Annotated in this window: 50 protein-coding genes and 3 pseudogenes; 45 read left to right on the forward strand and 8 right to left on the reverse strand. The window is 70.2% G+C overall.

Features of this window, described 5'->3' with window-relative positions; translation table 11 throughout:
* Positions 1–1,643, reverse strand: a 1,643-nt coding sequence (locus H8R17_RS12050) for a hypothetical protein (RefSeq protein ID WP_187823211.1), incomplete at its 3' end; no start/stop codon positions are given.
* A gap of 242 nt (positions 1,644–1,885) precedes the next feature.
* Positions 1,886–4,084, reverse strand: coding sequence for an elongation factor G-like protein EF-G2 (locus H8R17_RS12055; protein ID WP_187823148.1), 2,199 nt, complete (start codon positions 4,082–4,084; stop codon positions 1,886–1,888).
* Positions 4,085–4,325: 241 nt separating this feature from the next.
* Between H8R17_RS12055 and pgsA the strand changes: the two genes are divergently transcribed.
* The 15 genes from pgsA to relA all read left to right on the forward strand — a co-directional run bounded on the left by pgsA (position 4,326) and on the right by relA (position 20,500).
* The gene (pgsA, locus tag H8R17_RS12060; protein WP_187823212.1) at positions 4,326–5,072 is read left to right on the forward strand and encodes a phosphatidylinositol phosphate synthase; all 747 of its coding nucleotides are present in this window, start codon (positions 4,326–4,328) and stop codon (positions 5,070–5,072) included.
* The gene (locus H8R17_RS12065) at positions 5,069–6,001 is read left to right on the forward strand and encodes a phosphatidylinositol mannoside acyltransferase (RefSeq protein WP_187823149.1); all 933 of its coding nucleotides are present in this window, start codon (positions 5,069–5,071) and stop codon (positions 5,999–6,001) included. The genes pgsA and H8R17_RS12065 overlap by 4 nt, the downstream gene beginning before the upstream one ends.
* Entirely contained in the window at positions 5,998–7,176 is a 1,179-nt protein-coding gene (locus H8R17_RS12070; protein ID WP_187823150.1) for a glycosyltransferase family 4 protein, read from the forward strand. The genes H8R17_RS12065 and H8R17_RS12070 overlap by 4 nt, the downstream gene beginning before the upstream one ends.
* A gap of 510 nt (positions 7,177–7,686) precedes the next feature.
* The gene (locus H8R17_RS12075) at positions 7,687–8,229 is read left to right on the forward strand and encodes a hypothetical protein (RefSeq protein WP_187823151.1); all 543 of its coding nucleotides are present in this window, start codon (positions 7,687–7,689) and stop codon (positions 8,227–8,229) included.
* 125 nt (positions 8,230–8,354) lie between these two features.
* Positions 8,355–9,266: a pyridoxal 5'-phosphate synthase lyase subunit PdxS gene (gene pdxS, locus H8R17_RS12080; RefSeq protein ID WP_187823152.1), complete on the forward strand. Its 912-nt coding sequence runs from the start codon at positions 8,355–8,357 to the stop codon at positions 9,264–9,266.
* 6 nt (positions 9,267–9,272) lie between these two features.
* On the forward strand, positions 9,273–9,881 hold the full coding sequence (gene pdxT, locus H8R17_RS12085) for a pyridoxal 5'-phosphate synthase glutaminase subunit PdxT (protein ID WP_187823153.1): 609 nt from the start codon (positions 9,273–9,275) through the stop codon (positions 9,879–9,881).
* Positions 9,882–9,929: 48 nt separating this feature from the next.
* Positions 9,930–10,682, forward strand: coding sequence for a YebC/PmpR family DNA-binding transcriptional regulator (locus tag H8R17_RS12090; RefSeq protein WP_187823154.1), 753 nt, complete (start codon positions 9,930–9,932; stop codon positions 10,680–10,682).
* 201 nt (positions 10,683–10,883) lie between these two features.
* Positions 10,884–11,432, forward strand: a complete 549-nt coding sequence (ruvC, locus tag H8R17_RS12095) for a crossover junction endodeoxyribonuclease RuvC (protein WP_187823155.1) — start codon at positions 10,884–10,886, stop codon at positions 11,430–11,432.
* Positions 11,429–12,034: a Holliday junction branch migration protein RuvA gene (gene ruvA / locus H8R17_RS12100; protein WP_187823156.1), complete on the forward strand. Its 606-nt coding sequence runs from the start codon at positions 11,429–11,431 to the stop codon at positions 12,032–12,034. The genes ruvC and ruvA overlap by 4 nt, the downstream gene beginning before the upstream one ends.
* A 162-nt stretch (positions 12,035–12,196) precedes the next feature.
* The gene (gene ruvB, locus H8R17_RS12105; protein WP_187823157.1) at positions 12,197–13,267 is read left to right on the forward strand and encodes a Holliday junction branch migration DNA helicase RuvB; all 1,071 of its coding nucleotides are present in this window, start codon (positions 12,197–12,199) and stop codon (positions 13,265–13,267) included.
* Between the two features lie 176 nt (positions 13,268–13,443).
* Complete coding sequence (yajC, locus tag H8R17_RS12110) at positions 13,444–13,938, forward strand: preprotein translocase subunit YajC (RefSeq protein WP_187823158.1); 495 nt, start codon at positions 13,444–13,446, stop codon at positions 13,936–13,938.
* A 133-nt stretch (positions 13,939–14,071) separates the two neighbouring features.
* Complete coding sequence (secD, locus tag H8R17_RS12115) at positions 14,072–15,820, forward strand: protein translocase subunit SecD (RefSeq protein WP_187823159.1); 1,749 nt, start codon at positions 14,072–14,074, stop codon at positions 15,818–15,820.
* A gap of 1 nt (position 15,821) precedes the next feature.
* Positions 15,822–16,955, forward strand: coding sequence for a protein translocase subunit SecF (gene secF, locus H8R17_RS12120; RefSeq protein WP_187823160.1), 1,134 nt, complete (start codon positions 15,822–15,824; stop codon positions 16,953–16,955).
* Positions 16,952–17,491 carry an adenine phosphoribosyltransferase gene (locus tag H8R17_RS12125; RefSeq protein ID WP_187823161.1) on the forward strand — a complete coding sequence of 180 codons (540 nt, stop codon included), beginning with the start codon at positions 16,952–16,954 and terminating at the stop codon, positions 17,489–17,491. Before secF ends, H8R17_RS12125 begins: the two co-directional genes overlap by 4 nt.
* Positions 17,492–17,965: 474 nt before the next feature.
* Complete coding sequence (relA, locus tag H8R17_RS12130) at positions 17,966–20,500, forward strand: GTP pyrophosphokinase (protein ID WP_187823162.1); 2,535 nt, start codon at positions 17,966–17,968, stop codon at positions 20,498–20,500.
* A gap of 84 nt (positions 20,501–20,584) precedes the next feature.
* Here relA and H8R17_RS12135 read toward each other — a convergent pair whose 3' ends face one another.
* Together H8R17_RS12135 and H8R17_RS12140 are read right to left on the reverse strand one after the other, a co-directional pair.
* Positions 20,585–21,814: a DUF349 domain-containing protein gene (locus H8R17_RS12135; protein ID WP_187823163.1), complete on the reverse strand. Its 1,230-nt coding sequence runs from the start codon at positions 21,812–21,814 to the stop codon at positions 20,585–20,587.
* A 135-nt stretch (positions 21,815–21,949) separates the two neighbouring features.
* The gene (locus tag H8R17_RS12140) at positions 21,950–22,789 is read right to left on the reverse strand and encodes a peptidylprolyl isomerase (RefSeq protein WP_187823164.1); all 840 of its coding nucleotides are present in this window, start codon (positions 22,787–22,789) and stop codon (positions 21,950–21,952) included.
* A 178-nt stretch (positions 22,790–22,967) separates the two neighbouring features.
* Between H8R17_RS12140 and H8R17_RS12145 the strand changes: the two genes are divergently transcribed.
* The gene (locus H8R17_RS12145) at positions 22,968–23,675 is read left to right on the forward strand and encodes an MBL fold metallo-hydrolase (RefSeq protein ID WP_187823165.1); all 708 of its coding nucleotides are present in this window, start codon (positions 22,968–22,970) and stop codon (positions 23,673–23,675) included.
* An 11-nt stretch (positions 23,676–23,686) separates the two neighbouring features.
* Positions 23,687–24,949: a histidine--tRNA ligase gene (gene hisS / locus H8R17_RS12150; protein ID WP_187823166.1), complete on the forward strand. Its 1,263-nt coding sequence runs from the start codon at positions 23,687–23,689 to the stop codon at positions 24,947–24,949.
* A 326-nt stretch (positions 24,950–25,275) separates the two neighbouring features.
* Here the strand turns inward: hisS and H8R17_RS12155 are convergent.
* The 3 pseudogenes from H8R17_RS12155 to H8R17_RS12165 all read right to left on the reverse strand — a co-directional run.
* Positions 25,276–26,280, reverse strand: a pseudogene (locus H8R17_RS12155) (sensor histidine kinase); the annotation flags it as partial.
* A pseudogene (locus H8R17_RS12160) lies at positions 26,277–26,759 on the reverse strand (ABC transporter permease); the annotation flags it as partial. The pseudogenes H8R17_RS12160 and H8R17_RS12155, both read right to left, overlap by 4 nt.
* Positions 26,735–27,070: pseudogene (locus H8R17_RS12165) on the reverse strand (ATP-binding cassette domain-containing protein); the annotation flags it as partial. The pseudogenes H8R17_RS12160 and H8R17_RS12165, both read right to left, overlap by 25 nt.
* A 142-nt stretch (positions 27,071–27,212) precedes the next feature.
* Here H8R17_RS12165 and H8R17_RS12170 point away from each other — a divergent pair.
* The 16 genes from H8R17_RS12170 (at position 27,213) to nusB (ending at position 43,593) form a co-directional block, all read left to right on the forward strand.
* Positions 27,213–27,869, forward strand: a complete 657-nt coding sequence (locus tag H8R17_RS12170; protein WP_187823167.1) for a vitamin K epoxide reductase family protein — start codon at positions 27,213–27,215, stop codon at positions 27,867–27,869.
* A gap of 56 nt (positions 27,870–27,925) precedes the next feature.
* A complete protein-coding gene (locus H8R17_RS12175; protein WP_187823168.1) occupies positions 27,926–29,296 on the forward strand; it encodes a replication-associated recombination protein A in 1,371 nt (456 codons plus the stop codon).
* A gap of 333 nt (positions 29,297–29,629) precedes the next feature.
* Entirely contained in the window at positions 29,630–30,244 is a 615-nt protein-coding gene (rpsD, locus tag H8R17_RS12180; RefSeq protein WP_187823169.1) for a 30S ribosomal protein S4, read from the forward strand.
* 211 nt (positions 30,245–30,455) lie between these two features.
* Positions 30,456–30,911: a DUF948 domain-containing protein gene (locus tag H8R17_RS12185; RefSeq protein WP_187823170.1), complete on the forward strand. Its 456-nt coding sequence runs from the start codon at positions 30,456–30,458 to the stop codon at positions 30,909–30,911.
* A 7-nt stretch (positions 30,912–30,918) separates the two neighbouring features.
* Positions 30,919–31,278 carry a hypothetical protein gene (locus H8R17_RS12190; RefSeq protein WP_187823171.1) on the forward strand — a complete coding sequence of 120 codons (360 nt, stop codon included), beginning with the start codon at positions 30,919–30,921 and terminating at the stop codon, positions 31,276–31,278.
* Positions 31,278–33,950, forward strand: a complete 2,673-nt coding sequence (gene alaS, locus H8R17_RS12195; RefSeq protein WP_187823172.1) for an alanine--tRNA ligase — start codon at positions 31,278–31,280, stop codon at positions 33,948–33,950. Before H8R17_RS12190 ends, alaS begins: the two co-directional genes overlap by 1 nt.
* A gap of 15 nt (positions 33,951–33,965) precedes the next feature.
* Positions 33,966–34,430 (forward strand): Holliday junction resolvase RuvX, encoded by a 465-nt coding sequence (ruvX, locus tag H8R17_RS12200; RefSeq protein WP_187823173.1) that lies wholly within the window; start codon positions 33,966–33,968, stop codon positions 34,428–34,430.
* Positions 34,431–34,554: 124 nt separating this feature from the next.
* Positions 34,555–36,189, forward strand: a complete 1,635-nt coding sequence (gene mltG, locus H8R17_RS12205; RefSeq protein WP_187823174.1) for an endolytic transglycosylase MltG — start codon at positions 34,555–34,557, stop codon at positions 36,187–36,189.
* On the forward strand, positions 36,170–37,009 hold the full coding sequence (locus H8R17_RS12210) for a shikimate dehydrogenase (RefSeq protein ID WP_187823175.1): 840 nt from the start codon (positions 36,170–36,172) through the stop codon (positions 37,007–37,009). Before mltG ends, H8R17_RS12210 begins: the two co-directional genes overlap by 20 nt.
* Before the next feature lie 342 nt (positions 37,010–37,351).
* Complete coding sequence (gene aroC, locus H8R17_RS12215) at positions 37,352–38,536, forward strand: chorismate synthase (RefSeq protein ID WP_187823176.1); 1,185 nt, start codon at positions 37,352–37,354, stop codon at positions 38,534–38,536.
* On the forward strand, positions 38,533–39,048 hold the full coding sequence (locus H8R17_RS12220) for a shikimate kinase (RefSeq protein WP_187823177.1): 516 nt from the start codon (positions 38,533–38,535) through the stop codon (positions 39,046–39,048). The genes aroC and H8R17_RS12220 overlap by 4 nt, the downstream gene beginning before the upstream one ends.
* Entirely contained in the window at positions 39,045–40,136 is a 1,092-nt protein-coding gene (aroB, locus tag H8R17_RS12225) for a 3-dehydroquinate synthase (RefSeq protein WP_187823178.1), read from the forward strand. Before H8R17_RS12220 ends, aroB begins: the two co-directional genes overlap by 4 nt.
* A 163-nt stretch (positions 40,137–40,299) precedes the next feature.
* Entirely contained in the window at positions 40,300–41,208 is a 909-nt protein-coding gene (locus H8R17_RS12230; protein ID WP_187823179.1) for a Pro-rich N-terminal domain-containing protein, read from the forward strand.
* Positions 41,209–41,426: 218 nt separating this feature from the next.
* Positions 41,427–42,533 carry an aminopeptidase P family protein gene (locus H8R17_RS12235; protein ID WP_187823180.1) on the forward strand — a complete coding sequence of 369 codons (1,107 nt, stop codon included), beginning with the start codon at positions 41,427–41,429 and terminating at the stop codon, positions 42,531–42,533.
* Positions 42,534–42,589: 56 nt separating this feature from the next.
* Positions 42,590–43,156, forward strand: a complete 567-nt coding sequence (efp, locus tag H8R17_RS12240; RefSeq protein ID WP_187823181.1) for an elongation factor P — start codon at positions 42,590–42,592, stop codon at positions 43,154–43,156.
* A 2-nt stretch (positions 43,157–43,158) separates the two neighbouring features.
* Positions 43,159–43,593, forward strand: a complete 435-nt coding sequence (nusB, locus tag H8R17_RS12245) for a transcription antitermination factor NusB (protein ID WP_187823182.1) — start codon at positions 43,159–43,161, stop codon at positions 43,591–43,593.
* 197 nt (positions 43,594–43,790) lie between these two features.
* Here nusB and bldD read toward each other — a convergent pair whose 3' ends face one another.
* Positions 43,791–44,294, reverse strand: a complete 504-nt coding sequence (bldD, locus tag H8R17_RS12250) for a transcriptional regulator BldD (protein WP_187823183.1) — start codon at positions 44,292–44,294, stop codon at positions 43,791–43,793.
* 320 nt (positions 44,295–44,614) lie between these two features.
* Between bldD and pyrR the strand changes: the two genes are divergently transcribed.
* From pyrR to coaBC, 12 genes are all read left to right on the forward strand, one after another.
* Positions 44,615–45,181: a bifunctional pyr operon transcriptional regulator/uracil phosphoribosyltransferase PyrR gene (gene pyrR / locus H8R17_RS12255; RefSeq protein WP_187823184.1), complete on the forward strand. Its 567-nt coding sequence runs from the start codon at positions 44,615–44,617 to the stop codon at positions 45,179–45,181.
* Between the two features lie 104 nt (positions 45,182–45,285).
* The gene (locus H8R17_RS12260; protein ID WP_187823185.1) at positions 45,286–46,275 is read left to right on the forward strand and encodes an aspartate carbamoyltransferase catalytic subunit; all 990 of its coding nucleotides are present in this window, start codon (positions 45,286–45,288) and stop codon (positions 46,273–46,275) included.
* Complete coding sequence (locus H8R17_RS12265) at positions 46,272–47,585, forward strand: dihydroorotase (protein ID WP_187823186.1); 1,314 nt, start codon at positions 46,272–46,274, stop codon at positions 47,583–47,585. Before H8R17_RS12260 ends, H8R17_RS12265 begins: the two co-directional genes overlap by 4 nt.
* A complete protein-coding gene (locus H8R17_RS12270; RefSeq protein WP_187823187.1) occupies positions 47,582–48,151 on the forward strand; it encodes a hypothetical protein in 570 nt (189 codons plus the stop codon). The genes H8R17_RS12265 and H8R17_RS12270 overlap by 4 nt, the downstream gene beginning before the upstream one ends.
* On the forward strand, positions 48,148–49,290 hold the full coding sequence (gene carA, locus H8R17_RS12275) for a glutamine-hydrolyzing carbamoyl-phosphate synthase small subunit (protein ID WP_187823188.1): 1,143 nt from the start codon (positions 48,148–48,150) through the stop codon (positions 49,288–49,290). The genes H8R17_RS12270 and carA overlap by 4 nt, the downstream gene beginning before the upstream one ends.
* Complete coding sequence (carB, locus tag H8R17_RS12280; protein WP_187823189.1) at positions 49,283–52,600, forward strand: carbamoyl-phosphate synthase large subunit; 3,318 nt, start codon at positions 49,283–49,285, stop codon at positions 52,598–52,600. Before carA ends, carB begins: the two co-directional genes overlap by 8 nt.
* Before the next feature lie 56 nt (positions 52,601–52,656).
* Complete coding sequence (locus tag H8R17_RS12285) at positions 52,657–53,766, forward strand: quinone-dependent dihydroorotate dehydrogenase (protein ID WP_187823190.1); 1,110 nt, start codon at positions 52,657–52,659, stop codon at positions 53,764–53,766.
* Entirely contained in the window at positions 53,763–54,605 is an 843-nt protein-coding gene (gene pyrF / locus H8R17_RS12290) for an orotidine-5'-phosphate decarboxylase (protein WP_187823191.1), read from the forward strand. Before H8R17_RS12285 ends, pyrF begins: the two co-directional genes overlap by 4 nt.
* Positions 54,606–54,882: 277 nt before the next feature.
* Complete coding sequence (locus H8R17_RS12295; protein ID WP_187823192.1) at positions 54,883–55,206, forward strand: integration host factor; 324 nt, start codon at positions 54,883–54,885, stop codon at positions 55,204–55,206.
* 37 nt (positions 55,207–55,243) lie between these two features.
* Positions 55,244–55,807: a guanylate kinase gene (gene gmk, locus H8R17_RS12300; protein ID WP_187823193.1), complete on the forward strand. Its 564-nt coding sequence runs from the start codon at positions 55,244–55,246 to the stop codon at positions 55,805–55,807.
* Positions 55,808–55,862: 55 nt separating this feature from the next.
* A complete protein-coding gene (gene rpoZ / locus H8R17_RS12305; protein ID WP_187823194.1) occupies positions 55,863–56,135 on the forward strand; it encodes a DNA-directed RNA polymerase subunit omega in 273 nt (90 codons plus the stop codon).
* A gap of 132 nt (positions 56,136–56,267) precedes the next feature.
* A complete protein-coding gene (coaBC, locus tag H8R17_RS12310) occupies positions 56,268–57,473 on the forward strand; it encodes a bifunctional phosphopantothenoylcysteine decarboxylase/phosphopantothenate--cysteine ligase CoaBC (RefSeq protein WP_187823195.1) in 1,206 nt (401 codons plus the stop codon).
* Positions 57,474–57,671 lie beyond the last annotated feature (198 nt).

Consider the following 57,671-nt stretch of genomic DNA (forward strand, 5'->3'; position numbering starts at 1 on the left):
ACGTCGGCTTTCCCCGGTGTCGGATCCTGCACCGCCGTGCTCAGGAACGCCGACCGCGAACCGAACTTCTCGGTGTTCACTCCGTTCTCCTCCAGCACCTTGATCGCGCCGGCGTGCACCACCCGCAGCACCGGAGCGGCCGCGCGCAACGCGTCGTCGGCCATGAAGCGATGCCGCCACGGCTTGTCGGCCCACGCGTGCCGCAGGCCGAACGGCTCGGGCAGGGCCAGCGTGCCGCCGAGCCACTTCAGCAGCGGCGGATACCAGGTCAGCGGCGCCCGCGCGGCCAGCCGCACCACCTCGTCGGCGTCCACCAGCGGCAGCTTCACGCTCCGCGTCTCCCAGAACTTCAGCGCCTTCTGGACCGTCTTCGACTTGTCCTCCGGCTTAGACGTGAACAACGGATGCACCGGCCCGAGCGCATGCCCGGTCACCTCGATGCGCAGCGTCTCGTGCAGCACGGTCACCGTGATGAGCATGGTGATGATCAGCTGCCCGTCCCACAGCGTCCACTGGACGCCCAGGTAGTGCCGGTCACCGGCGCCGAACTGCTGCTTGTTGCAGATGTCCTGTATGGCGTGCGACTTGACCTGGTACGCCTCGACGTCCGTGCCCTCCGGCCGGGACACGGCGCCCGCGTTCTCCCCGATCGGCGTGACGATCCAGTGCCGTATCGACGGCTTCGTGAAGCCGCCCGTGTTCAGCGGGGTCCGCTCCAGCATGCGCAGCCGGTCGTGGATGGACTTGACGACGTCCCAGCTGCGGAAGGGATGGATCTCCCGGTCCGGGTCGGCCGACACCAGGTCCTCGGCGAGCTGCCAGCTGCCCCAGCGCGTGCCCATGCCGAGTATGCCCTTCGGCCAAGCGTAGAAGACCGAGTTGGACTGCTGCTCGGCGCTGAGCCGGGCCAGGGACTGGCGCAGCTGCTCGGCCGCCGTCTCGCCGGGGCTGCTCGGCACCGCCTCCGGCACCTTCGCGCCGACACTGCTGCCGGAGAGCAGGCTGTCCCAGCGCTCCCGCAGATCCCTCGCCGTACGCTCACAGATCTGCTTGGCCCAGAACCAGCCGGCCACCGGGGCGACGACCGCCAGGCGCGCGTACAACGCCCAGAACCCGGTGAACGGCATCCGGATCAGGAAGATCACCGCGAGGGCGCCGACCGCGACCAGCAGTGTGGTGGCGAGCGCGCCGGCCCGCTTGTCCTCGCGCTTGGCCATGGTCGTACGGATCTGGAAGACCAGCAGCCAGACCAGCAGGCCGGGCAGGAAGATCAGACCGCACAGCGCCATGACGGCCGTCAGCCAGTTGTCCCGCTCACGGCGGATGCGGTTCGCCGCGAGACAGTGCTCGACCACCACCTGCGGCTGGGTGCCGAAGGACTGGATGAGCGGCTTGCGGCCCGCGCCCAGCATGCGGTCGACGACGGCGCGGGAGAACGCCTCGCCGAGGTTCGGCTTGAACAGCGCGAGTTTGCCGCCCTTGACGGTGGACTTGTGCCACTCGTTGTCGGCATCGAGGATCTTCTCCACCGGATTGTCCCGATATGCCGCCGAGGCCAGCGCGAACGTCGCCGTCTGTCCCTCGTCGCCCGTGCGCGGTACCTGCGGACCGAAAATGTCCGCGTAACCGCTCTCAACGGTCATTACCGCCCCCGATCGCCGTCACTGCCGCTGCTGCGGCCCTTCCCGACTTCCGTACCCCGCACACCTGTTGATCAGTTCTTCGTTCCGACCGACATGCCGAGCGAGGCGCTGATCGCCGCACAACGTGATCAGGTCATCAGCGTAGCCGCAGGCAACGACAACGCGTCGGCGGACGGCCGAAGCCGCCCGCCGAAACGGAAGGGAGCGTTCCACACACGTCACTTGTGGGCGCCCGGCGCCAACTAGGAGGCGGCGCGCGCCTCTTCACGGATACTTTCGGCAATCTGTGGCGGCATCGGTTCGTGCCGGGCGTACGCGCGGCTGAAGCGTGCGGTGCCGTGCGACAGGGAGCGCAGGTCGACCGCGTACCGGCCGATCTCGATCTCCGGCACCTCGGCCCGGACCAGCGTGCGGCCGCCGGGCGTCTGCTCGGTGCCCAGCACCCGGCCGCGCCGCCCGGACAGGTCGCTCATCACAGCGCCCACGTAGTCGTCGCCGACCAGCACGCTCACCTCGGCCACCGGCTCCAGCAGATGGATCTTCGCATCGGCCGCGGCCTCCCGAAGCGCCAGCGCGCCCGCCGTCTGGAACGCGGCGTCCGAGGAGTCCACCGAGTGCGCCTTGCCGTCCAGCAGCGTCACCCGCACGTCGACGAGCGGATGACCGGCCGCGACCCCCTTGAGGGCCTGGGCCCGCACGCCCTTCTCGACCGACGGGATGAACTGCCGCGGCACCGCACCGCCGACCACCTTGTCCACGAACTCGATGCCCGAGCCGCCCGGCAGCGGCTCCACCTCGATCTCGCAGATGGCGTACTGCCCGTGCCCGCCGGACTGCTTGACGTGCCGGCCGCGCCCCGCCGACCTGCCCGCGAACGTCTCCCGGAGGGAGACCTTGTGCGGTACGACGTCGACCTGGACGCCGTACCGGCTGCGCAGCCGCTCCAGCGCGACGTCCGCGTGGGCCTCGCCCAGGCACCACAGGACCACCTGGTGGGTGTCCTGGTTCTGTTCCAGGCGCATCGTCGGGTCCTCGGCGACCAGCCGGGACAGGCCCTGGGAGAGCTTGTCCTCGTCCGGCTTGCTGTGTGCCTGGATGGCCAGCGGCAGCAGTGGGTCGGGCATCTGCCACGGCTCCATCAGCAGCGGGTCGTCCTTGGCGGAGAGCGTGTCCCCGGTCTCCGCGCGGCTCAGCTTCGCCACGCACGCCAGGTCACCCGCGACGACGTGCGAGACCGGGCGCTGCTGTTTGCCGAACGGCGTGGACAGGGCGCCGATCCGCTCGTCGACGTCGTGGTCCTCGTGCCCGCGGTCCGCAAGACCGTGCCCGGAGACGTGCACGGTCTGGTCGGCACGCAGGGTGCCGGAGAACACCCGGATCAGCGAGAGCCGGCCGACGTACGGGTCGGATGAGGTCTTCACGACCTCCGCGACCAGCGGCGCGTTGGGATCGCACGGCTTCAGCTCGCGCGGCTTGCCGTCGATGCTGGTCACGCGGTGCACCTCGTGCTCCAGCGGGGTCGGGAAACCGCGCGTGACCAGCTCCAGCAGCTCGACCGTGCCGAGGCCCTGCCGGGCGCCGTCGGCCGCGGGGGCGGCGGCCAGCACGGGGAAGAAGACCCCGCGCGCGACGGCCCGCTCCAGGTCCTCGATCAGCGTCTTGACGTCGACCGTCTCGCCGCCGAGATAGCGGTCCATGAGGGTCTCGTCCTCGCTCTCCGAGATGATCCCCTCGATCAGCCGGTTGCGGGCCTCCTCGATCAGCGGCAGCTGGTCCTCGCCCGGTTCGGACTCCGCCCGCTCCCCGGACGAGTAGTCGAACAGCTTCTGCGACAGCACCCCGATCAGCCCGGTCACGGGCGCGTGCCCGTCGGCCGCCTGCCGGCCGTGCAGCGGCAGGTACAGCGGCAGCACGGCGTCGGGGTCGTCGGCGCCGAAGGCCTCCGCGCAGATCCGCGTCATCTCCTCGAAGTCCGACCGGGCGGCCTCCAGGTGCGTGATCACGATGGCCCGTGGCATGCCGACGGCCGCGCACTCCTCCCACACCATGCGGGTCGAGCCGTCCACGCCGTCGGAGGCGGAGACGACGAAAAGGGCCGCGTCCGCCGCTCGCAGACCGGCCCTGAGTTCACCGACGAAGTCGGCGTATCCGGGAGTGTCGAGGAGATTGACCTTGATGCCGCCCCATTCGACGGGGACCAGCGAGAGCTGTACGGAGCGTTGCTGCCGGTGCTCGATCTCGTCGTAGTCGGAGACGGTGCCGCCGTCCTCCACGCGGCCCGCCCGGTTCACGGCCCTCGCCGCTAGGGCGAGAGCCTCCACCAGAGTCGTCTTGCCCGAACCGGAGTGGCCGACCAGCACCACATTCCGTACGGACGCGGGATGGTCGGCCGCCACTGCCCTGCCGGCGGCCCCGGGGTGTGTGTTCGCCTTGTCGCCCATGGCCTTGCCTCCCGTACACGGTGAGGTTGTGGGCGCGGACACGCGGGACCCTCCCCCAGACTCCGTCTGGGGGCACCCCCAGCGGTGGCGGCTCCGGCGACGCCCGCGGTTATTCGAGCTTTCCACTCTCGTCACGGTGCGTCCATACGAGGGACGCGATCGTGCCGCGACCCGGCCGCCACCGGACCGTGACACGGGGCTGCCGACGCCCGGCCGTCGCCCACGCGCGCGCGTGGCTACGATGGGCCAGCCGGTGGCCAGCAGGGGCCACTCGGCCCCACCGACCGTCGGGAAGGCCATGCTGAACAAGTACGCGCGTGCATTCTTCACGCGTGTTCTCACGCCGTTCGCCGCGTTTCTCATCCGACGGGGCGTCAGCCCCGACACGGTCACGCTCATCGGCACCGCGGGCGTGATGGCCGGCGCGCTGGTCTTCTACCCCCGGGGCGAGTTCTTCTGGGGCACGGTCGTGATCACGCTGTTCGTCTTCTCCGACCTCGTCGACGGCAACATGGCCCGCCAGCTGGGCCGCTCAAGCCGCTGGGGCGCGTTCCTGGACTCCACCCTCGACCGGGTCGCCGACGGTGCGATCTTCGGCGGCTTCGCCCTGTGGTACGCGGGCGGCGGCGACGACACCGTCCTGTGCGCCGTCTCCATCTTCTGCCTGGCCAGCGGCCAGGTGGTGTCGTACACCAAGGCCCGCGGCGAGTCGATCGGGCTGCCGGTCGCCGTGAACGGGCTCGTCGAGCGCGCCGAGCGGCTGGTGATCTCGCTGGTCGCGGCCGGGGTCGCGGGCTTCGACACGTTCGGCGTGCCCGGGATCCACGTCGTGCTGCCGATCGCCCTGTGGATCGTCGCCGTCGGCAGCCTCGTCACGCTGATCCAGCGGGTCGTCACGGTCCGCAGGGAGTCCGCGGAGGCCGAGGCGCAGCAGGACGGCCAGGAGCGGCCGGAGAACGCCTCGCACGGAAGCGAGGCCGCGACATGAACGCTAAGGACCGGCTGACGGACACGCTGTACGGCCTCGGCTGGGGCACGGTCAAGAAGCTCCCCGAGCCGGTCGCCGTACGGCTCGGCCGGACCATCGCCGACGTCACCTGGAAGCGGCGCGGCAAGGGCGTGCAGCGGCTGGAGAGCAACTACGCGCGCGTGGTGCCGGACGCGGGCCCGGAGCGCCTGGCCGAGCTCTCGCGCGCGGGCATGCGGTCGTACATGCGCTACTGGATGGAGTCCTTCCGGCTCCCGGCCTGGAGCACCGAGCGCATCAAGGGCGGCTTCGACCCCAAGGGCGTGCACCACCTGACCGACGGCCTCGCCTCCGGCAAGGGCGTCGTCCTGGCCCTGCCGCACCTGGCCAACTGGGACCTGGCGGGCGCCTGGGTCACCACCAAGCTGGAGACCCCGTTCACCACCGTCCAGGAGCGCCTCAAGCCCGAAGCGCTCTACGACCGCTTCGTCGCCTATCGCACCCAACTGGGCATGGAGGTCCTGCCGCACAGCGGCGGCTCCGCCTTCGGCGTCCTGGCCCGGCGGCTGCGCGAGGGCGGCCTGGTCTGCCTGGTCGCCGACCGCGACCTGTCCGCGTCCGGCGTCGAGGTGGAGTTCTTCGGCGAGCCGGCCCGTATGCCCGCGGGTCCCGCCCTGCTCGCCCAGCAGACCGGGGCGCTGCTGCTGCCGGTCACGCTGTGGTACGACGATTCGCCCGTAATGCAGGGGCGGCTGCATCCGCCGATCGAGGTACCCGAGTCAGGTACCCGGGCCGAAAAGACGTCTGTCATGACACAGGCGCTGGCCGACGCCTTCGCCACGGGGATCGCCGACCATCCGGAGGACTGGCACATGCTGCAGCGCTTGTGGCTCGAGGACCTCGATCCTGCCAAGGATCCCCAGCGGGACAGCGAGAAGGGGACCTCGTGAGGATCGGCATCGTCTGCCCGTACTCCTGGGACGTACCGGGCGGTGTCCAGTTCCACATCCGGGATCTCGCCGAGTACTTCATCCGTCTCGGTCACGAGGTGTCCGTCCTCGCCCCGGCCGACGACGACACCCCGCTGCCGCCGTACGTCGTCTCCGCCGGACGCGCGGTGCCGGTGCCGTACAACGGCTCGGTGGCGCGCCTGAACTTCGGCTTCCTCTCCGCCGCCCGGGTACGCCGCTGGCTGCACGACGGTGAGTTCGACGTCATCCACATCCACGAGCCGGCCTCGCCGTCGCTTGGCCTGCTGTCCTGCTGGGCGGCTCAGGGACCCATCGTCGCGACCTTCCACACCTCGAACCCGCGCTCGCGGGCCATGATCGCCGCGTACGCCATCCTCCAGGCGGCCCTGGAGAAGATCAGCGCGCGGATCGCGGTGAGCGAGTACGCCCGCCGCACGCTCGTGGAACACCTGGGCGGGGACGCGGTCGTCATCCCCAACGGCGTCGACGTCGACTTCTTCGCCAAGGCCGAGCCCCGGCCCGAGTGGCAGGGCGACACCATCGGTTTCATCGGGCGCATCGACGAGCCCCGCAAGGGTCTGCCGGTCCTCATGAAGGCCCTCCCGAAGATCCTCTCCGCCCGCCCGCAGACCCGGCTGCTGGTCGCGGGCCGCGGCGACGAGGAGGAGGCGGTGGAGACGCTGCCGGCGGAACTGCGCTCCCGCGTCGAATTCCTCGGCATGATCACCGACGAGGACAAGGCACGCCTCCTGCGCAGCGTCGACCTGTATGTCGCGCCGAACACCGGTGGCGAGAGCTTCGGCATCATCCTCGTCGAGGCCATGTCCGCCGGCGCGCCCGTCCTCGCCTCCGACCTGGACGCCTTCGCGCAGGTCCTCGACCAGGGCGCGGCCGGCGAACTGTTCCCCAACGAGGACGCGCACGCCCTCGCCGAAACCGCGGTCCGCCTCCTGGAGGGCCCGGCCCGCCGCACCGAACTCCGCGAACGGGGAACCAACCATGTCCGCCGCTTCGACTGGTCCACCGTCGGCGCGGACATCCTGTCGGTCTACGAAACGGTCACGGCAGGCGCGGCAGCGGTGGCCACGGACGAGCGGGCCGGGGGCGGCGGAGGAAGCGGCTTGCGGGCCCGGCTGGGGTTGGCACGGGACTGAGGGCCTGGGGGCGTGAGCTGTGACGGGGCTGGGGCGGGCGGGGCTTGAAGCTGACGGGCTTGAGGCTGGCGTGGCTGAGGGGCTTGAGGCTGAGGGGGATGGTGGCGGAGGCGCTGAGCTTGATGAGGCGGAGGGGGGAGGGCGGAGGTCTCAGGTTGAGGGGCTGAGGCCCGCGGGTTCTGAGGGTTGAGATGACTGACGCAGACGGGGTCAAGGGCTTGAGGCTGACGGGCCTCAGGGAACTGAAGCCGGCGAGGCTGATGGGCCGAGGCGCTGAGATCAGCCCCTCACCCACCCGCTGGGGACGCTCCTCCCCAACCGACCCGTCCCTTCCCGGTGCCGGTCCGCGCAATTCAGCCTGTCCGGCGTTTGAGGACGAGGCCGCAAGGCCGGAGCGGGGGTCTGGGGGCGCAGCCCCCAGGGACAGCAACCCGCCTACAACCCGCACCGGACAACGCACCGTACGCCACTCGGCTGACCCAGCGGAGCGCCCCGGTAGCCTTGCGGCCCGTGACCGCAACCCTCATCTGGATCCTCGTCGCCCTCGTGGTGATCGGCCTCTACCTGAGCTGGACGGCGGGACGGCTGGACCGGCTGCACGCCCGGATCGACGCCGCCCGCGCCGCCCTCGACGCCCAGCTGCTCCGCCGGGCCTCAGTGACCCAGGAACTGGCCACCTCGGGGGTGCTCGACCCGGCCGCCTCGATCGTCCTCTACGAGGCGGCACACGCCGCCCGGCAGGCCGAGGAGGACCACCGCGAGGTCGCCGAGAGCGAGCTGAGCCAGGCCCTGCGCGCGGTGTTCGCCGAGGCGCAGCAGGTGGAGGCGGTACGGGAGGCACCCGGGGGAGAGGAGGCGGCCCGGGAACTGACCGAGGCGGTCCGCCGGGTCCCGATGGCCCGCCGCTTCCACAACGACGCCGTACGCGCGGCCCGCGCCCTGCGGCGGCACCGCAAGGTCCGCTGGTTCCGGCTGGCCGGCCACGCCCCGTTCCCCCTGGCCTTCGAGATGGACGACGAACCGCCGGCGGCCCTGGTCGACCGGGCGGCATAGGCACTGTTTCCGCCTTCGTCCGCCGAAAAGGATCCACCGGCTTCCCATTGGCCCTTGCTGTGGCCTGGTCCCCTCACGTTTCCTCGGTGCTGCATCACAACCCCTGTCACCGAGTGAGGTCACCCGTGTCCACCACGCCCAGTTCCGCCCCGACCCCCGAGACCGGTTCCGCGCGCGTGAAGCGCGGCATGGCCGAGCAGCTCAAGGGCGGTGTGATCATGGATGTCGTCACGCCGGAGCAGGCGAAGATCGCCGAGGACGCGGGCGCCGTCGCCGTCATGGCCCTGGAGCGGGTGCCGGCCGACATCCGCAAGGACGGGGGCGTGGCCCGGATGTCCGACCCGGACATGATCGAGGGCATCATCAACGCCGTCTCCATCCCGGTGATGGCCAAGTCCCGCATCGGCCACTTCGTCGAGGCCCAGGTCCTGCAGTCCCTCGGCGTCGACTACATCGACGAGTCCGAGGTCCTCACCCCGGCCGACGAGGTCAACCACTCCGACAAGTGGTCCTTCACGACCCCCTTCGTCTGCGGCGCCACCAACCTCGGCGAGGCCCTGCGCCGCATCGCCGAGGGCGCCGCCATGATCCGCTCCAAGGGCGAGGCCGGCACCGGCAACGTCGTCGAGGCCGTCCGCCACCTGCGCCAGATCAAGAACGAGATCGCCCGGCTGCGCGGCTACGACAACCACGAGCTGTACGCCGCCGCCAAGGAGCTGCGCGCCCCGTACGAGCTGGTCAAGGAGGTCGCCGAGCTGGGCAAGCTGCCCGTCGTGCTGTTCTCCGCCGGCGGTGTCGCCACCCCGGCCGACGCTGCGCTGATGCGCCAGCTCGGCGCCGAGGGCGTCTTCGTCGGCTCCGGCATCTTCAAGTCCGGCGACCCGGCCAGGCGCGCCGCCGCCATCGTCAAGGCGACCACCTTCTACGACGACCCGAAGATCATCGCGGAGGCGTCCCGCAACCTCGGCGAGGCCATGGTCGGCATCAACTGCGACACCCTCCCCGAGGCCGAGCGCTACGCCAACCGCGGCTGGTAACCACCCATGACCCATGCACCTGTGATCGGAGTCCTGGCCCTCCAGGGCGACGTACGGGAGCACCTCACCGCCCTGGCCGCGGCCGACGCCGTGGCCAGGCCGGTGCGGCGCCCCGACGAGCTCGCCGAGGTCGACGGCCTCGTCATACCCGGCGGCGAGTCCACCACCATCTCCAAGCTGGCCGTGCTGTTCGGCCTGATGGACCCCCTACGCGTGCGCGTGCGGGACGGCATGCCGGTCTACGGCACGTGCGCCGGTCTGATCATGCTCGCCGACAAGATCCTCGACCCGCGCTCGGGCCAGGAGACGATCGGCGGCATCGACATGATCGTGCGCCGCAACGCCTTCGGACGGCAGAACGAGTCCTTCGAGGCGGCCGTCGACGTCAAGGGCATCGAGGGCGATCCGGTGGAAGGCGTCTTCATCCGCGCGCCCTGGGTCGAGTCCGTCGGCGCCCAGGCCGAGGTCCTCGCCGAGTACGACGGCCACATCGTCGCAGTCCGCCAGGGCACCGCGCTGGCCACGTCGTTCCACCCGGAACTGACCGGCGACCACCGCGTGCACTCCCTGTTCGTCGACATGGTGCGCGCCGACCGGACACCGGAGTCCTTGTAGGATTCCAGGCGTTCGTACAGAGATGGGTAACGCGAAGGAGACAGGCAGATGTCCGGCCACTCTAAATGGGCCACGACGAAGCACAAGAAGGCCGTCATCGATGCCAAGCGTGGCAAGCTCTTCGCGAAGCTGATCAAGAACATCGAGGTCGCGGCCCGCATGGGCGGCGCCGACCCCGACGGCAATCCGACGCTGTACGACGCCATCCAGAAGGCCAAGAAGTCGTCGGTCCCGAACAAGAACATCGACTCCGCGGTCAAGCGCGGCGCGGGCCTGGAGGCCGGAGGCGCCGAGTACGAGACGATCATGTACGAGGGCTACGGCCCGAACGGCGTCGCCGTGCTCGTCGAGTGCCTCACCGACAACCGCAACCGCGCCGCCTCCGAGGTCCGCGTCGCGATGACCCGCAACGGCGGCTCCATGGCCGACCCGGGCTCGGTCTCGTACCTGTTCAACCGCAAGGGCGTCGTCATCGTCCCCAAGGGGGAGCTGACCGAGGACGAGGTCCTCATGGCCGTCCTGGACGCCGGTGCCGAGGAGGTCAACGATCTCGGCGAGAACTTCGAGGTCGTCAGCGAGCCGACCGACCTGGTGGCGGTCCGCACCGCCCTCCAGGATGCCGGCATCGACTACGAGTCCGCCGACGCCAACTTCGTGCCGTCCGTCCAGGTCGAGCTGGACGAGGAGGGCGCCAAGAAGATCTTCAAGCTGATCGACGCGCTGGAGGACAGCGACGACGTGCAGAACGTCTTCGCCAACTTCGACGTCAGCGACGAGATCATGGAAAAGGCCGGCGCGTAATCGCTGCCGCGGATGCCGCGTTGATCGGCGGGCCGGTGGGACACGTCCTACCGGCCCGCCGCTGTTGTCGGTGGCTCCGGATAGCCTGGCATCAAGACAAAGATCACTGTCCACGGACCGCAACCAGCAATTGAGGAACCACGACGGTGCTCAACCAGGTCCGCGAAAGCGGCGGCGGATCAGCCGCAAAGGGGGTGGCGCGTGCGCGTACTCGGGGTGGACCCCGGACTGACGCGGTGCGGTGTCGGTGTCGTCGAGGGGGTCGCGGGCCGGCCGCTCACCATGCTCGGCGTCGGCGTCGTCCGCACGCCCGCGGACACCGGCCTGGGCCACCGCCTCGTCGTCATCGAGCAGGGCATCGAGCAGTGGCTGGACGCACACCGGCCGGAATGCGTCGCCGTGGAGCGCGTCTTCAGCCAGCACAACGTCCGTACGGTGATGGGCACGGCCCAGGCCAGCGCGATCGCCCTGCTGTGCGCCTCCCGCCGCGGTATCCCGGTCGCCCTGCACACCCCCAGCGAGGTCAAGGCCGCCGTCACCGGCTCGGGCCGCGCCGAGAAGGCCCAGGTGGGTGCCATGGTCACCCGCCTCCTCCGGCTGGACGCCCCGCCGAAGCCCGCCGACGCCGCCGACGCCCTCGCGCTCGCCATCTGCCACATCTGGCGCGCGCCCGCCCAGAACCGCCTCCAGCAGGCCGTCGCCCTACACGCATCGAAAGCATCGAACTCATCGAAGGGGCGCATCGCATGATCGCCTTCGTCAGCGGCCCGGTCGCCGCCCTCGCCCCGGACTCCGCGGTGGTCGAGGTGGGCGGGATCGGCATCGCCGTCCAGTGCACGCCCAACACCCTCTCCGGGCTCCGCATGGGCCAGCAGGCCAAACTGGCCACCTCCCTCGTCGTCCGGGAGGACTCCCTGACCCTGTACGGCTTCGCGGACGACGACGAGCGCCAGGTCTTCGAACTGCTCCAGACCGCGAGCGGCGTCGGCCCCCGCCTTGCCCAGTCCATGCTGGCCGTGCACTCCCCGGACGCCCTGCGCCGGGCCGTGGCGACCGGCGACGAGAAGGCCCTCACCGCCGTACCGGGCATCGGCAAGAAGGGCGCCCAGAAGCTGCTGCTGGAGCTGAAGGACCGCCTCGGCGAGCCCGTGGGCGCGCCCGCCGTCGGTGCGCCGGTCACCAGCGGCTGGCGCGACCAGCTGCACGCCGCCCTGATCGGCCTCGGCTACGCGACCCGCGAGGCCGAGGAGGCCGTCGTCGCGGTCGCCCCGCAGGCCGAGGCAGCCGGGGGCAACCCCCAGGTCGGTCAGCTGCTGAAGGCGGCGCTGCAGACCCTGAACAGAGCGCGCTGACCCGAAGGGGTTCCCGAAGCGGCCTGAAACAGCGCCCCGGGACCCCGCCGCGGCCCCGCCCGACGCCGCCTCGACCCTCCTACGCCCCATCCGACCGCGACCCTTCCGACCGCGACGTACCCCACCGCGACCCATCCGACCGCGACCCGCGAGGCACACGCAATGAACTGGGACGACACGACCGACACCCCCGCCGCCGAGCGGCTCGTCGGCGCGTCAGCCGATCATGAGGACCAGGCCGTCGAGTCCGCCCTGCGCCCCAAGGACCTGGGCGAGTTCATCGGCCAGGAGAAGGTCCGCGAGCAGCTCGACCTCGTTCTGCGGGCCGCACGCGCGCGGGGGGCCACCGCCGACCACGTCCTGCTCTCCGGCGCGCCCGGCCTGGGCAAGACCACCCTGTCGATGATCATCGCGGCCGAGATGGACGCCCCGATCCGCATCACGTCCGGCCCCGCCATCCAGCACGCCGGCGACCTGGCCGCGATCCTGTCTTCCCTGCAGGAGGGCGAGGTCCTCTTCCTCGACGAGATCCACCGCATGTCCCGGCCCGCCGAGGAGATGCTGTACATGGCGATGGAGGACTTCCGCGTCGACGTCATCGTCGGCAAGGGCCCCGGCGCCACCGCCATCCCGCTGGAGCTGCCCCCGTTCACCCTGGTCGGCGCCACCACCCGCGCGGGCCTGCTGCCGCCCCCGCTGCGCGACCGCTTCGGCTTCACCGCCCACATGGAGTTCTACGAGCCCGCCGAGCTGGAGCGGGTCATCCACCGCTCGGCCAACCTCCTCGACGTCGCGATCGAGGCCGACGGCGCCGCCGAGATCGCCGGCCGCTCCCGCGGCACGCCCCGCATCGCCAACCGCCTGCTGCGCCGTGTCCGCGACTACGCCCAGGTCAAGGCCGACGGGTTCATCACCAGGGACATCGCCGCGGCCGCCCTGGCCGTCTACGAGGTCGACGCCCGTGGCCTCGACCGCCTGGACCGGGCCGTGCTGGAGGCACTGCTCAAGCTGTTCGGCGGCGGGCCGGTCGGCCTGTCCACGCTCGCCGTCGCAGTGGGGGAGGAACGCGAGACCGTCGAGGAGGTCGCCGAGCCCTTCCTGGTGCGGGAGGGCCTGCTCGCCCGCACTCCCCGCGGCCGGGTGGCGACCCCTGCCGCATGGGCGCATCTCGGCCTCACGCCGCCCCGCTCGGGCGCCGCGGGAAACGGACAACAGGACTTGTTCGGGACGTGACGACATCGTGACGGAGCGCGTATTGGCCGGAGCAGGAACCCCGGTGCCATGCTGAACGTTGTTCCATGCGCGCGGACTCGCTTAGACTCCGCCGATGCCGCCTTTGTCGGCGGCATACATACCCCCAACCATCAGGCCGCTCACCATCGCGGTCGTGTTGAAGGAAGTTCCGACCCGTGAGTCTCGTGACCCTCCTCCCGTTCATCGTGCTCATCGGGGCCATGTTCCTGATGACCCGGTCGGCCAAGAAGAAGCAGCAGCAGGCTGCAGAGATGCGGAACCAGATGCAACCCGGTTCCGGCGTCCGCACGATCGGGGGCATGTACGCCACGGTCAAGGAGGTCAGCGAGGACACGGTCCTCGTCGACGCCGGTCCGGGCGTCGAGCTGCTCTTCGCCAAGAACGCGATCGGTGCCGTCCTGACCGACGACGAGTACAACCGCATCGTCCACGGCGTCGAGCACGACCTGAAGTCCGAGGCCGACCTCGTCCCGGACGACGCCTCCTCCCTCACCGAGACCGACGACTCCGCTGCCGCAGCCTCCGACGACAAGTCCGTCGACCTCGGCAAGAAGGACGCCCACGAGGAGCCGGCCGTCGAGGCCGAGGCCGCCGCGGCGAAGGCGGACGAGGAGCCGAAGAAGACCGACGGCGACTCCGAGGCGAAGTAGTCGCGTCCCGGGGCGCGCAGGCCGGGCTCGCGCGCCCCGGGGTATGCGCAGCCCGCACGGGGTCCCGACACCATGTCATGGCCGCCCCGCCGCCGATCCGGCGCGCGGGCGGCCCGAGAGGGAGTACGAGAAGGTGGCCGCACCTAAAAAGGGCCGGAGCGCGAGTGCCCAGAGCAAGCCGGGGCGCTCGCTGGCCCTGATCCTGATCGCCATCGTGGCGCTCACCGGAGGAATGTTCGCCTCCGGGCACACCACTCCGCGTCTCGGCATCGACCTGGCCGGCGGTACGAGCATCACGCTCCGGGCTGTCCCCGAGGCCGGCCAGGAGAACGCGATCAACAAGACCAACATGGACACCGCGGTCTCCATCATGGAGCGCCGCGTGAACGGTCTTGGTGTCCAGGAGGCCGAGGTCCAGACCCAGGGCGATCGCAACATCATCGTCAACATCCCCAAGGGCACGAACTCCAAGCAGGCCCGGGACCAGGTCGGCACCACCGCGAAGCTCTACTTCCGCCCGGTCCTCACCACCGAGGTCTCCGGCGGCGCCGCGCCCCCCACCCCCACGCCCAGCGCCTCGAACAGCCCCGCCGACAAGAACAGCGGCGACAAGGCCACGGACAAGAACAGCGGCGACAAGGCGACCCCGACCCCGTCCGGGAGCCCCACCACGCAGGGTCGCGCGGTCACCGACGCCCTGAAGGCCACGCCGACCCCGACCCCGACACCGACGCCCAGCACCTCCCCGGGCGGCGCCCCCTCCGGCGACGAGAGCAAGCTCCAGGCGCAGTACGCCGCGCTCGACTGCACCAAGGCAGCGGTCCGCGCCAAGGCCGGTGAGGGAGCCAGGCCCAGCGACCCGACCGTCGCCTGCGGCAAGAACTCGCAGGGCCAGTGGCAGAAGTACATCCTCGGCCCCGCCGCGGTCGACGGCACGGACATCGACAAGGCCCAGGCCGTCATCAACACCCAGGCTGGCGCGGGGTGGACGGTCACGATGAATTTCACCGACGCGGGCGCCAAGAAGTTCGCCGACATCACCGGCCAGCTGGCCCAGAAGCAGTCCCCGCAGAACCAGTTCGCGATCGTCCTGGACGGCGAGGTCGTCTCCGACCCGTTCGTCCGGGAGGCCCTGACCGGCGGCAACGCCGAGATCTCCGGCAACTTCAACCAGGAGTCGGCCCAGAGCCTCGCCAACATGCTGTCGTACGGCGCCCTGCCGCTGACCTTCAAGGAGGACAGCGTCACCACGGTGACCGCGGCACTCGGCGGCGATCAGCTGCAGGCCGGTCTGATCGCCGGCGCGATCGGCCTGGCCCTGGTCGTGCTCTACCTGCTCGTCTACTACCGCGGCCTGTCGTTCATCGCGATCCTCTCGCTGCTGGTCTCCGCGGCGCTCACCTACACGATCATGTCGCTGCTGGGCCCGGCCATCGGCTTCGCGCTGAACCTGCCGGCCGTCTGCGGAGCCATCGTCGCCATCGGCATCACGGCGGACTCGTTCATCGTGTACTTCGAACGCGTCCGCGACGAGATCCGCGAGGGCCGCTCGCTGCGCCCCGCCGTCGAGCGTGCCTGGCCGCGCGCCCGGCGCACCATCCTGGTCTCCGACTTCGTGTCGTTCCTCGCCGCCGCGGTGCTGTTCATCGTCTCCGTGGGCAAGGTTAAGGGCTTCGCGTTCACTCTCGGTCTGACCACCCTGCTCGACGTGGTCGTGGTGTTCCTGTTCACCAAGCCCCTGCTGACCCTGATGGCCCGCCGCAGGTTCTTTGCGAGCGGCCACAAGTGGTCCGGCCTCGACCCGAAGAGCCTGGGTGCCCAGCCACCGCTGCGCCGTACCCGCCGTCCCGCCGCCCTCCCCGTCGACCCGAAGGAGGCCTGAGATGTCGAAGCTCGGCACCCTAGGCGCCCGACTGCATCGTGGCGAGATCGGCTACGACTTCGTCAAGAACCGCAAGATCTGGTACGGCATCTCCATCCTGATCACCATCACGGCCATCGTCGGCCTGGCGGTGCGCGGCCTGAACATGGGCATCGAGTTCCAGGGCGGGGCCGTCTTCAACACGCCGAAGAACACCAGTGCCTCGGTGTCCCAGGCCGAGGAGTACGCGCAGAGCGCCTCCGGTCACGACGCGATCGTCCAGAAGCTCGGGGACGGCAGCCTGCGCATCCAGGTCGCCGGCATCGACACCGACAAGTCCGACCAGATCCAGGAAGAACTGGCCAAGGACCTGAAGGTCGACTCGGAGCGGATCAACGCCGAACTGGTCGGCCCGAGCTGGGGTGACCAGATCGCCAACAAGGCCTGGCAGGGCCTCGGCATCTTCCTGGTCCTCGTGGTGATCTATCTGGCGATCGCCTTCGAGTGGCGCATGGCGCTCGCCGCCTTCGTCGCACTGATCCACGACATCACCATCACGGTCGGCATCTACGCCCTCGTCGGCTTCGAGGTCACGCCCGGTACGGTGATCGGTCTGCTGACGATCCTCGGTTACTCGCTCTACGACACGGTCGTCGTCTTCGACAGCCTCAAGGAGCAGACGAAGGACATCACCAAGCAGACCCGCTGGACGTACAGCGACGTCGCCAACCGCTCGATCAACAGCACCCTGGTCCGCTCCGTCAACACCACGGTGGTCGCGCTGCTGCCGGTGGCCGGCCTGCTGTTCATCGGCGGCGGTGTCCTCGGCGCCGGCATGCTGAACGACATCTCGCTGTCGCTGTTCGTCGGCCTCGCCGCAGGTGCGTACTCCTCGATCTTCATTGCCACGCCGCTCGTCGCCGACCTCAAGGAGCGCGAGCCGCAGATGAAGGCCCTGAAGAAGCGGGTCCTCGCCAAGCGGGCCCAGGCCGACGCGCCGGGCCGGCCCGGGGAGGACCAGGCCGTCGAGGAGCCGCTCGACGCCGAGCCCGCGGACGCTGCTCCGGCGGTCGTCGGCCCGCGGGGCCAGGCGGTCCGCAACCAGCCCGCCTCCCGCAGCCGGGGCCGGGGCCGACCCTCGGGGAAGCGCCGATGACCGACATCACGGAACTGCTGCTCAGCCGGATCCGCGATGTGGCCGACTACCCGGAGCCGGGCGTGATGTTCAAGGACATCACGCCGCTCCTGGCGGACCCGGCGGCGTTCACCGCACTCACCGACGCCCTCGCCGAGATCGCCAGGCGCACCGGCGCCACCAAGGTCGTCGGTCTGGAGGCCCGTGGATTCATCCTCGGCGCCCCGGTCGCCGTCCGAGCAGGCCTCGGCTTCGTCCCCGTGCGCAAGGCGGGCAAGCTCCCCGGAGCCACCCTCAGCCAGGCGTACGAGCTGGAGTACGGCTCGGCCGAGATCGAGGTGCACGCAGAGGACCTGGCCGCCGACGACCGCGTGCTGATCGTCGACGACGTCCTCGCCACCGGCGGCACCGCCGAGGCCTCGGTCCAGCTCATCCGTCGGGCCGGCGCCGAGGTGGCGGGCCTTTCCGTGCTGATGGAGTTGAGTTTCCTCGGCGGGCGCTCACGTCTTGAAGCCGTTCTGGGGAAGACTCCGTTGCAGGCGCTCATTACCGTCTGAGTAAGCAGAACAAACCACAAGAGGGCGACCGGTCTCCGGTCGCCCTCTTGTGTGTTTTGCGGGTACTTCGGCTCGTGCCACCGTCGAAGCCACTTGGTCGGGGTGTAATTTCCGCCTCGATGCCGTGGGAAATGGAAATGCAGGCACACGGGGCCCGGTTTCAATATCAAGGAAGGCAAGAAGGTCACCATCAAGGCCTGTCTGCGAAAGGGTTATTGGGGAACTCCGAAGTTCTGCTCCAGCTCGAGTGGCGTCGCTTGACCAGCGCATAGATCGCGCATCGGCCGACTCGGAGTGAGCTGAGTCGCCGACGCAACACCGCGCAGGCGGGCCCGGGGCATCCGGTGCCCGCCTCGTGTTTTCTCGGGTAGACGCCCCTCACAGTGGCCTGAAGGCGATCCTGGGGCGCAGGATCGCTACCATGGGGTCTCCGGAGCCTGACCGGGGGACCCGGATCGCGCACGAGGAGCCCTCTTGCCAGACGAGGCCCAGCACCTGACCGCCGCCAAGCCCGAGTCCGCCTCGGCAGCCGCGGCCAAGCCCGCGCCGAACGCGCCGCACGCGAAGAACGACCCGCGCGGGCCGGTCCAGCACGCCCAGTCCGCGCCCGTCAACAAGCCGGCCGAGCAGCCCCGCCCCAAGCCCGGCCCGCCCGAGCGCCCCGCGAATCCGCCCGTGGTCCGCACCCCCGCCGGCCAGCCCCAGCGCACCGGCTCCTCCAACCGCGTCCGCGCCCGCCTCGCCCGCCTCGGCGTCCAGCGCGCCAACCCCTACAATCCGGTCCTCGAGCCGCTGCTGCGGATAGTGCGCAGCAACGACCCCAAGATCGAGAACGCTACCCTCCGCCAGATCGAGCGCGCCTACCAGGTCGCCGAGCGCTGGCACCGCGGCCAGAAACGCAAGAGCGGCGACCCGTACATCACGCACCCCCTCGCCGTCACCACCATCCTCGCCGAGCTGGGCATGGACCCGGCCACCCTGATGGCCGGCCTGCTGCACGACACGGTCGAGGACACCGAGTACGGCCTCGACCAGCTGCGCCGCGACTTCGGCGACACCGTCGCCCTGCTCGTCGACGGCGTCACCAAGCTGGACAAGGTCAAGTTCGGCGAGGCCGCGCAGGCCGAGACCGTGCGCAAGATGGTCGTCGCGATGGCCAAGGACCCGCGCGTCCTGGTCATCAAGCTCGCCGACCGCCTGCACAACATGCGCACCATGCGTTATCTCAAGCGCGAGAAGCAGGAGAAGAAAGCGCGCGAGACCCTGGAGATCTACGCGCCGCTCGCCCACCGCCTGGGCATGAACACCATCAAGTGGGAGCTGGAGGACCTCGCCTTCGCGATCCTCTATCCCAAGATGTACGACGAGATCGTCCGCCTCGTCGCCGAGCGCGCCCCCAAGCGCGACGAGTACCTCACCATCGTCACCGACGAGGTGCAGCAGGACCTGCGGGCCGCCCGCATCAAGGCGACCGTCACCGGCCGCCCCAAGCACTACTACAGCGTCTACCAGAAGATGATCGTCCGCGGCCGTGACTTCGCGGAGATCTACGACCTGGTGGGCATCCGCGTCCTCGTGGACACCGTCCGCGACTGCTACGCAGCGCTCGGCACGGTGCACGCGCGATGGAACCCGGTCCCCGGCCGGTTCAAGGACTACATCGCGATGCCCAAGTTCAACATGTACCAGTCGCTGCACACGACGGTCATCGGCCCCGGCGGCAAACCGGTCGAACTGCAGATCCGCACGTTCGACATGCACCGCCGCGCCGAGTACGGCATCGCCGCGCACTGGAAGTACAAGCAGGAGGCCGTCGCCGGCGCCTCCAAGGTCCGCACGGACGCGCCCAAGTCCTCCGGCAAGGACAAGGACGCCATCAACGACATGGCGTGGCTGCGGCAGCTCCTCGACTGGCAGAAGGAGACCGAGGACCCCGGCGAGTTCCTGGAGTCCCTGCGCTTCGACCTGTCCCGCAACGAGGTCTTCGTCTTCACCCCGAAGGGCGACGTCATAGCGCTCCCGGCGGGCGCGACCCCGGTCGACTTCGCCTACGCGGTGCACACGGAGGTCGGCCACCGCACGATAGGCGCCCGGGTCAACGGCCGTCTCGTACCGCTCGAGTCCACCCTGGACAACGGCGACCTGGTGGAGGTCTTCACCTCCAAGGCGGCCGGCGCGGGCCCCTCCCGCGACTGGCTCGGCTTCGTGAAATCGCCGCGAGCCCGCAACAAGATCCGGGCGTGGTTCTCCAAGGAGCGCCGCGACGAGGCCATCGAGCAGGGCAAGGACGCCATCGTCCGCGCGATGCGCAAGCAGAACCTGCCGATCCAGCGCATCCTGACCGGCGACTCCCTCGTCACCCTCGCGCACGAGATGCGCTACGCCGACATCTCCGCGCTGTACGCGGCGATCGGCGAGGGGCATGTCTCCGCGCAGAACATCGTGCAGAAGCTCGTCCAGGCGCTCGGCGGCGAGGAGGCCGCCACCGAGGAGATCGACGAGACCCTCCCGCCCGCCCGCAGCCGCAGCCGCAAGCGCCGCTCCAGCGCCGACCCCGGCGTGATCGTCAAGGGCGTCGAGGACGTGTGGGTCAAGCTGGCCCGCTGCTGTACGCCGGTGCCCGGCGACCCCATCATCGGCTTCGTCACCCGCGGTAGCGGAGTATCGGTTCACCGCAGCGACTGCGTGAACGTGGAGTCACTGTCCCGCGAGCCCGAGCGGATCCTGGACGTCGAGTGGGCGCCCACCCAGTCCTCGGTGTTCCTGGTCGCCATCCAGGTCGAGGCCCTGGACCGCTCCCGGCTGCTGTCGGACGTCACCCGCGTGCTGTCCGACCAGCACGTCAACATCCTCTCCGCGGCCGTCCAGACCTCCCGCGACCGCGTCGCCACCTCCCGCTTCACCTTCGAGATGGGCGACCCCAAGCACCTCGGGCACGTCCTGAAGGCGGTCAGGGGAGTGGAGGGCGTCTACGACGTGTACCGGGTGACATCGGCGCGCCGGTCGTAACCCACGGCCGCGAAGAACGCGCGAAAGGGCTCCCGTACACACCGTACGGGAGCCCCTTGCGTGGACTTCGTGGGCGACCCGCGCTCAGCCGCCGAACTCCTGCAGACCCTTCAGCGCCTGGTCCAGCAGCGCCTGCCGGCCGTCGAGCTCCTTCTGCAGCTTGTCGGCCTTGGCGGTGTTGCCCTGGGCGCGCGCCTGCTCGATCTGGCCCCGCAGCTTGTCCACGGCCGCCTGGAGCTGACCCGTCAGACCCTCGGCACGCGCGCGTGCCTCCGGGTTCGTACGGCGCCACTCGGCCTCCTCGGCCTCCTGGAGGGCCCGCTCGACCGTGTGCATCCGGCCCTCGACCTTCGGGCGGGCGTCGCGTGGCACGTGCCCGACGGCCTCCCAGCGCTCGTTGATCGAGCGGAACGCGGCCCGCGCCGCCTTCAGGTCCTCGATCGGCAGGAGCTTCTCGGCCTCCTCGGCCAGCTCCTCCTTGAGCTTCAGGTTCTCCGCCTGCTCGGCATCGCGCTCGGCGAAGACCGAGCTGCGGGCGGCGAAGAAGACGTCCTGGGCACCGCGGAAGCGGTTCCACAAGTCGTCCTCGTGTTCGCGCTGGGCGCGGCCCGCGGCCTTCCACTCGGTCATCAGCTCGCGGTAGCGCGCGGCCGTCGCACCCCAGTCCGTCGAACCCGACAGTGCCTCGGCCTCGGCGACCAGCCGCTCCTTGGTCCGGCGGGCCTCCTCGCGCTGCGCGTCCAGCTGCGCGAAGTGCTGCTTGCGCCGCTTGGAGAACGCCGAGCGGGCGTGCGAGAAGCGGTGCCACAGCTCGTCGTCGGACTTGCGGTCGAGCCTCGGCAGCCCCTTCCAGATGTCCACCAGGGACCGCAGCCGCTCACCGGCGGCCCGCCACTGGTCGGATCGCGCCAGCTCCTCCGCCTCGGCGACCAGCGCCTCCTTTGCCTTGCGCGCCTCGTCCGCCTGCCGGGCCCGCTGCGCCTTGCGCTCCTCGCGGCGCGCCTCCACGGTCTGCACGAGCTTGTCCAGCCGGGTCCGCAGCGCGTCCAGATCACCGACCGCGTGATGGGCATCGACCTGCTCCCGCAGATGGTCGATGGCGGCCATGGCGTCCTTCGCCGACAGGTCGGTCGTCTTCACTCGCTTCTCGAGGAGGCCGATCTCGACAACCAGGCCCTCGTACTTGCGCTCGAAGTAGGCCAGCGCCTCCTCAGGGGAGCCGGCCTGCCAGGAACCGACGACCTTCTCGCCGTCGGCCGTACGCACGTACACGGTCCCCGTCTCGTCGACGCGGCCCCACGGGTCGCTGCTCACAGCGCCTCCTCCACATGATGCCTGCGAGAGGCGTGAACACCCCCGGGCATCGTCCACAGTTTCGTCACGGCCAACATAGGCGACCAGCGGGTTGCCTGTCCGCATCCCGCGCGACCGAAATTTCGCAGTTGGCGGTCAGGATTTCGTGACAGTTGCCTTGTTGATCACGACCGTCGCGTTCGGCGCTGTGTTGCCGGTCTGGTCTGGCGCCTGCGCCCCGGCGTCCGCGATCTTCTTGAGGACCTTCATGCCCGCCTCGGAGATCGTGCCGAACGGTGTGTAGTCGGGCGGCAGCTGGCTGTCCTGGTAGACCAGGAAGAACTGGCTGCCTCCGGAATTGCGCCCCTGCTTCGTCTGCGGGTTGTACTGGTTGGCCATCGCGACCGTGCCGGCCGGGTACACGCCTCCCTTCAGGCTTTTGTCCTTCAGGTTCTCGTCCGGGATCGTGTAGCCGGGCCCGCCCATGCCGGTGCCCTTCGGGTCGCCGCACTGGAGTACGTAGATGCCCTGATTGGTCAGCCGGTGGCACTTGGTGTGGTCGAAGTACCCCTTGCTCGCCAGGAAGTTGAACGAGTTGACCGTGTGCGGGGCCGCCGACGCCTTCAGCGCGATGTCCATCTCACCGCACGTCGTGTCCAGCTTCATCGTGTACTTCGCCGACTCGTCGATGGACATCGCCGGCTCCTTCTTCCACGTCTCCGTCTTGGGCTTGCCCGCGGCGGGCTTCGCACACGGGTCCGGCGCCTTGCTGGGCGAGGCGCTCGGCGTGACGTCCGCGCCGGCGTTGGCCTTGTCGTCCTCCTTGAGCACCCCGGTCGTGTACAGCGCGAGGCTGCCCACCAGGACTACTCCGAGAACCGACGCGATCACCGAGTTGCGGATCTTCGCCTTCCGGCGCGCCTCGGTGCGGCGCTGCTGCTGCCGCAAGAACTTCTCCCGGGCGAGCTGACGCCGCCGCTGCTCCTGGCTGACCACCGGTTTCTCTCCTCATGCGTCTCGTGTGCCGACCGGTACGCGTGCGTGCGGTGAGCCACCGCGTGCGTGTGCCCCGTACCGTATATGGGTTCGCTGAGGATTCGGCAGCGCCGGTAGGCTCTGACCACGGGCGCAGCCCCGCCGCAAGTCACCCGTATCGACACAACGAAGGACGATCGTGCTCATTGCCGGGTTCCCCGCCGGGGCCTGGGGGACGAACTGTTATCTCGTCGCCCACGCCGCCGGTGAGGAGTGCGTGATCATCGACCCCGGCCATCAGGCCGCCGCAGGTGTCGCGGACGCACTCGAGAAGCATCGGCTCAAGCCCGTCGCGGTCATCCTCACCCACGGCCACATCGACCACCTGGCCTCGGTCGTCCCGGTGTGCGGCGCGCACGACGTACCGGCCTGGATCCACCCCGAGGACCGGTACATGATGAGCGACCCCGAGAAGGCGCTCGGCCGTTCCATCGGGATGCCGCTGATGGGCGAGCTGACCGTGGGGGAGCCGGACGACGTCAAGGAGCTGACCGACGGCGCCGCGCTGCGGCTGGCCGGACTGGAGATGACCGTCTCGCACGCGCCGGGCCATACCAAGGGGTCGGTGACCTTCGGCCTGCCCGAGGCGGCGGACATCCCGCCGATTTTCTTCTCGGGCGACCTGCTGTTCGCCGGCTCCATCGGACGCACCGACCTGCCCGGCGGTGACATGGCCGAGATCCTCGACTCGCTGGCCCGCGTGTGCCTGCCGCTCGACGACTCGACCGTGGTGCTGTCCGGACACGGCCCCCAGACGACCATCGGCCAGGAGCGCGCCACCAATCCGTATCTGCGGCAGGTGGCCGCCGGCCTGGGAGCATCTGAGGCTCCCCGACCAGGAATGTGACGAGGCCTTCCGTGAGCACCTTCAAGGCCCCCAAGGGCACGTACGACCTGATCCCGCCGGATTCCGCCAAGTACCTCGCCGTACGCGAGGCGATCGCGGCCCCGCTGCGCAACTCCGGCTACGGCTACATCGAGACGCCCGGCTTCGAGAGCGTCGAGCTGTTCGCGCGCGGTGTCGGTGAGTCGACCGACATCGTGACCAAGGAGATGTACGCCTTCGAGACCAAGGGCGGCGACAAGCTGGCCCTGCGGCCCGAGGGCACCGCCTCCGTGCTGCGCGCCGCGCTGGAGGCGAACCTGCACAAGGCGGGGAACCTCCCGGTCAAGCTCTGGTACTCGGGCTCGTACTACCGCTACGAGCGCCCCCAGAAGGGTCGCTACCGCCACTTCTCGCAGGTAGGTGCGGAGGCGATCGGTGCGGAGGATCCGGCGCTGGACGCCGAGCTGATCATCCTGGCGGACCAGGCGTACCGGTCGCTGGGGCTGCGCAACTTCCGGATTCTGCTCAACAGTCTGGGCGACAAGGAGTGCCGGCCGGTGTACCGCGCCGCGCTCCAGGAATTCCTGCGCGGGCTGGAGCTGGACGAGGACACGCGCCGTCGGATCGACATCAACCCCCTGCGCGTTCTCGACGACAAGCGCGAGGCGGTCCAGAAGCAGCTGACGGGGGCGCCGCTGCTGCGTGACTACCTCTGCGACGCCTGCAAGGCGTACCACGAGGAGGTCCGTGAGCTGATCACGGCCGCGGGTGTCTCCTTCGAGGACGATCCCAAGCTGGTGCGCGGGCTGGACTACTACACCCGTACGACCTTCGAGTTCGTCCACGACGGTCTTGGCTCCCAGTCTGCAGTGGGCGGCGGTGGCCGCTACGACGGGCTGTCGGAGATGATCGGTGGCCCTGCGCTGCCGTCGGTGGGCTGGGCGTTGGGCGTCGACCGTACGGTGCTGGCGCTGGAGGCGGAGGGTGTCGAGCTCGAACTCCCCGCCACCACGAGTGTGTTCGCCGTCCCGCTGGGCGAGGAGGCTCGCCGTTTCCTCTTCGCGAAGGTCACGGAGCTGCGGAAGGTGGGTGTCGCGGCCGACTTCTCCTACGGTGGCAAGGGGCTCAAGGGGGCGATGAAGAACGCCAACCGCAGTGGGGCCCGCTACACGATCGTCGCCGGGGAACGTGATCTTGCCGAGGGTGTCGTCCAGCTCAAGGACATGGAGTCCGGTGAGCAGACGGCGGTCGGGGTGAACGAGATCGTGGCGGAGCTGGAGGCGAGGCTGGGCTGAGCGGGCAACGGGGCGCGGGCCGGGAGGTTCTCGCCCCCGCCGCCCCTACCCGTCCCATCCTTCAGGGGCTCCGCCCCTTCGACCCCGCCAGGGGGCTCCGCCCCCTGAATCCCCCGCTGGGGCTCCACCCGGACCCCGGCCTTGCCCACCCACCACCCGAAACTGTCGGCTGAGAAGCCCTCACGGTGCCGGTCGGCATCTCTCAGCCCGTCCGGCGTTTGCGGACGAGGCCGTTCAGGCCGAAGGGGGGTCTGGGGGCGCAGCCCCAGCGGGGGTCCGGGGCGGCGCCCGGGATGGGACGGGTAGGGGCGGCGGGGGCGAAGAACGTCGCAGTACGCCAGCGCGACGCCGACGCTCGCCGAACTCCCCGCGTGCTTGCGGGCGTTGGCCAGGGCCTCCTGGCAGGCGCGCAGGGCGACCACCTCGGGACGGGCGGGCAGCGTGCGCACCGGCCCGGTCACCTCCAGCGTCGCGTCATGGCGGGCGGCGAGCCGGCGCAGCGCGTCCGCGAGGGAGGCGCCGTCCAGGTCGGCGGGTGCACCGCCGGCGACCAGGGCACGGGCCTCGGCGAGGTTCTGCCGTGCTGTCTCGTCCATCAGGCGCAGGTGGCGGCGGGCCTGCGGCAAGTCGTGGTCCAGCTCGGCCTCGACGGCCTGGATCAGCATCAGCACGCTGGTGAAGCCCTGTGCGAGTGTGTCGTGGGTCTCGCGCGCCAGGCGCTCCCGCTCGGCCAGCGCGCCGTGGGCCTCGGACAGGCGCCCGATCTCGTGGCGGCTCGCGTCCAGCTCCGCGATCAGTTCGGCCCGCTCCTGGCTCTGCTCGATGATCCGGATGGTCCAGAGCCCGATGGACACCGCGAAGACGAAGGTGACCAGGGAGAAGAGCCCGTTGAAGAACACGTCCCGGGCGTCTGGCCACCACAGCAGCGCCCAGCCCAGCACGGGCACGAAGCTGATGACAGCCACGGCCACCAGCGCCGACCGCAGCCGCAGCGTCATGAAGCACTGCGGGATCAGCGCGAAGGTCAGCAGCCGCGTCTCGCCGGCGAGGACCGCCGACGGCAGGAACAGCGCCAGGGCTGCCGTCAGGTAGCCGAGCGCCTGCCGCTGGTCGGGCGGATCGGCCGGAAGCAGGCGGCGCCCGACCACGACGTACAGCGGCACCAACGGCACGAGCAGCGCCGCCGCGACCGCGCGGACCGGCCAGCCGGGACGCTCCGCGGCGAGCACATGGGCCAGGGTGGCCGCCCAGATCAGCGCGAAGTAGGTGTCCCACAGCCGGAACGTGCGCTCCCAGGTGTAGGCGCTGTCGGCGTCCGGCGGATCGCTCATCCCTCGCGCCGGTCCTTCCAGCGGAACGTCAGCAGACACAGCACCAATCCTCCGGCGCACCACGCCGCGAGCACCAGTGCCACACGGCCCAACTCCCAGCTCCCCGCCTGCTCCAGCACCTGCGCCGACTCCGGCAGGAACACCCCGCGCAGACCCTGGCACATCCACTTCAGCGGGAACAGCGCGCCGACGGTCAGCATCCAGTCCGGGATGGTGCCGATGGCGATGTACACCCCGGAGATGAACTGCAGCACCAGGAAGGGCAGGACGACCACGGAGCTGGCGCTGTTCGCCGACCTCGGAACCGAACTGATCGCGATACCGAGCAGGGCGCAGGCCGTGATCCCGAGCACGAAGATCCACGCCAGGTCGAACCAGCGGCCCGGGTCCGAGGGCAGGTCCACGTCGTACAGGGTCGTGCCGACGAGGAGCAGGATCGCCGTCTCCAGCAGGCCGGTGAACAGAACCAGCCAGACACGTGGACGGTCTCGCGGACCGTCAACTCCGCGGGCGCCGATTCGTCCTGCCAGACGATGCCGATCCGCGAGCGCCACGCGCGCGTGCCCGCCGCCGGGTCCGAGCCGAGCACGGACACCTCGCCCGTGTCCCGGTCCCGGTTGCCCTGGAGGATCTCCACCGTGGTGCTCTTGCCCGCCCCGTTGGGCCCGAGCAGGCCGAACACCTCGCCCTGCCGGATGCCGAGATCGACGCCGTCGAGGGCGGTCACGTCGCCGTACCGCTTGCGCAGCCCCCGCACGTCCACCGCGAGGTCGTTCGCGTGTGCTGTCATGGAACGAGCGTCGGCCGGAACCGACCCCTCGGGGACGACCGTGCGTACTTCCTTATGTCCATCGAACGGTGGACACACTTACATGTGGGGCACAATGGCCCTGCTCGAAGCAGTTCCAACTCTCAAGCGACGGATCGACGTGATGAGCAAGACGACAGTCCCAGACGTCTCCACCGAGCCCGAGGCGGAGCGCTCCGACGCCGTGCCCCGCTCGGCCGGCAGCGGCCGGGCCTTCGCGCTGATGCTGGTGATCACCGGCGCGGCCGGACTGCTCGCCGCGTGGGTCATCACGATCGACAAGTTCAAACTGCTCGAAGCCAAGGTCGAGGGGAAGTCGTTCACCCCGGGGTGCAGCCTCAACCCCGTCGTCTCCTGCGGCAGCGTCATGGAGAGCAAGCAGGCCGCGGTCTTCGGGTTCCCGAACCCGATGCTCGGCCTGGTCTGCTACGGCATCGTCATCTGCGTCGGCATGAGCCTGCTGGCCCGCGCCCGCTTCCCGCGCTGGTACTGGCTCACCTTCAACGCGGGTTGCCTGTTCGGCGTGAGCTTCTGCGCCTGGCTGATGTTCCAGTCGCTGTACCGGATCAACGCCCTGTGCCTGTGGTGCTGCCTGGCCTGGGTCGCCACGATCGTCATGTTCTGGTACGTGACCTCGTTCAACGTCCGCAACGGCTTCCTGCCCGCCCCGCGCTGGCTCAAGGGCTTCTTCGGCGAGTTCACCTGGGTCCTGCCGGTGCTGCACATCGGCATCATCGGCATGCTGATCCTGACCCGCTGGTGGGACTTCTGGATCAGCTGAGCCGGGGCTTTCGGGGCCTGGCGGGATTGTCAGTGGGGTGAATTAGGGTTTCCAGCGTGGAGCCCGACCTGTTCACCGCCGCAGCAGAAGAACGCCAGGAGAAGGACCCGACCAGCAGTCCCCTGGCGGTCCGGATGCGCCCGCGCACCCTCGACGAGGTCGTGGGCCAGCAGCACCTGCTGAAGCCGGGCTCGCCCCTGCGCCGGCTGGTCGGCGAGGGCGATCGAGCCCACGGCGGGAACAGCCCCGCCGGACCGTCCTCGGTGATCCTGTGGGGGCCTCCGGGTACCGGCAAGACGACCCTGGCGTACGTCGTCTCCAAGGCCACCAACAAGCGCTTCGTCGAACTGTCGGCGATCAGCGCGGGCGTCAAGGAGGTCCGCGCGGTCATCGACGGCGCCCGCCGCGCCACCGGCGGCTTCGGCAAGGAGACCGTCCTCTTCCTCGACGAGATCCACCGCTTCAGCAAGGCCCAGCAGGACTCCCTCCTCCCGGCCGTCGAGAACCGCTGGGTGACCCTGATCGCGGCGACCACGGAGAACCCGTACTTCTCGGTGATCTCCCCGCTGCTGTCCCGCTCCCTGCTGCTGACCCTCGAACCCCTCACGGACGACGACATCCGCAGCCTGCTCCAGCGAGCGCTCACCGAGGAGCGCGGCCTGAACGGGGCCGTCACGCTCCCCGAGGAGACCGAGGCGCACCTGCTGCGCATCGCCGGCGGCGACGCCCGCCGCGCCCTGACCGCCCTGGAGGCCGCCGCCGGGGCCGCGCTCGACAAGGGCGACACGGAGGTCGGCCTGACGACGCTGGAGGAGACCGTCGACCGGGCCGCCGTGAAGTACGACCGCGACGGCGACCAGCACTACGACGTCGCCAGCGCCCTGATCAAGTCCATCCGCGGCTCCGACGTCGACGCCGCCCTGCACTACCTGGCCCGGATGATCGAGGCCGGCGAGGATCCCCGCTTCATCGCCCGCCGCCTGATGATCTCCGCCAGCGAGGACATCGGCCTCGCCGACCCGAACGCACTGCCCATAGCCGTCGCCGCCGCCCAGGCCGTCGCCATGATCGGCTTCCCGGAGGCCGCCCTCACCCTCAGCCACGCCACCATCGCCCTGGCCCTGGCCCCCAAGTCCAACGCCGCGACCACCGCGATCGGCGCCGCCCTGGACGACGTACGCAAGGGACTGGCCGGACCCGTGCCGCCGCACCTGCGGGACAGCCACTACAAGGGCGCGGGCAAGCTCGGGCACGGGCAGGGATACACGTACCCGCACGACCTGCCCGAAGGCATCGCCGCACAGCAGTACGCCCCGGACGCCCTCAAGGACCGCGAGTACTACACGCCCGGTCGGCACGGCGCCGAGGCGCGGTACGCGGACGCGGTCGAGTGGACCAGGAAACACCTCGGTCGAAAGCGGTCCTGAGCGCCCTGTAAACTTGGCCGCAGTGCTGCGTCCCGTGTCCGGCACCTGAAGCAGGGGTCGGCACCCCAGAGCGGGACAACCAGCCGGAGACCCGGCCCCCGGGCGGGGATCTCCAGGAGCGTCGCGCACCGGCGAACGGTGTCGCGGGCAGCCCACCACCACCCGGAGTTCCGGGAGAGGTCGGTGGGCCACTCGCGTGCTGCACGTATGTGCCCAGACCAGGGGAGCGGCTGCCCACCAGGCCCGAGTGGCCCGGCGGGTTTCCTCTGACTGCGGATGCGACCTCCCCTAACCCTGGGGAGCCGGAAATTCTTAGGAAAAGAGACAGAGACAGTGGCGAACCAGTCCCGCCCCAAGGTCAAGAAGTCGCGTGCCCTCGGCATCGCGCTGACCCCGAAGGCCGTCAAGTACTTCGAGGCCCGTCCCTACCCGCCGGGTGAGCACGGCCGCGGCCGCAAGCAGAACTCGGACTACAAGGTCCGTCTGCTGGAGAAGCAGCGCCTGCGCGCTCAGTACGACCTCTCCGAGCGCCAGCTGGTCCGCGCCTACGAGCGCGCGTCCAAGGTCCAGGGCAAGACCGGTGAGGCCCTGATCGTGGAGCTGGAGAAGCGCCTCGACGCGCTGGTCCTGCGTTCGGGCCTCGCCCGCACGATCTACCAGGCCCGCCAGATGGTCACCCACGGCCACATCCAGGTCAACGGCAAGAAGGTCGACAAGCCGTCCTTCCAGGTCCGTCCCGACGACGTGATCCAGGTCCGTGACCGCAGCAAGGACAAGACGCTGTTCCAGATCGCCCGTGAGGGCGGCTTCGCCCCCGACGGCGAGACCCCGCGCTACCTGCAGGTGAACCTCAAGGCCCTGGCGTTCCGCCTGGACCGCGACCCGAACCGCAAGGAAGTCCCGGTGATCTGCGACGAGCAGCTCGTCGTCGAGTACTACGCCCGCTGACCCCAGCAGGCGAGCGGTACCCCGGCCCGTCGTCTCCCCACCCTCCCGGGTGGGGAGACGACGGGCTTTCGCGATCCACCACCAGGCTCTCGGGTTTCGGGATTCGCCGCCGGGGCGGTAATCCGGTACGGACCGCCATCCCCGGCGCGATAGGCTCGGGGCACGACTTTTACCATGCTCGGGCAGAAGCTCAGCACGTTTCAGGGAGCGGGTGCACACAGTGTCCGGTGGAGAGGTGGCCGGCATCCTGGTGGCCGTCTTCTGGGCGATCCTGGTCTCCTTCCTCGCCGTGGCGTTGGCGAGGGTGGCCCAGACGCTCAGGGCGACCACCAAGCTCGTGGCGGACGTGACCGATCAGGCCGTCCCGCTGCTGGCCGACGCCTCCTCGGCGGTGCGCTCCGCGCAGACCCAGATCGACCGGGTCGACGCGATCGCCTCCGACGTGCAGGAGGTCACCGCCAACGCCTCCGCGCTCTCCAGCACCGTCGCCTCCACCTTCGGCGGCCCCCTGGTCAAGGTCGCCGCCTTCGGCTACGGCGTACGCCGGGCCATCGGCGGCCGCAAGGAGGAGGAGCCGCCCGGCGCATCGCGCCGTACCGTGATCGTGGGCCGTACCATCCCGGCCGCGCGGCGGGGGAAGCGGAACACCCGGAAGAAGAGGGACTGACCCAGCAATGTTCCGCCGTACGTTCTGGTTCACCACCGGCGTCGCCGCCGGAGTGTGGGCCACCACCAAGGTCAACCGGAAGCTGAAGCAGCTCACCCCCGAGAACCTCGCCAAGCAGGCGGCGAACAAGGCGATCGAGGCGGGCGGCCGGTTCAAGGACCGCGCGGTGGGCTTCGCGCTCGACGTCCGCGACAACATGGCCCAGCGGGAGGCCGAACTGGGCGACGCGCTCGGCGTCAACGCCTCCGTCGACCCCGGACTCCCCGCACCGCGGAGCTTCGCCGCGATCGAGAACCGCAACAGCCCGAAGTACGTCGAGGGCTCGGCGTACACGACGTACTCGTACAACCGGAATGAGGACCACTGATGGAGTCGGCTGAGATCCGCCGCCGCTGGTTGAGCTTCTTCGAGGAGCGCGGTCACACCGTCGTCCCTTCGGCGTCGCTCATCGCGGACGACCCGACTCTGCTCCTCGTCAACGCCGGCATGGTGCCCTTCAAGCCCTACTTCCTGGGCGAGACCACGCCGCCGTTCCCACGCGCCACCAGCGTGCAGAAGTGCGTGCGCACGCCCGACATCGAAGAGGTCGGCAAGACCACGCGGCACGGCACGTTCTTCCAGATGTGCGGCAACTTCTCCTTCGGCGACTACTTCAAGGAAGGCGCCATCAAGTATGCCTGGGAGCTGCTCACCAGCCCCCAGGACAAGGGCGGTTACGGCCTCGACCCCGAGCGCCTGTGGATCACCGTCTACAAGGACGACGACGAGGCCGAGCGCATCTGGCACGACGTCGTCGGCGTGCCCAAGGAGCGCATCCAGCGCCTGGGCATGAAGGACAACTACTGGTCCATGGGCGTCCCCGGGCCCTGCGGCCCCTGTTCCGAGATCAACTACGACCGCGGTCCCGAGTTCGGCGTCGAGGGCGGCCCCGCCGTCAACGACGAGCGGTACGTGGAGATCTGGAACCTGGTCTTCATGCAGTACGAGCGCGGCGAGGGCATCGGCAAGGACAACTTCGAGATCCTCGGCGACCTGCCGAGCCAGAACATCGACACCGGTCTGGGCCTTGAGCGGCTCGCCATGATTCTGCAGGGCGTGCAGAACATGTACGAGATCGACACCTCCATGGCCGTGATCAACAAGGCCACCGAGCTGACCGGCGTCGAGTACGGGGCCGCCGAGGCCTCGGACGTGTCCCTGCGCGTGGTCACCGACCACATGCGCACCGCCGTGATGCTCATCGGCGACGGCGTCACCCCCGGCAACGAGGGCCGCGGCTATGTGCTGCGCCGCATCATGCGCCGCGCCATCCGCAACATGCGCCTGCTCGGCGCCACCGGCCCGGTCGTCAGGGAGCTGATCGACACGGTCATCGAGATGATGGGCCTGCAGTACCCCGAACTCATCACCGAACGCGAGCGCATCGAGAAGGTCGCCCTCGCCGAGGAGAACGCCTTCCTCAAGACGCTGAAGGCCGGCACCAACATCCTCGACACCGCCGTGAGCGACACCAAGGCCGCCGGCGGCACGATGCTGCCCGGCGACAAGGCCTTCCTGCTCCACGACACCTGGGGCTTCCCGATCGACCTCACCCTGGAGATGGCCGCCGAACAGGGCCTGTCCGTGGACGAGCACGGCTTCCGCCGCCTGATGAAGGAGCAGCGGGAGCGCGCCAAGGCCGACGCCCAGTCCAAGAAGACCGCTCATGCCGACCTCGGCGCCTACCGCGAGATCGCCGACCGGGCCGGCGCCACCGACTTCATCGGCTACACCCACACCGAGGGTGAGTCCACGATCGTCGGCATCCTCGTCGACGGCATCTCCTCCCCGGCCGCCACCGAGGGCGACGAGGTCGAGATCGTCCTCGACCGCACCCCGTTCTACGCCGAGGGCGGCGGCCAGATCGGCGACACCGGCCGCATCAAGGCCGACTCCGGTGCCGTCATCGAGGTGCGCGACTGCCAGAAGCCGGTACCGGGCGTGTACGTCCACAAGGGCGTCGTCCAGGTCGGCGAGGTCACCGTCGGCGCCAAGGCCCACGCCTCGATCGAGGCCCGCCGCCGCAAGGCCATCGCCCGCGCCCACTCGGCCACGCACCTCACCCACCAGGCCCTGCGCGACGCCCTCGGCCCGACGGCCGCCCAGGCCGGTTCCGAGAACCAGCCAGGCCGCTTCCGTTTCGACTTCGGCTCGCCGTCCGCCGTACCGCAGACGGTCATGCTGGACGTCGAGCAGAAGATCAACGAGGTGCTCGCCCACGACCTCGACGTGCGCGCCGACGTCATGAGCCTCGACGAGGCCCGCAAGCAGGGCGCCATCGCCGAGTTCGGCGAGAAGTACGGCGAGCGCGTGCGCGTCGTGACCATCGGCGACTTCTCCAAGGAGCTGTGCGGCGGCACGCACGTGCACAACACCGCCCAGCTCGGCCTGGTGAAGCTGCTCGGCGAGTCGTCCATCGGCTCCGGTGTGCGCCGTATCGAGGCCCTGGTGGGCGTGGACGCCTACAGCTTCCTCGCCCGCGAGCACACGGTGGTCAACCAGCTCACGGAACTGCTCAAGGGCCGCCCGGAGGACCTGCCGGAGAAGGTCTCCTCGATGCTCGGCAAGCTGAAGGACGCCGAGAAGGAGATCGAGAAGTTCCGCGCCGAGAAGGTGCTGCAGGCCGCCGCCGGTCTCGCCGAGTCCGCCAAGGACGTCCGGGGCGTCGCACTTGTGACCGGTCAGGTACCGGACGGCACGACCGCCGACGACCTGCGCAAGCTGGTCCTCGACGTGCGCGGCCGCATCCAGGGCGGCAGGGCCGCCGTGGTGGCCCTGTTCACGACGGTCAACGGCAAGCCACTGACGGTCATCGCCACCAACGAGGCCGCCCGCGAGCGCGGCCTGAAGGCCGGCGACCTGGTCCGCACGGCCGCCAAGACCCTCGGCGGCGGCGGAGGCGGCAAGCCGGACGTCGCCCAGGGCGGCGGCCAGAACCCCGCCGCCATCGGCGAGGCCGTCGACGCCGTCGAACGCCTCGTCGCCGACACCGCCAAGTAAGAAACGGCTGAGTACATGCGCAGAGGACGTCGACTCGCCATCGACGTTGGGGACGCCCGCATCGGGGTCGCCTCGTGCGACCCCGACGGGATCCTCGCCACCCCGGTGGAGACCGTCCCCGGACGGGACGTTCCCGCAGCTCACCGCCGGTTGAAGCAACTGGTCGAGGAGTACGAACCGATCGAGGTCGTCGTCGGCCTCCCACGCTCCCTCAAGGGAGGCGAGGGCCCGGCCGCCGTCAAGGTCCGCGGCTTCGCCCAGGAACTGGCCCGCATGATCGCCCCCGTTCCGGTGAGACTCGTCGACGAACGCATGACGACGGTGACGGCCAGTCAGGGGCTGCGCGCCTCAGGCGTGAAGACCCGGAAGGGCCGCTCCGTGATCGACCAGGCGGCCGCGGTGGTCATCCTGCAACAGGCGCTCGAATCCGAACGGGTGTCAGGTAAAGCACCCGGCGAAGGCGTCGAAGTGGTCATCTGATCGCGATACGGTAACGTTCCGCGCGACTGCGGCGGCATTCGAACAGCCGCCGCACACAGAGAGGCGGGACGGGCGCCGGATCCACCGAGCCGCGCGACCGCCGCCTCGCGGCTCTAGGGGATCGATGACTGAGTATGGCCGGAGCCAGGGCTCCGAACCGTGGCATCCCGAGGACCCGTATTACGGGGACGGCGGATGGGGAGGACAGCAGGCTCACGCGGGCCAGCAGTCCCCCTACGGCGGCCAGCCGCAGCACCATCCAGAGCAGCCGCAGCAGCCGCAGTACGGCGACTGGGGCACCGGTGAGCAGGCCGGATACTGTCAGGCGCAGCAGTACCACCCGTACGACCAGCAGCAGTACGCGGCCCAGCCCCAGCAGCCCTACGACAACGGCGGCTGGGCCACCGGCACGCACCCGTACCCCGGCGACCCGGCGGACCTGTACGGGCAGCAGACCGCCGCGTACGGCGGCGGCCACCCCGACTACTACGGCACGCCCGACGGCTACCCGCCACCGGAGCCGCCGAGCCGCAGGCAGGCCGAACCGGAGCCCCGCACGGACTGGGACCCAGGCCCCGACCAGGGCGAACACGCCTTCTTCGCGGGCGGCGGCGACGCCGACGACGAGGACGACCGCGGCCGTCGACGGGGCAAGGGCGGCAAGGGAGGCAAGGGCAAGAAGAGCCGCAACGGCTGCGCCTGCCTGGTGGTCGCCCTGGTCTTCGGCGGGGGCATCGCGGGTGCCGGTTACTTCGGGTATCAGTTCTACCAGGATCGTTACGGCGACGCCCCGGACTTCGCCGGGGAGGGCACGAGCCAGATGGTGACGGTCCAGATCCCCAAGGGCGCGCTCGGCTACGAGATCGGGCGGCGGCTCAAGGCGGCGGGGGTTGTCAAGAGCGTCGACGCGTTCGTCGCTGCCCAGCAGAAGGCTCCCGGCGAAAAGCAGATCCAGGCAGGAGCCTATCTGCTGCGCAAGCGGATGTCCGCGGAAAGCGCCGTCGCGATGATGCTGGACCCCAAGAGTCAGAACAATGTGCTGGTCAGGCCGGGCGAGCGCAATGTCACCGTCTACAAGGCGATCGACCAGAAGCTCGAATTGCCGTCCGGTAGCACCAGGAAGGCCGCCGAGCAGAAATACGAGAGCCTCGGACTGCCGAGCTGGGCGAACGACAACAGCGAGATCAAGGACCCGCTGGAGGGCTTCCTCTTCCCGGGCACGTACCCCGCCGCCAAGGGTATGAAGCCCGAGGAAGTCCTGAAGGAGATGGTGGCCCAGGCCGACGAGAAGTACGGCCAGTACGACCTCGCGGCGAAGGCCAAGCAGCTCGGCCTCAAGAATCCGCTGCAGGTCGTCACGGTCGCGAGCCTGGTCCAGGCCGAGGGCAAGACCAGCGAGGACTACCGCAGGATGGCGGAGGTGGTCTACAACCGCCTCGACCTCGCGAACCGCCAGACCTACGGTTTCCTGCAGTTCGACTCGACCTTCAATTACCTGAAGAACGAGAGCAACATCGATATCAGCGAGACGGAGATCAACAGCAACAAGGACCCGTACAACACGTACACCCGGAAGGGACTGCCGCCCGGCCCGATCGGAAACCCGAGCGAAGTCGCGCTGAAGGCGACGCTCAATCCGACCAAGGAGGGCTGGTACTACTTCGTGGCGGTGGACGGTGTGAGCAAGACCGAATTCGCCAAGACGCATGCCGAGTTCCAGAGGCTCAAGGACAAGTTCAATGAACGATCGGGCAACTGACGCCCGCCGGGCTGCCGTACTCGGCAAGCCCATCGCCCACTCCCTCTCCCCGGTGCTGCACCGCACCGCCTACGAGGAACTGGGACTGACCGACTGGTCGTACGACCGGTTCGAGGTCGACGAGTCGGCCCTGCCCGGCTTCCTCGCCGGACTCGGGCCGGAGTGGGCGGGACTGTCGCTGACCATGCCGCTCAAGCGGGCCGTCATCCCGCTGCTCGACGAGATCAGCGAAACGGCTGCCTCCGTCGAGGCGGTCAACACCGTCGTCTTCACCGAGGACCGCCGCCGCGTCGGCGACAACACCGACATCCCCGGTATGGTCGCCGCCCTGCGCGAGCGCGGCGTCGAACAGGTCGACTCCGCCGCGATCCTCGGCGCCGGCGCCACCGCCTCCTCGGCGCTGGCCGCCCTGGCCCGCATCTGCACCGGCGAGGTCGTCGCCTATGTGCGCAGCGAGGCCCGCGCCGCCGAGATGCGGCAGTGGGGCGAGCGGCTCGACGTCGAGGTACGCACCGCCGACTGGTCGGACGCGGCGCGGGCCCTGCACGCCCCGCTGGTGATCGCGACCACCCCGGCCGGTACGACCGACGCGCTCGCCGCGGCCGTACCGGAGCGGCCCGCCACCCTCTTCGACGTGCTCTACGACCCGTGGCCCACCGAGCTCGCCGCCCACTGGTCGGCCTACGGCGGGGCCGTGGTCAGCGGCCTCGACCTGCTGGTGCACCAGGCGGCGCTGCAGGTCGAGCAGATGACGGGCCGCACCCCGGCCCCCCTCGACGCCATACGAAAAGCGGGCGAACACGCCCTCGCGGCCCGCTAGGTCCCCCTGTTCCGCAGGGGCCAGGGGGAGGGGAACACACGTGGCCGCGCAGTACGGCCAGGGACGCGGGGCCGACTACCTCGGGTCGTACGCGCCACAGCAGCCCCAGCCAGGTGAGCAGGGGCGCGGCGCCGACCACCTGGGACCTACGCGCCGCGGCAGGACTGGGCCGGTCAGCCCGGGGTACCTCCGTCCGCCTGATGGACCGGCGGCCGGGTCCGGCCGCCGGACGTGGGAGGATCGGAGGTGGCGGACCGGAGCCGCGCACCCGGTCGCGCCGTCGCTGTACGCGAGGACCCGCGTACGCAGGGAAGTACCAGGGCGCGAGACTGAGGAGCACCGTTGAGCAGGTTGCGCTGGCTGACCGCGGGGGAGTCCCACGGTCCCGCACTCGTGGCGACGCTGGAGGGCCTTCCCGCCGGAGTGCCGATCACCACGGAGATGGTGGCGGACCACCTGGCCCGGCGCCGGCTCGGCTACGGACGCGGTGCGCGGATGAAGTTCGAGCAGGACGAGGTCACCTTCGTCGGCGGCGTCCGGCACGGCCTCAGCCTGGGCTCCCCGGTCGCGATCATGGTGGGCAACAGCGAGTGGCCGAAGTGGGAGCAGGTCATGGCAGCCGACCCGGTCGACCCGGAGGTCCTCGCCGGTCTGGCCCGCAACGCGCCGCTGACCCGGCCCCGGCCCGGCCACGCGGACCTGGCGGGCATGCAGAAGTACGGCTTCGACGAGGCGAGGCCGGTGCTGGAGCGGGCGAGCGCGCGGGAGACCGCGGCGCGTGTCGCGCTGGGCGCGGTGGCCCGGTCGTACCTGAAGGAGACGGCCGGCATCGAGATCGTCTCCCATGTGGTCGAACTGGCCGCGGCGAAGGCGCCGTACGGGGTGTACCCGAAGCCGTCGGATGTGGAGAGGCTGGACGCCGATCCGGTGCGCTGTCTGGACGCGGACGCGTCGAAGGCGATGGTCGCGGAGATCGACCAGGCCCACAAGGACGGCGACACCCTGGGTGGTGTGGTGGAGGTGCTGGCGTACGGCGTGCCGGTGGGTCTGGGCTCGCACGTGCACTGGGACCGTCGCCTGGATGCCCGCCTGGCCGCGGCGCTGATGGGCATCCAGGCGATCAAGGGTGTCGAGGTCGGCGACGGCTTCGAGCTGGCGCGGGTGCCGGGGTCCAAGGCACACGACGAGATCGTCTCCACCGGCGAGGGCATCCGGCGGGCCACCGGCCGTTCCGGTGGCACCGAGGGCGGGCTGTCCACGGGTGAGTTGCTGCGGGTGCGTGCCGCGATGAAGCCGATCGCGACGGTGCCGCGGGCGCTGGCGACCGTGGACGTGGTCACCGGCGAGGCGACGCAGGCCCATCACCAGCGCTCGGACGTCTGCGCGGTACCGGCGGCCGGCATCGTCGCCGAGGCGATGGTCGCGCTGGTCCTGGCGGACGCGGTCGCGGAGAAGTTCGGCGGCGACAGCGTGACCGAGACCCGCCGCAACGTCCGGTCGTACCTCGACAACATCGCCATCCGATGAGCGCGCCGTTGATCGTCCTGGTCGGCCCGATGGGCGTGGGCAAGTCCACGGTCGGGCGGATGCTGGCCGAGCGGCTCGGGGTCGGATACCGGGACACCGACGAGGACATCGTCACCGAGCAGGGCCGGACCATCGCCGACATCTTCGTCGAGGAGGGCGAGCCGGCCTTCCGGGCCATCGAGAAGCGGGCGGTGCAGACCGCGCTCGCCGAGCACGACGGCATCTTGGCACTCGGCGGCGGCGCGGTCCTCGACGACGACACGCGCGCGCTGCTCGCCGGGCAGCGGGTCGTGTACCTGTCGATGGACGTGGAGGAGGCGGTCAGGCGGACCGGCCTCAACGTCGCCCGGCCGCTGCTCGCCGTCAACCCGCGCAAGCAGTGGCGGGAGTTGATGGAGGCGCGGCGGCACCTGTACGAGGAGGTCGCCACGGCTGTGGTGGCGACCGATGGCTGTACGCCTGAAGAGGTCACCCAAGCCGCCCTGGATTCACTGGAGTTGAAGGAAGCATGAGCGAGGCAGTCACCCGGATCCAGGTCGGCGGCACCGCGGGCAGCGAGCCGTACGAGGTCCTGGTGGGCCGTCAACTCCTCGGTGAGCTGGGCGGTTTGATCGGCGCGAAGGCCAGGCGGGTCGCCCTCATCCACCCCGAGGCGCTGGCCGAAACCGGCGAGGCGCTCCGTGCCGACCTGGCCGACCAGGGCTATGAGGCCGTCGCCATCCAGGTGCCCAACGCCGAGGAGGCCAAGACCGCCGAGGTCGCCGCCTACTGCTGGAAGGCACTGGGCCAGTCCGGGTTCACGCGCACCGACGTCATCGTCGGCGTCGGCGGCGGCGCGACCACCGACCTGGCCGGGTTCGTGGCCGCGACCTGGCTGCGCGGCGTGCGCTGGATCGCCATCCCGACCACCGTGCTGGCCATGGTGGACGCCGCGGTCGGCGGGAAGACCGGCATCAACACCGCCGAGGGCAAGAACCTGGTGGGCGCCTTCCATCCGCCCGCCGGCGTCCTGTGCGACCTGGCCGCGCTGGACTCCCTCCCGGTCAACGACTACGTCTCGGGCCTGGCGGAGGTCATCAAGGCCGGGTTCATCTCCGATCCGGTGATCCTGGACCTGATCGAGTCCGACCCCGAGGCCGCCCGCACCCCGGCCGGCCCGCACACCGCCGAGCTGATCGAGCGGTCCATCAAGGTCAAGGCCGAGGTCGTCTCCTCCGACCTGAAGGAGTCCGGCCTGCGGGAGATCCTCAACTACGGCCACACCCTCGGCCACGCCATCGAGAAGAACGAGCGCTACACGTGGCGGCACGGCGCCGCCGTGGCCGTGGGCATGCACTTCGCCGCCGAACTCGGCCGCCTGGCGGGCCGCTTGGACGACGCGACGGCCGACCGCCACCGTACGATCCTCGAAGCGGTCGGACTTCCGCTGCACTACCGCTACGACCAGTGGCCCAAGCTGCTGGAGACCATGAAGGTCGACAAGAAGTCCCGCGGCGACCTGCTGCGCTTCATCGTGCTCGACGGCCTGGCCAAGCCCACCGTCTTGGAGGGCCCCGACCCGGCCGTACTCCTCGCCGCCTATGGTGAAGTGGGCCAGTAAGGACTCCGGTACGCCTTCTGCCCGATTCGCCTTGTGCCACTGGGCACTTCACACCGCCCCTGGCCGTTCACCAATCGACGACCAGGGGCGGTACCGTTCGGTAGCAACGGCGGGCCCGCCCGCTGTCAGCGCCCATCGCCTGTACGAGACGGAGTGGCACCGGATGCAGCACGCAGTGGGTTCTCCGCTGCCGCCGCCCCACCAGCCGGGGCACGGACCGGCCGCCGGCTGGTCGCCGGCCGCACACCACCCGGGTCCGCCCCCGGGAGCGCACCAGGGGCCGGCCCCCGTGCCCCCGCCGCACCCGGCACCGGGCTTCACCGGAGCACCCCCGGGCCCGGTCCCGCCCGTGCCGCACCAGCCCGCCCCGCACCCGTCGGCCCCCCAGCAGCCGGCTGCGCAGCACGCCCCGGCACCACCCACGCCGGAGACCACCGGCCACGTACCGCTTCCGCCCGGCGGCCCGGTCGGCATGCCCAGCACGCCACCGGCCACCACCGCCCCCGACCCGACGACCACGACCCTCGCGGTGCTGCTCATAGGCCCCGCGGGCGCCGGCAAGACCAGCGTCGCCAAACACTGGGCCGACCACCGCCGTGTGCCCACCGCTCACATCAGCCTCGACGACGTGCGCGAATGGGTCCGCTCCGGCTTCGCCGACCCCCAGTCCGGCTGGAACGACAACTCCGAGGCCCAGTACCGCCTGGCCCGCCGCACCTGCGGCTTCGCCGCACGCAACTTCCTCGCCAACGGCATCTCGTGCATCCTCGACGACGCCGTCTTCCCCGACCGCCCCGTCGTCGGCCTCGGCGGCTGGAAACGCCACGTCGGCCCCGGCCTGCTCCCGGTCGTGCTGCTGCCCGGCCTCGACATCGTCCTGGAACGCAACGCCGAACGCACCGGCAACCGCCGCCTCACCGACGAGGAGGTCGCCCGCATCCACGGCCGCATGGCCGGCTGGTACGGCTCCGGCCTCCCCATCATCGACAACTCCCAACTCGGCATCCCGGAAACAGCCCGAGTCCTCAACGAGGTCCTGTCAAGATCAATCGCAAGCCCCCCGAACTGGTAGCCCAGGAGGAGTGGGGTGCCTCGTAGCCAAGGGGAGCGGAGAAACCTCAGGGCGCGGGGCTGTGTCAAATATGCGGCCCCGCCGCGTGGGCGCTCCGCCGCGTGGGCGAGCCAAGCCCCACCGGCGCGCACCCGGCGTACAACCTCAAGCGGCACCCCCTACTCCGATCGGCGCCCTCCCAACCGGCACAAATCGCCCACCCCTCCTACGCTCGTCTCATGTCAGAGGTGTACGAGGCACGCCGAACCCGGCTGAGGGCACGCTGCAACGCCGGCGGCAGCCAATCCGCGCTGATCTCCCGCCCCGCCAACGTGCGCTACCTCGCCGGCGCCGCCCCCCAGAACGCCGTCCTGCTGCTCGGCAGGACCGAGGACGTGCTCGTCTTCGCCGGCCCACCGGACGACCGCCCCACCCACGGCCACCCCGACGACTCGCTCCGCCTGCACACCCTCCCCGGCTCCGGCGGCGACCCCGCCGTCGCCGCCGCCGACCTCGCCACCGCCCAGCGCGCCGACTCCCTCGCCGTGGAGGAACACCACCTCACCGTCGCCCGCCACCGCGCCCTCCGCCAGGTCGCCCCGCGCCTGCGGCTCGCCGACCTCGGCGGCGCGGTCGAGCAGCTCAGGGTCGTCAAGGACGAGGAGGAGCTCTCCTGCGTGCGCATCGGCGCCGAGATCGTCGACCAGGCGCTGGGCGAACTCCTCGAATCCATCCTCGTCGGCCGCACCGAGCGCCACCTCGCCCTGGAACTGGAGCGACGCCTCGTCGACCACGGCGCCGACGGGCCCGCCTTCCCGACCGCGGTCGCCACCGGACCGAACGCGGGCCGCCGTGGTCACCGCCCCACCGACCGCCGTGTCGAGGAGGGCGACTTCCTCTCCGTCTGCCTCGGCGCCGTCTACCGCGGCTACCGCTGTGAGATCGGCCGTACCTTCGTCATCGGCACCGCGCCCGCGGACTGGCAGATCGAGCTGTACGACCTGGTCTTCGCCGCCCAGCGCGCCGGACGCGAGGCCCTGGCACCCGGCGCCGCCTGCCGCGATGTTGACCGCGCCGCACGTCAGGTGCTGGACTCAGGGGGGTACGCCGAGGCCCTGCCTCCCCTCACCGGTCACGGGCTCGGACTCGAAATCGACGAGGACCCGCAGTTGGCCCCCGCGGCCATGGGTAAACTGGACGCTTGCGTGCCGGTCACCGTCGAACCGGGGGTCCACCTCCCGGGCCGGGGTGGTGTCCGGATCGATGACACGCTCGTCGTGCGCCCCGAGGCGGACGGCGGACCCGAGCTACTCACCATCACGACCAAGGAGCTGCTCGCGCTCTAGCCTCGCGCTGCGCGCCTGCCCCGGGGTCGTACGTCAGTCCAGGAGATTCCGCAACCGTGGCTTCCACGAACGACCTCAAGAACGGCATGGTGCTCAAGCTCGAAGGCGGCCAGCTCTGGTCCGTCGTCGAGTTCCAGCACGTCAAGCCCGGCAAGGGCCCGGCCTTCGTGCGCACCAAGCTCAAGAACGTGCTGTCCGGCAAGGTGGTCGACAAGACCTTCAACGCCGGCGTCAAGGTCGAAACGGCCACTGTCGACAAGCGCGACATGCAGTTCTCGTACATGGACGGTGACTACTTCGTCTTCATGGACATGGAGACCTACGACCAGCTGCACATCGACCGCAAGGTCGTCGGTGACGCCGCGAACTTCCTCGTCGAGGGCTTCGAGGCGACCGTGGCCCAGCACGAGGGCGAGGTGCTTTTCGTCGAGCTGCCGGCCGCCGTCGAGCTGACCATCCAGGAGACCGAGCCGGGCATCCAGGGCGACCGCTCCACCGGCGGCACCAAGCCCGCCACGCTGGAGACCGGTCACCAGATCCAGGTCCCGCTCTTCATCACCACCGGTGAGAAGATCAAGGTCGACACCCGCAGCAGCGACTACCTCGGCCGGGTGACCAGCTAACCGTGGCTGCCCGCAACACGGCCCGCAAGCGCGCCTTCCAGATCCTCTTCGAGGGCGACCAGCGCGGCGCCGACGTCCTCACGGTCCTCGCGGACTGGGTCCGGCTGTCCCGGACCGACACCCGGCAGCCGCCGGTGAGCGAGTACACGATGCAGCTGGTCGAGGGCTATGCGAAGTGCGCTGCGCGGATCGACGAGCTGATTGCACAGTATGCCGTCGGATGGACGCTCGATCGGATGCCGGTCGTGGACCGCAATATCCTGCGCCTCGGGGCGTATGAGCTGATCTGGGCCGATGAGACGCCGGATGCCGTTGTGCTCGATGAGATGGTGCAGCTGGCGAAGGAGTTCTCGACCGAGGAGTCGCCGGCGTTCGTCAATGGGCTGCTTGGCCGGTTGAAGGACCTCAAGCCGTCACTGCGTCGCAAAGAGGCGTAGCGCCCTAGGGGTGCGCTGGGAGCGCGGCTGCGGGTTGGCTGTGGCTGGTCGCGCCCACGCGGCGGAGCCGCATATCGACACAGACCCGCGCCCCTTCAGGGCGTTGTTCTTCACGGCATGAAAAAGCGCCGGGGTGGCAGGAACCCTCAAGGGGTTCTGCCGCCCCGGCGGCACGTTTCTGCTCAGCCGGGGAGCGGTCAGCTTTCCTCGGCGTGGGTGACCGCGCGGCGGGCGTCCGCGTCCAGGACGCCCCAGCTGATCAGCTGCTCGGTGAGGACCGACGGCGACTGATCGTAGATGACGGCGAGTGTGCGCAGGTCGTCCTGGCGGATCGAGAGCACCTTGCCGTTGTAGTCACCGCGCTGGGACTGGATCGTGGCCGCGTACCGCTGGAGGGGGCCCGCCTTCTCGGCCGGCACCGTGGCCAGCCGCTCCAGGTCCAGGACCAGCTTCGGCGGGGGCTCGGCCGCGCCGCCCGGTGTGGTGCCCGGCAGCAGCTCCTGCACGGGGACCCCGTAGAAATCCGCCAGCTCGGCGAGGCGCTGTACGGTCACGGCACGGTCGCCGCGCTCGTACGACCCGACCACGACCGCCTTCCAGCGTCCCTGGGACTTCTCCTCGACACCGTGGAGGGAAAGGCCCTGCTGGGTGCGGATGGCCCGGAGCTTGGCCCCGAGCTGTTTGGCGTATTCGCTGGACATATAGCTCCCCGGCACTGTGTCGACGCGGCTGGGCCGCGCGGCTGGTAACTCACTGTGAGGTTACGCAGCGTGATTCTCCTGCGTCAAGCCGAATGGTCCACACCGACTCTTCCGTGGTATCGGCGATCGACTGGGCCGAGTGGGTGACAAGGGCCGGTCGTGGGACCGTCCGGAGGCCCCGCTACCGGCTGCTATGAGGCCTGGCACCGGCTGCCAGGGGGCCTGCCACCGGCTGCCGGGGTGGCCTGCTACCGTGGATGGCGCAATTCCGACGTCCTTTAAGGTCCGTCCCGTGAGGCGGAGAAGGAGGTCCGTTTCATATGGACAAGCAGGACACGCAGTCCGATGCACGGCCCGTTCTCGAAGGGCCCGACATCGCGCGGGTACTGACCCGCATCGCCCACGAGATCGTCGAGCGCGCCAAGGGCGCCGACGACGTGGTGCTCCTCGGCATTCCGACGCGCGGGGTCTTCCTCGCCCAGCGGCTCGCCGTCAAGCTCGAAGAGATCACCGAACGCAAGGTGCCGTGCGGTTCGCTCGACATCACCATGTACCGCGACGACCTGCGCATGCACCCGCCGCGTGCGCTGGCCCGCACCGAGATTCCCGGTGACGGCATCGACGGCCGCCTCGTCGTCCTCGTCGACGACGTGCTCTTCTCCGGCCGTACCATCCGCGCCGCCCTCGACGCCCTGAACGACATCGGGCGCCCGCGCGCGGTGCAGCTCGCGGTCCTCGTCGACCGCGGCCACCGCGAACTGCCCATCCGCGCCGACTACGTCGGCAAGAACCTCCCCACGTCGTTGCGGGAGACGGTCAAGGTCCAGCTCGCCGAGGAGGACGGTCGCGACACCGTGCTGCTCGGCGTCAAGCAGCCCGCCCAGTAGCAGCCGAGGCGCACGGCAGCTGCCGTACGCCCGCTCAGCGCGCCCTCGTGTGCGCCCGTCTGCCCCGAATTCTTGCGAATTAACTGCCTTACGGAGCCTGACAGATGCAGCGCCATCTCATCTCGGCCGCCGACCTCACCCGCGACGACGCCGTCCTGATCCTCGACACCGCCGAGGAGATGGCCCGGGTCGCCGACCGGCCGATCAAGAAGCTGCCGACCCTGCGCGGCCGCACCGTCGTGAACCTCTTCTTCGAGGACTCCACCCGCACCCGGATCTCCTTCGAGGCCGCCGAGAAGCGGCTGTCCGCGGACGTCATCAACTTCTCCGCCAAGGGCTCCAGCGTGTCCAAGGGCGAGTCCCTGAAGGACACCGCCCAGACCCTGGAGGCCATGGGCGTCGACGCCGTCGTCATCCGGCACGGCGCCTCCGGAGCCCCGTACCGGCTGGCCAACTCCGGCTGGATCGACGCAGCCGTGATCAACGCCGGCGACGGCACCCACCAGCACCCCACCCAGGCCCTGCTGGACGCCTTCACCATGCGCCGCCGGCTGGTCGGCCGGGACGCCGGGATCGGCCAGGACCTGTCCGGCCGGCAGATCACCCTCGTCGGCGACGTGCTGCACAGCCGCGTCGCCCGCTCCAACGTCGACCTGCTGCACACCCTCGGCGCCGAGGTCACCCTCGTCGCCCCGCCCACCCTGCTGCCGGTCGGCGTCGAGACCTGGCCGTGCGAGGTGTCGTACGACCTCGACAGCACGCTGCCGAAGTCCGACGCGGTGATGATGCTGCGCGTCCAGCGCGAGCGGATGAACGCCGCCTTCTTCCCGACCGAGCGCGAGTACTCCCGGCGCTACGGCCTCGACGGCGACCGCATGGCGCGGATGCCCGAGCACGCCATCGTCATGCACCCCGGTCCGATGGTCCGCGGCATGGAGATCACCGCCGAGGTCGCCGACTCCGAGCGCTGCACCGTCGTCGAGCAGGTCGCCAACGGCGTCTCCACCCGGATGGCCGTGCTGTACCTGCTGCTCGGCGGCAACGAACCCGCCCTCACCCACGCCCGTACCACCGAGGAGAAACAAGAACGATGAGCAAGACCCTGATCCGTGGTGCGAAGGTACTCGGCGGCGAGCCGCAGGACGTGCTGATCGACGGCGGGACGATCGCCGAGGTGGGCGGCGGCCTGTCGGCCGAGGGCGCCGGTCGTGCCGGAGGCGCGCAGGATGTGACCGTTGTGGACGCCGAGGGCAAGGTGCTGCTGCCGGGCCTGGTCGACCTGCACACCCACCTGCGCGAGCCGGGCCGCGAGGACTCCGAGACCGTGCTGACCGGCACCCGCGCGGCGGCCTCCGGCGGCTACACCGCCGTGTTCGCCATGGCCAACACCTTCCCGGTCGCCGACACCGCCGGCGTAGTCGAGCAGGTCTGGCGGCTCGGCAAGGAGCACGGCTACTGCGACGTGCGGCCGATCGGCGCCGTCACCGTCGGCCTGGAGGGCAGCAAGCTCGCCGAACTGGGCGCAATGCACGAGTCGGCGGCCGGTGTCACCGTCTTCTCCGACGACGGCAAGTGCGTGCACGACGCCGTGATCATGCGCCGGGCCCTGGAGTACGTGAAGGCCTTCGGCGGCGTGATCGCCCAGCACGCGCAGGAGCCGCGGCTGACCGAGGGCGCCGAGATGAACGAGGGCATCGTCTCCGCCGAGCTGGGGCTCGGGGGCTGGCCTGCGGTGGCCGAAGAATCGATCATCGCCCGGGACGTCCTGCTCGCCGAGCACGTCGGCTCGCGCGTGCACATCTGCCACCTGTCGACCGCCGGGTCGGTGGAGATCGTCCGGTGGGCCAAGTCCCGCGGCATCGACGTCACCGCCGAGGTGACCCCGCACCACCTCCTCCTCACCGACGAGCTGGTCCGGACGTACAACCCGGTCTACAAGGTCAACCCGCCGCTGCGCACCGAGCGTGACGTCACGGCGCTGCGGGAGGCGCTCGCCGACGGCACGATCGACATCGTCGCCACCGACCACGCCCCGCACCCGCACGAGGACAAGGACTGCGAGTGGGCCGCGGCCGCCATGGGCATGGTCGGCCTGGAGACCGCGTTGTCAGTGGTCCAGGAGACCATGGTCGACACGGGCCTGCTGGACTGGGCCGGCGTAGCCGACCGTATGTCCGTCAAGCCCGCGCAGATCGGACAGGCCGCGGGCCACGGCCGTCCCGTCTCGGCAGGTGAGCCCGCCAACCTCACCCTCGTCGACACGGCATACCGTGGCTCCGTGGATCCCGCGGGCTTCGCCTCGCGCAGCCGCAACACCCCGTACGAGGGGCGTGAGCTGCCGGGCCGTGTGACGCACACGTGGTTGCGGGGCAAGGCCACGCTCGTCGACGGGAAGCTCACGTGACACCTGTACTCCTCCTGGCCGCCGAGAAGGAATCGGCGCAAGTGACCGACTGGGCCGCCCGGATCGGCTGGGTCGTCGGCCTCGCCCTCTTCGTCGCGCTCGTCTACTGGCTGATGCGCGAGGGCTGGAAGTGGCGCGGCACGCTCCAGGGCGACCTGCCCGAACTGCCCGTGGCACCGGACGACCCCGGCCCGGCACAGCTGAGCCTGAGCGGCCGCTACCACGGCTCCACCACCGCCGGTCAGTGGCTCGACCGCATCGTCGCGCACGGCCTCGGCACCCGCAGCCGGGTCGAGCTCACCCTGACGGACGCGGGACTGGACGTCGTACGCCCCGGGGCGACCGACTTCTTCATCCCGGCCGGCGCGGTGCGCGAGGCCCGGCTCGACAAGGGCATCGCCGGCAAGGTGCTCACCGAGGGCGGTCTGCTGATCGTGACCTGGGCGCACGGCGAGAAGCTGATCGACTCCGGGTTCCGCTCCGACCGCGCGGCCGAGCACAACGAGTGGGCCGACGCCCTCACCTCCATGATCGAAACCAACAGCACGGAAGGCGCCGAACGATGACGACCTCCACAATGGAAGCCGGCAAGGCTCCCGCCGTACTCGTCCTGGAGGACGGCCGGACCTTCCGCGGCCGCGCCTACGGGGCCGTGGGGGAGACCTTCGGCGAAGCGGTGTTCTCCACCGGCATGACCGGCTACCAGGAGACCCTCACCGACCCGTCGTACGACCGCCAGATCGTCGTCGCCACCGCCCCGCAGATCGGCAACACCGGCTGGAACGACGAGGACGACGAGTCCCACCGCATCTGGGTCTCGGGATACGTCGTGCGCGACCCCGCGCGCGTGCCGTCCAACTGGCGCGCCAAGCGCTCCCTCGACGACGAACTGGTCCGGCAGGGCGTCGTCGGCATCTCCGGCATCGACACCCGGGCCCTCACCCGCCACCTGCGCGAGCGCGGCTCGATGCGGGCCGGCATCTTCTCCGGCGAGGCGGTAGCACCCGAGGCGGACCTCCTCGCGCGCGTGCAGGAGCAGCCGCACATGAAGGGCGCGAGCCTCTACGAGGAGGTCGCCACCCAGGAGGCGTACGTCGTCCCGGCGGTCGGCGCGAAGAGGTTCACCGTCGCCGCGATCGACCTCGGCATCAAGGGCATGACCCCGCACCGCATGGCCGAGCGCGGCATCGAGGTGCACGTGCTGCCCGCGACGGCGACCGAGGAGGACGTCTACGCCGTGGGCCCCGACGGCGTGTTCTTCTCCAACGGCCCCGGCGACCCGGCCACCGCCGACGGCCCCGTGGCGCTGATGACGGCCGTCCTGAAGCGCGGGACGCCGCTGTTCGGCATCTGCTTCGGCAACCAGGTCCTCGGCCGCGCCCTCGGCTTCGGCACGTACAAGCTGAAGTACGGCCACCGCGGCATCAACCAGCCGGTCCAGGACCGCACCACGGGCAAGGTCGAGGTCACCGCGCACAACCACGGCTTCGCCGTGGACGCCCCGCTCGACCAGGTCAGCGACACGCCGTTCGGCCGCGCCGAGGTGTCCCACGTCTGCCTGAACGACAACGTCGTGGAGGGGCTGCAGTTGCTCGACCAGCCGGCCTTCTCCGTCCAGTACCACCCCGAAGCGGCCGCCGGTCCGCACGACGCCGCCTACCTGTTCGACCGCTTCGTCTCCCTGATGGAGGGCCAGCGTGCCTAAGCGCACCGATATCCAGTCCGTCCTGGTCATCGGCTCCGGCCCGATCGTTATCGGTCAGGCCGCCGAGTTCGACTACTCCGGCACCCAGGCGTGCCGGGTCCTGAAGACCGAGGGCCTGCGGGTCATCCTCGTCAACTCCAACCCGGCGACGATCATGACCGATCCGGAGATCGCCGACGCCACCTACGTCGAGCCGATCAACCCCGAGTTCGTCGAGAAGATCATCGCCAAGGAGCGCCCCGACGCCCTGCTGCCCACCCTGGGCGGCCAGACCGCGCTCAACACCGCGATCTCCCTGCACGATAACGGCGTACTGGCCAAATACGGCGTCGAACTGATCGGCGCCAGGCCCGAGGCCATCCACAAGGGCGAGGACCGCGACCAGTTCAAGGATGTCGTGGCGGCCGTCCACCGCAAGATCGGGCACGGCGAGTCCGCCCGCTCGGTGATCTGCCACTCCATGGACGACGTCCTGGGGGGCGTCGAGCAGCTCGGCGGCTACCCCGTCGTGGTCCGCCCGTCCTTCACCATGGGCGGCGCCGGCTCCGGCTTCGCCCACGACGAGGAAGAACTGCGCCGCATCGCCGGGCAGGGCCTCACGCTGTCGCCGACCACCGAGGTGCTCCTGGAGGAGTCCATCCTCGGCTGGAAGGAGTACGAGCTGGAGCTGATGCGCGACAAGCACGACAACGTCGTGGTCGTCTGCTCCATCGAGAACTTCGACCCCATGGGCGTGCACACCGGCGACTCCATCACCGTCGCCCCGGCGATGACGCTCACCGACCGCGAGTACCAGATCCTGCGGGACATCGGCATCGCCGTCATCCGCGAGGTCGGCGTGGACACCGGCGGCTGCAACATCCAGTTCGCGGTGAACCCCGACGACGGGCGCGTCATCGTCATCGAGATGAACCCGCGCGTGTCGCGCTCCTCGGCGCTGGCCTCCAAGGCGACCGGCTTCCCGATCGCCAAGATCGCGGCGAAGCTCGCCGTCGGCTACACCCTCGACGAGATCCCGAACGACATCACGCAGGAGACCCCGGCCTCCTTCGAGCCGACTCTCGACTACGTCGTGGTCAAGGCGCCGCGGTTCGCCTTCGAGAAGTTCCCGCAGGCCGACTCCACGCTGACCACGACCATGAAGTCGGTCGGCGAGGCCATGGCCATCGGCCGGAACTTCACCGAGGCCTTCCAGAAGGCGCTGCGCTCGCTGGAGAAGAAGGGCAGCCAGTTCACGTTCGTAGCGGAGCCCGGCTCCGCTGGAAACAAGGACGAGCTGCTGCACGAGGCCGTACGGCCCACCGACGGGCGGATCAACGCGGTCATGCAGGCCATCCGCGCGGGCGCCACGCCCGAGGAGGTCTTCGACGCCACCAAGATCGACCCGTGGTTCGTCGACCAGCTGTTCCTCATCAAGGAGACCGCCGACGAGCTGGCGGCCGCTGCCGAGCTGACCCCGGACCTGCTGGCCGAGGCCAAGCGGCACGGCTTCTCCGACCAGCAGATCGGCGAGATCCGCGGCCTGCGCGAGGACGTGGTCCGCGAGGTCCGGCACGCGCTGGGCATCCGCCCGGTCTACAAGACGGTCGACACCTGCGCCGCGGAGTTCGCCGCGAAGACGCCGTACTTCTACTCCTCCTACGACGAGGAGACCGAGGTCGCCCCGCGCGAGAAGCCCGCGGTCATCATCCTGGGCTCCGGCCCGAACCGCATCGGCCAGGGCATCGAGTTCGACTACTCCTGCGTCCACGCCTCCTTCGCGCTGCGCGACGCCGGGTACGAGACGGTGATGGTCAACTGCAACCCGGAGACCGTCTCCACCGACTACGACACCTCCGACCGGCTGTACTTCGAGCCGCTGACGCTGGAGGACGTCCTGGAGATCGTCCACGCGGAGGCGCTGGCCGGTCCCATCGCGGGCGTGATCGTGCAGCTCGGCGGCCAGACCCCGCTGGGCCTCGCTCAGGCGCTCAAGGACAACGGCGTGCCGGTCGTCGGCACCTCCCCGGAGGCGATCCATGCCGCCGAGGACCGGGGCGCCTTCGGGCGGGTCCTGGCCGAGGCGGGCCTGCCTGCCCCCAAGCACGGCACCGCCACGGCCTTCGACGAGGCCAAGGCCATCGCCGACGAGATCGGCTACCCGGTCCTGGTGCGGCCGTCGTACGTGCTCGGCGGGCGCGGCATGGAGATCGTCTACGACGAGACCCGGCTGGAGGCGTACATCGCCGAGTCGACCGAGATCAGCCCGTCCCGGCCGGTGCTGGTCGACCGGTTCCTCGACGACGCGATAGAGATCGACGTCGACGCCCTCTACGACGGCGAGGAGCTGTACCTCGGCGGCGTCATGGAGCACATCGAGGAGGCCGGCATCCACTCCGGCGACTCGGCGTGCGCCCTGCCGCCGATCACGCTGGGCGGCTTCGACATCAAGCGCCTGCGCGCCTCCACCGAGGGCATCGCGAAGGGCGTCGGCGTGCGCGGCCTGATCAACATCCAGTTCGCGCTGGCCGGCGACATCCTGTACGTCCTGGAGGCCAACCCGCGCGCGTCCCGTACGGTCCCCTTCACCTCGAAGGCCACCGCGGTGCCGCTGGCGAAGGCCGCCGCCCGGATCTCGCTGGGCGCGACCATCGCCGAGCTGCGCGCGGAGGGACTGCTTCCGGCCAACGGCGACGGTGGCACGCTCCCGCTGGACGCGCCGATCTCCGTCAAGGAGGCCGTGATGCCGTGGTCGCGTTTCCGCGACATCCACGGCCGCGGCGTCGACACGGTCCTCGGCCCGGAGATGCGTTCCACCGGCGAGGTCATGGGCATCGACTCCGTCTTCGGCACGGCGTACGCCAAGTCGCAGTCAGGCGCCTACGGCCCGCTGCCCACCAAGGGCCGCGCCTTCATCTCGGTCGCCAACCGCGACAAGCGCTCGATGATCTTCCCGGCGCGCGAGCTGGTCGCCCATGGCTTCGAGCTGCTTGCCACGTCCGGCACGGCCGAGGTCCTCAAGCGCAACGGCCTCCACGCCACCGTCGTGCGCAAGCAGTCCGACGGCCCCGGGCCGAACGGCGAGCGGACCATCGTCCAGCTCATCCACGACGGTGAGGTCGACCTCATCGTCAACACCCCGTACGGCACCGGCGGCCGCCTCGACGGCTACGACATCCGTACGGCGGCCGTGGCGCGGTCCGTGCCGTGCCTGACGACGGTCCAGGCACTCGCCGCCGCCGTCCAGGGCATCGACGCCCTCAACCACGGCGACGTGGGCGTCCGCTCGCTCCAGGAACACGCGGAACGTCTGACCGCGGCCCGCGACTAGCAGCCAAGAGGGGGACACCGGAAACGGTGTCCCCCTCTTCGTGAGGACACTGACTGATGTACAAACACTTCTTCCATTTGGTTTTCCAACGGATGGACCCGGAACAGGCGCATCACCTGGCCTTCCGCTGGATCCGCCTCGCCGCCCGCGTCCCCGTGCTGCGCACGTTCCTCGCGGCCGCCCTCGCGCCCCGCCACAAGGAACTCCGCACGGAGGCATTCGGCCTGCGGATGCACGGCCCCTTCGGGCTCGCCGCCGGCTTCGACAAGAACGCCGTCGGCATCGACGGGATGGCGATGCTCGGCTTCGACCACGTCGAGATCGGTACGGTGACCGGGGAGCCGCAGCCGGGCAACCCGAAGAAGCGGCTGTTCCGGCTGGCCGGGGACCGGGCGCTGATCAACCGCATGGGCTTCAACAACGAAGGCTCGCTCGCGGTCGCCGCGCGCCTGGCGTCCCGTACGCCCGTCTTCCGGACCGCCGTCGGCGTCAACATCGGCAAGACCAAGGTCGTCCCCGAGGACGAGGCCGTCGCGGACTACGTGAAGTCGGCCGAGCGGCTGGCGCCGTACGCCGACTACCTGGTGGTCAACGTCTCGTCCCCGAACACGCCCGGACTGCGGAACCTGCAGGCCACCGAGGCGCTGCGCCCTCTGCTGAGCGCCGTCCGCGAGGCCGCCGACCGTACTGTGCCTTCGAGGCGTGTCCCCCTGCTGGTGAAGATCGCGCCGGACCTCGCCGACGAGGACGTCGACGCGGTCGCCGACCTGGCCATGGAGCTGGGTCTGGACGGGATCATCGCCACGAACACCACCATCGCGCGCGAGGGACTCGGGCTGACCTCCGGCCCGGCTCTGGTGAAGGAGACCGGCGGCCTGTCCGGGGCGCCCCTGAAGACACGCTCTCTGGAGGTCCTGCGCCGCCTCTACGCGCGCGTGGGGGACCGGATCACCCTGGTGGGTGTCGGCGGCATCGAGACCGCCGAGGACGCCTGGCAGCGCATCCTGGCCGGTGCCACGCTGGTGCAGGGCTACAGCGCGTTCGTCTACGAGGGGCCCTTCTGGAGCCGCGCGATCCACAAGGGGCTCGCCGCACGCCTGCGCACGAGCCCGTACGACACGCTGGCCGACGCGGTCGGCGCCGACGTGAGGAAGAAGACCGCATGAGCCTGGAACCCTTTGGCGCGCGCCTGCGACGGGCCATGGACGAGCGCGGCCCGCTGTGCGTGGGCATCGACCCGCACGCAGCCCTGCTCGCCGACTGGGGCCTGAACGACGACGTGGCGGGCCTGGAGCGGTTCAGCCGCACGGTCGTGGAGGCCGTGGCCGACCGGGTCGCCGTCCTGAAGCCGCAGAGCGCGTTCTTCGAGCGGTTCGGCTCACGCGGCGTCGCCGTCCTGGAGAAGGCGGTGGCCGAGGCGCGGGCGGCCGGCGCACTGGTCGTGACGGACGCCAAGCGCGGCGACATCGGCTCGACCATGGCGGCGTACGCCGAGGCGTTTCTGCACAAGGACGCCCCGCTGTTCTCGGACGCCCTGACCGTCTCGCCGTATCTGGGCTACGGGTCCCTGAAGCCGGCCGTGGACCTGGCCCGGGAGAGCGGCGCGGGCCTGTTCGTGCTGGCGCTGACCTCGAACCCGGAGGGCGGCGAGGTGCAGCACGCGGTGCGCGCCGGGGGGCGCAACGTCGGGGCGACCATGCTGGCGCACCTGGCCGCCGAGAACGCGGGGGAGCGGCCCCTGGGCTCCTTCGGCGCGGTCGTGGGCGCCACGCTCGGCGACCTGTCGTCCTACGACCTGGACATCAACGGTCCGCTCCTGGCGCCCGGCATCGGTGCCCAGGGGGCCACTCCGGCCGACCTTCCCCGGGTCTTCGGGGCCGCGGTGCGCAATGTCGTGCCGAACGTCAGCCGGGGGGTGCTGCGGCACGGGCCCGACATCGGCGCGCTGCGGGTGGCCGCGGAGCGTGTCGCGGACGAGATCCGGGCCGCCGTGGCGGCCGCCTGAGCCGTTCCGGCCGGTCACGGGAGTGCTCCGAGGAGAGAGGACAGGCCGACTTGAGTCTGAATACATCCTCAAATCCAGGGCATTATGTCCTAAATATCCGTCCTGGCGGAGGCTGACCAGGACTTTTCCGCTGTTCTCGCTGACTCTGGCGGACTTGGCCGCTAGTCTCCGACGAGAGTGAACGGGCAAGCGTGTTGCTCGTGGCTCCCCAGGTGTGGGGCGACTAGGTTCCTCACCGGTCCGTATCCGACAGTTCGACATCCGAGGTGACGTAGGCGTGGCTCTTCCGCCCCTTACCCCTGAACAGCGCGCAGCCGCGCTCGAAAAGGCCGCCGCGGCTCGCCGGGAGCGGGCCGAGGTCAAGAATCGACTCAAGCACTCCGGCGCCTCTCTCCACGAGGTCATCAAGCAGGGCCAGGAGAACGACGTCATCGGCAAGATGAAGGTCTCCGCCCTTCTTGAGTCCCTGCCGGGCGTGGGCAAGGTCCGCGCCAAGCAGATCATGGAGCGACTCGGCATCTCCGAGAGCCGCCGTGTGCGTGGCCTCGGCTCCAACCAGATCGCCTCCCTGGAGCGCGAGTTCGGCAGCACCGCCAAGTGAGTCCGGACCACTCCGGGATTGCTGGAATAATCGCTGCATGAGTGAACGTCCGCGGCTGACCGTGCTCTCCGGCCCCTCCGGGGTCGGCAAGAGCACGGTCGTCGCCCATATGCGCAAGGCACACCCCGAGGTCTGGCTCTCCGTGTCGGCGACGACCCGCAAGCCCCGCCCCGGTGAGAAGCACGGCGTCCACTACTTCTTCGTCACCGACGAGGAGATGGACAAGCTGATCGCCAACGGCGAGCTGCTGGAATGGGCCGAATTCGCCGGTAACCGCTACGGCACGCCCCGCGCGGCCGTGGGGGAGCATCTGGAGGCGGGGGTGCCCGTCCTGCTGGAGATCGACCTCCAGGGTGCGCGGCAGGTCCGCGAGTCCATGCCGGAGGCCCAGCTGGTGTTCCTCGCTCCTCCCTCCTGGGAGGAGCTCGTGCGCAGACTCACCGGCCGGGGCACCGAGCCGCCCGAGGTGATCGAGCGCCGCCTGGAGGCGGCCAAGATCGAGCTGGCGGCCGAGCCGGAGTTCGACGTGACCTTGGTCAACACCTCCGTCGAGAACGTGGCGCGCGAGCTGCTAGCCTTGATGGACGACGATCGTGACTGATCATCGATCATCGATCATCGTGACTGATTCTTTCCCATCCATCGGAAGGTAGAGCGTGTCCTCTTCCATCTCCGCGCCCGAGGGCATCATCAACCCGCCGATCGACGAGCTCCTCGAGGCCACCGACTCGAAGTACAGCCTCGTGATCTACGCGGCCAAGCGTGCCCGCCAGATCAACGCGTACTACTCGCAGCTCGGCGAGGGTCTCCTCGAGTACGTCGGTCCGCTCGTCGACACCCACGTCCACGAGAAGCCGCTCTCGATCGCGCTGCGCGAGATCAACGCGGGGCTGCTGACGTCCGAGGCCGTCGAGGGCCCGGTGCAGTAGTATTTTCGGCTTGCAGCTGACTTTTCCACAGGCCTGGCGGCGCGACTGCCGGGCCTGTGGTGTGTAGTGGTGTCGTGCGCTTCCGATCCGTGCGCTGCCTCGGCGCACGGGAGCCGAGTTCCGGGAGAGACGGTGGACAAGCCGAAGGTCGTGCTGGGCGTCAGCGGCGGCATCGCCGCGTACAAGGCCTGCGAGCTGCTGCGACGGCTGACGGAGTCAGGACACGACGTCCGTGTCGTCCCCACCGCCTCCGCGCTGCACTTCGTCGGCGCCGCCACCTGGTCCGCGCTCTCCGGGAACCCGGTCTCCACCGAGGTGTGGGACGACGTCCACGAGGTCCCGCACGTGCGCATCGGCCAGCATGCCGACCTGGTGGTCGTCGCCCCGGCCACGGCGGACGTGCTCGCCAAGGCGGCCCACGGCCTCGCTGACGACCTCCTGACCAACACCCTGCTCACCGCGCGCTGCCCGGTCGTCTTCGCGCCCGCCATGCACACGGAGATGTGGGAGCACCCGGCCACTCAGGAGAACGTGGCGACACTGCGCCGCCGCGGCGCCGTCGTCATCGAACCGGCCGTCGGCCGCCTCACCGGCGTCGACACCGGTAAGGGCCGGCTGCCCGAGCCGGCCGAGATCTTCGAGGTGTGCCGCCGGGTCCTCGCCCGGGGCGTCACCCAGCCGGACCTGAAGGGCCGGCACGTCGTCGTCAGCGCGGGCGGCACCCGCGAACCCCTCGACCCGGTTCGCTTCCTCGGCAACCGCTCCTCCGGTAAGCAGGGCTACGCCCTCGCCCGTACCGCCGCCGCGCGCGGCGCCCGCGTCACCCTGATCGCGGCGAACACCGCCCTGCCCGACCCGGCCGGTGTGGACATTGTCACCGTGGGGACGGCCGTGCAGCTGCGCGAGGCGGTACTGAAGGCCGCCGCGGACGCCGACGCGGTGGTCATGGCGGCGGCCGTCGCGGACTTCCGTCCGGCGGCGTACGCAGCCGGGAAGATCAAGAAGAAGGACGACCGGGACCCCGAGCCGATCGCGCTAGTACGGAATCCGGACATCCTCGCGGAGATCTCCGCCGACCGTCCACGTGCTGGACAGGTGGTCGTCGGATTCGCCGCCGAAACGGACGATGTGCTGGTCAACGGCCGTGCCAAGCTGAAACGCAAGGGCTGCGATCTCCTCGTGGTGAACGAGGTGGGGGAGCGCCGGACGTTCGGTGCCGAGGAGAACGAGGCCGTGGTCCTGGGCGCCGACGGCAGCGAACAAGCCATTACGCACGGCCCGAAAGAGGCCCTGGCCGAAACCGTATGGGACCTGGTGGCGGAGCGTCTGCACGAATGATTCCGTCACTGGACGACTCGCCGATGCCCCGCGTATCAAGGCGTGGCACCTCTGGCCAAGCCGCCTCGGGATTAGGCAGAATGCCCGTGCCGCAGGTCACAGCACTCTCGAGAAGCGAGACGGGGGAGCCCGTGGCCGAGGCCCGACCGATAAACTGTTCACGGACGGCGCCGGGTGCAGCCCCCGCCGTCCGCCATT

The sequence above is a fragment of the Streptomyces sp. TRM68367 genome (assembly GCF_014495685.1).
GTDB lineage: Bacteria > Actinomycetota > Actinomycetes > Streptomycetales > Streptomycetaceae > Streptomyces.

Bases quoted from the DNA above. Each gene is read 5' to 3' on its own strand.
- H8R17_RS12055 (WP_187823148.1), bottom strand. From the start codon at position 4,084: ATGGGCGACAAGGCGAACACACACCCCGGGGCCGCCGGCAGGGCAGTG.
- pgsA (WP_187823212.1), top strand. From the start codon at position 4,326: ATGGGCCAGCCGGTGGCCAGCAGGGGCCACTCGGCCCCACCGACCGTC.
- H8R17_RS12065 (WP_187823149.1), top strand. From the start codon at position 5,069: ATGAACGCTAAGGACCGGCTGACGGACACGCTGTACGGCCTCGGCTGG.
- pdxT (WP_187823153.1), top strand. From the start codon at position 9,273: ATGACCCATGCACCTGTGATCGGAGTCCTGGCCCTCCAGGGCGACGTA.
- H8R17_RS12090 (WP_187823154.1), top strand. From the start codon at position 9,930: ATGTCCGGCCACTCTAAATGGGCCACGACGAAGCACAAGAAGGCCGTC.
- ruvA (WP_187823156.1), top strand. From the start codon at position 11,429: ATGATCGCCTTCGTCAGCGGCCCGGTCGCCGCCCTCGCCCCGGACTCC.
- ruvB (WP_187823157.1), top strand. From the start codon at position 12,197: ATGAACTGGGACGACACGACCGACACCCCCGCCGCCGAGCGGCTCGTC.
- secF (WP_187823160.1), top strand. From the start codon at position 15,822: ATGTCGAAGCTCGGCACCCTAGGCGCCCGACTGCATCGTGGCGAGATC.
- H8R17_RS12125 (WP_187823161.1), top strand. From the start codon at position 16,952: ATGACCGACATCACGGAACTGCTGCTCAGCCGGATCCGCGATGTGGCC.
- H8R17_RS12170 (WP_187823167.1), top strand. From the start codon at position 27,213: ATGAGCAAGACGACAGTCCCAGACGTCTCCACCGAGCCCGAGGCGGAG.
- H8R17_RS12190 (WP_187823171.1), top strand. From the start codon at position 30,919: ATGTTCCGCCGTACGTTCTGGTTCACCACCGGCGTCGCCGCCGGAGTG.
- alaS (WP_187823172.1), top strand. From the start codon at position 31,278: ATGGAGTCGGCTGAGATCCGCCGCCGCTGGTTGAGCTTCTTCGAGGAG.
- ruvX (WP_187823173.1), top strand. From the start codon at position 33,966: ATGCGCAGAGGACGTCGACTCGCCATCGACGTTGGGGACGCCCGCATC.
- mltG (WP_187823174.1), top strand. From the start codon at position 34,555: ATGACTGAGTATGGCCGGAGCCAGGGCTCCGAACCGTGGCATCCCGAG.
- H8R17_RS12210 (WP_187823175.1), top strand. From the start codon at position 36,170: ATGAACGATCGGGCAACTGACGCCCGCCGGGCTGCCGTACTCGGCAAG.
- H8R17_RS12220 (WP_187823177.1), top strand. From the start codon at position 38,533: ATGAGCGCGCCGTTGATCGTCCTGGTCGGCCCGATGGGCGTGGGCAAG.
- aroB (WP_187823178.1), top strand. From the start codon at position 39,045: ATGAGCGAGGCAGTCACCCGGATCCAGGTCGGCGGCACCGCGGGCAGC.
- H8R17_RS12230 (WP_187823179.1), top strand. From the start codon at position 40,300: ATGCAGCACGCAGTGGGTTCTCCGCTGCCGCCGCCCCACCAGCCGGGG.
- H8R17_RS12235 (WP_187823180.1), top strand. From the start codon at position 41,427: ATGTCAGAGGTGTACGAGGCACGCCGAACCCGGCTGAGGGCACGCTGC.
- bldD (WP_187823183.1), bottom strand. From the start codon at position 44,294: ATGTCCAGCGAATACGCCAAACAGCTCGGGGCCAAGCTCCGGGCCATC.
- pyrR (WP_187823184.1), top strand. From the start codon at position 44,615: ATGGACAAGCAGGACACGCAGTCCGATGCACGGCCCGTTCTCGAAGGG.
- H8R17_RS12260 (WP_187823185.1), top strand. From the start codon at position 45,286: ATGCAGCGCCATCTCATCTCGGCCGCCGACCTCACCCGCGACGACGCC.
- H8R17_RS12265 (WP_187823186.1), top strand. From the start codon at position 46,272: ATGAGCAAGACCCTGATCCGTGGTGCGAAGGTACTCGGCGGCGAGCCG.
- carA (WP_187823188.1), top strand. From the start codon at position 48,148: ATGACGACCTCCACAATGGAAGCCGGCAAGGCTCCCGCCGTACTCGTC.
- H8R17_RS12285 (WP_187823190.1), top strand. From the start codon at position 52,657: ATGTACAAACACTTCTTCCATTTGGTTTTCCAACGGATGGACCCGGAA.
- pyrF (WP_187823191.1), top strand. From the start codon at position 53,763: ATGAGCCTGGAACCCTTTGGCGCGCGCCTGCGACGGGCCATGGACGAG.
- gmk (WP_187823193.1), top strand. From the start codon at position 55,244: ATGAGTGAACGTCCGCGGCTGACCGTGCTCTCCGGCCCCTCCGGGGTC.